This is a genomic window from Streptomyces sp. NPDC059009 (assembly GCF_042740175.1).
Classification (GTDB): domain Bacteria; phylum Actinomycetota; class Actinomycetes; order Streptomycetales; family Streptomycetaceae; genus Streptomyces.
In genome coordinates this window covers 1-57,671 of the sequence record NZ_JBHYJB010000021.1, presented here as the reverse complement: position 1 = coordinate 57,671, position 57,671 = coordinate 1, and the positions used below count along the sequence as shown (strand labels likewise).

Below are 57,671 nucleotides of genomic sequence, written 5' to 3'. Positions count from 1 at the left end.
CGCGGCCAGGAACGACGGCAGCAGATTCACCCCGGTCACACGGTGCTCGGCGATGTAGTCGAGGAGTTCGTCGCCGGGGACGCGTACTTCCTCGGGTGCGATCACGGACGTGCCGCCGGACAGCAGCGGGACCATGGTCTGCCAGAACGCGACGTCGAAGCTGGTCGAGGCGAAGTGCAGATACCGGTCGTGCTCGGTGACGCCGACAACCTCCTCCTGCAGCGCGACCAGGTCGGGCACGCCGCGGTGGGTGACGCCGACGCCCTTGGGCCGGCCGGTGGTGCCGGAGGTGTAGATGACGTACGCGAGCGCGTCGTCGGTGAGCTTCGCGCGCGCCTCGGCCGGGTCGGTGTCGGGTACGGAGGCGAGCGTCGCCGGGTCGTCGAGGCGAAGGACCGGGATGTCGCGCTCGCAGGGCACGTCGGCGCCGGTGGTCAGGGCGACGGCAGGGGCGATGTCGTCGAGCATGAACGCGAGCCGGTCGCGCGGGTAGCTCGGGTCGAGGGGTACGTACACCGCGCCCGCCTTGGCCACACCGAACAGGGCCACGGTCATCTCGACGTCGCGTCCGAGCAGGACCGCGACCGGGTCCTGCGGCCGTACTCCGCGCTCGATCAGGGCGTGCGCGAGCCGGTTGGCCTGCCGGTCGAGTTCGGCGTAACTGAGGCTGCGGTCGCGGCAGACCAGGGCCTCGCCGTCGGGCTTGGTCCGCACCCAGGCGTCGAACTCCTCGAGCCAGTGGCCGCGTTCCTTGGCGGGGACGACCTCGGTGCCGGTGCTCAGCATCCGCGCCCGCTCCTCGGCGTCGAGGCAAGGGATGCGGAGCGCGGGCCGTGCCGGGTCCTCGACGATCTCCTTCAGGAGGTGGTGCAGCCAGCGGCCGTAGCCGCGGACGGTCTCCTCGGCGAAGGCGTGCGGCTGGTAGCCGAGTCCGATGGTGATCTCGTCGTCGGGGATGACGATCACGGTGAGGGCGTAGTGCGTGGCGTCGGTGATGTCGACGCCCGCGAGGTCGAGCCCGGGGGCGAGCTGGGTGCGCTTGCGGCTGGAGAGCGGGAAGTTCTCCATCACCAGCATGGTGTCGAAGAGTTCGCCGACGCCCACCGCGCGCTGGATCTCGGGCAGGCCGACGTGGTGGTGGTCCGCGAGCGCCACGCTCTCGGCGTGTACGTCGGCCATCAGGTCGCGCGCGGTCCGGTCCTGGGTGTGCCGCACGCGCACCGGGATGGTGGTGCCGAGCTGGCCGATCATCGACTCCACGCCGTCGACCTCGGCGGGCCGTCCGGAGACGGGGCAGCCGAAAACGACGTCGCGGCGCCCGGTGAGCCGGCCGAGCAGCAGACCCCAGGCCGTCTGCAGGACGGTGGTCAGGGTGACGCCCTGCTCTCGGGCGAACGCGCGCAGCCGGTCGCTGAACTCCTGGCCGAGGCCGACGCTCACGCGGCCCGGCCGCTCGACGCCGGTCCCGGTGGTGGCGGGTGCCAGGCGCGTCGCATCGTCGACACCCGCGAGCGCCCGCTGCCACGCGCCGAGGGACGCCTTGTGGTCCCGGGCGGCCAGCCAGTGGAAGTACTGGGACAGGGGCGGGGCGACGGGTGCGGCCGGGCCGCCGCCCAGTTCGGCGTAGATCGCGAGCAGGGTGCGGCCGACCAGCGGCATCGACCAACCGTCCAGCAGGGCGTGGTGATTGGTGATCACCAGTCTGTGCTCGGCCGGGCCGACGCGGGACAGCAGGAAGCGGATCAGCGGGGGCCTGGTCGGGTCGAAGGGGCGCTCCAGCTCGCTGCGGACGGCTTCCTCGAAGCGGTCGTCCTGGCGCCAGTCCAGGGCGACGTCGGCGGGGATCACCTGCACCACCTCGTCCCCGGCCGTGCCGAGGTACACGCGCAACGCCGGGTGCCGGCGCAGCAGTTCGCGTGCGGCCGCGGCCATCCGGGCCGGGTCGAGGTCGCCGACGAGGGTGGTCACGGCCTGGACGACGTAGACGTCGGTGTCCTGGTCGTCGCGGACCAGGGTGTGGAAGGAGAGTCCGACCTGGAGCGGGGTGGCGGGCAGGACGTCGGCGATGCGGCCGGTGTGACCCGTGCTCTCAAGGGCGTCGATCACGCTCTGGTCGAGGGCGACCAGCGGCAGGTCGGAGGGGGTGAGCCCGCCCTCGGTGTGGCGGGCGTGCTCGGCCAGCGCCTCAAGGGCCGTCGCCCAGGCGCTCTGCAGGGCGGCCACGGCGTCGGCGGGGAGCACCCGGGTCGCGGCGGTCCACTCGACGGCGAGCTGCGGGGCGCCCTCCTCGTGCACGAAGCAGTTGAGGGCGAGGACCTGTTCGAGGGACTTGGCGTCGGGCTCGACGACCGAGAAGGCGTCGCGCTCCGGCAGGCGCCAGCCCTCGGCGGGCTGCGCGGCGAAGCGGCCCAGGTAGTTCAGGAGGACGTCCGGCGGCGGGGCCGACGCGAACTCCGCGTCGACCGCCGGGTCCAGGGAGCGCAGCACGCCGTAGCCGATGCCGCCGTCCGGGACGCCGCGGCGGGCCTCCTTGGCCGCGCGCAGTACCCGTCCGACGTCGCCGACGGAGGGCACGCGCACCGGGTACTCGCTGGTGAACCAGCCGACCGTACGGGCGAGATCGAGGTGCTCGCGGCCGTGGCCCTCCATCGTGACGGTCGTTGCGGTGCCGCCGAGACCCCACTCGCGCAGGGCGAGCACGAGGGCGGCGAGCAGAACCTCGTCGACGCCGGCGCGGTAGGCCGCGGGCAGAGTGGTCAGCAGCGCCTCGGTGACCTCGGCAGTGGCCACGGTGACCGAGCGGTGGGCGGTGGCGACCCTGTCCTGCTTCGGGTCGAGAGGGCGGGTACCGAGGCGGGACGTGCTGCTCAACGCCGCGCGCCAGTGGTCGAGTTCGCCCCTGCGCGCGCCGGATGCCCCCTGCTCGGCGAGGAGCAGCGCGTGCCGCCGCCAGGACGTGCCGACCGGGTCGAGCGTGCCGCCCGTGCAGGCGGTGTGCAGGTCGGGCAGCAGGACGCGCCAGGAGACGCCGTCCATGGCGAGGTGGTGGACGACGAGGACCAGGCGGTCCGGGGTGCCGCGGTCGGTCCTGACGAGGGTGGCGCGCAGCAAGTCCCCCGAGCGCGGATCGAGTTCACCGGCCAGGCGCTCGGCCAGTGCCGTCACATCCTCGCTGTTGTGCCCCTCCTCGCCGTGCACCTCGTTGACGACGGCCCGCACCGCCCCGCGAGGCAGCACCTCCAGGCGGCCCTCGCCCACGCGCAGCCGCAGCGCGTCGTGGTGGTCGAGCACGGCCTGGACGCCCTGGGCCAGGTCGCCGTGAGTGAGTTCGTCGACGCGCAGGGCGGTCCACTGTGCGTATCCGGCGACGGTGTCGACGTCCGGGTGCGGATCGAGCAGGGCGCGCACGATGGGCGGCGCGGGCACTGGCCCGGTCGGGTCGTCGAGGGGCTGGACGGTGTCCTCGGCCACCTCGGCGGAGGCGGCGAGTGAGGCGAAGCTGCGGCGGGCCAGGAGGTCGCGCGGGCGCAGTTCGAAGCCACTGGCGCGCAGCCTGCTGCTGACGGTGATCGCGGTGATGCTGTCGCCGCCGAGGGCGAAGAAGTCGTCGTCCACACCGACCTGTTCGACCTCGAAGACCTCGGCGAGCACGGCGCACAGCAGCCATTCCCGTTCGGTGCTCGGGGCCCGGCCGCCGCCGGAGGCCGAGGCGGGCGCGGGCAGGGCGGCGCGGTCGAGCTTGCCGTTGGGTGTGAGCGGAAGCGCGTCGAGGACCACGACGGCGGCGGGCACCATGTGTTCGGGCAGCCGGTCGGCCAGCTGGGCACGCACCGCTTCCCCGGTGACGGTGACCGAGGTGGACACCACGTAACCGATCAGCCGGGACGAGCGCACCACGGCGGCCGCGGCGCTGACGCCGGGCACGGTGCCGAGCGCGGCCTCGACCTCGCCGGTCTCCACCCGGTGGCCGCGGATCTTCAGCTGTCCGTCGCCGCGGCCGAGGTATTCCAGGCCGCGTCCGGGCACCCACCGGGCGAGGTCGCCGGTGCGGTACATCCGCTCCCCCGGCGCGCCGAACGGGTCGGCGACGAAGCGTTCGGCGCTCGCCCCGGGCCGGCCGAGGTAGCCGCGGGCCAGGTGCGGCCCGGCCAGGTACAGCTCGCCCGCCGTGCCGTGCGGCACCGGCTGCAGCGCGCTGTCGAGGAGGCGGATGCGGGTGCCGGAGAGGGGGTGGCCGATGGTCGGCTCGTCGCCGTCGACCCGCCCGGTGGTGCTGGTCACCGTGGCCTCGGTCGGGCCGTACATGTTGCGCGCGGTGATGCCCGCGTCGGCGACGCGCCGCCACAGCGCGGGCGGGGTGGCCTCGCCTCCCAGGACGAGGAGTGCGGGCCGCAGGTCGAGGAGGCCGCCGTCGATGAGTGGGGCGGCCATCGACGGCGTGGTGTCCACGATGTCGATACGGTCGCGGGCGAACGCGGCGAGCAGTGCGTCCGCGTCGCGGGTGGTCTCGGCGTCGTACACGTGCAGTTCGTGGCCGCACAGCAGCCACACCAGGTGTTCGAAGGCGGAGTCGAAGGCGAACGAGTAGGTGTGGGCGGCGCGCAGCCGCCTGCCGGTGGCTCCCTCGGTCTCCGCCACGACCGTGGAGCGCTGGTGGTGCAGGAGTGCGGCGAGTGCGCCGACCCGGCCGAGCACGCCCTTGGGGCGGCCGGTCGACCCGGAGGTGTGGATGACGTAGGCGAGGTGCTCGGGATGGCGGGGCGCGGCGAGTTCGTCGGCCGTCAGGGGTGCACCGGACCGTGCGGCGGCTTCGTCGAGGAGGGTGGCCCAGGGCAGCCCGGCGACAGGAGCGCCGGTGCCCTCCGGCCCGGCGACAGGAGTACCGGTGCCCTCCGGCCCGGCGACGGGAGAGCCAGTGCCCTCCGGGTCGTCCGTCAGCACCAGCGCCGGCCGCGTGTCCTCGATCAACTCCCGCAGCCGCTCCGGCGGGTGGGCCGCGTCCAGGGGGAGGAACGCGGCGCCCGCGTCCATGACCGCGAGGAGGGCGACCACCGCGTCGGCCGTGCGCGGCAGCGCCAGGGCCACGACGTCGTCGGGGCCGATGCCGCGGGCGCGCAGCGCACGGGCGAGGCGGTGCACGCGGGCCGCCAGGTCCGCGGCGCCGATCCGGTCGTCGCCGCACACCAGGGCGGTGTGCGCGGGGTCGGCGGCGGCCATCGCGTCGAGGGCCGTCGGCACGTCCAGCGGCGTGCCGGGAACGGCGGGCGGCGCCCAGTCCGCGAGGAGCCGTCGCGTGTCGTCGGCCAGGGGGACCTGCGCCACGGGCGCGCCGTCGGTCAGCCCCGCCAACAGGGCGCAGAATCCGGCCAGTTGGCCGTCGACCATGGCCTGGTCGTTGGTACGGGCGTCCACCTCGAAGCCGAGGAGGAGGCCGCCGTCCCGGGTCGGCAGGACGCTCAGGCCCATGTCCTCCGGCGGTCCGCCCGCGACGTTGCGCATGGTGCCGTGTGCTCCGGCGAAGTCGATCGCCAGGTCGAACGCCTTGAGGTTGATGCCGCGTCCGTGCAGCAGCGCGCCCGCGCCGGGCACGCCCAGGTCACGCGGCAGGTCCTCGCCCCGGTAGCGCTGGTGGTCGCGCATCTCCTTCATCGCGGCGGCGACCCGGCGGCTCAGCTCCCCCAGGCCGTCGCCCCCGCGCACGGCCACCCGCAGGGGCAGCACGTTGACCGCCATGGCCGGGGTGCGCAGCTCGGTCGAGCCGGTCCGGCACATGAGCGGCAGCGCGAACACCACGTCGGTGCGGCCGAGGACGCGGTGCAGGAACGCGGCGTAACCGGCGATGAGCGCTTCGCCCCACGTCACACCCTCCCGGTCGGCGAACTCCCGCAGCCGGGCCAGCTCTTCGGGCGGCAGGACGGCGCGCGCGGCCAGGGTGCGGTCGGGCGGCCCCGCGGCCGTGCCGTCGCCGCCCAGGTCGGGCAGCGGTGTGAAGCGCTCGACCCAGTACGCGCGGTCCTCGGCGCTCTGGTCACTGGCGCGGTAGTCGCGGTCGGCGGCGACGAGGTCGGCGAAGGACCCGAAGGGCGAGCGCGGGGGTTCGGTCCCGCGGACGAGGGCGGTGTAGCGGGCCGCGGTGCGGCGGGCGAGCATCGCGGCGGTGTAGCCGTCGAAGACGAGGTGGTGGCCGAGCTGGGTGTACCAGACCTCGCGGTCGGAGAGGCGGATGACGGTCCGCGCGTACAGCGGGCGCGCCACCATGCCCCGGCACGCCTCGCCGACCCGGGCCCGCTCGGCGTCGACGAGCGCGTGCGCCGCGGCCACCGGGTCGGCCGCGCCGCTGACGTCGGCCACGCGGGGCGGCTCGACCGGTTCGTCGCTGACCGACTGCCGTGGCCCGTCGGGGGTGTCGTGCACCCGCAGCCGCAGCGTCTCGGCCTCTTCGGTGGTCGCCCGGACCGCCTCGACGAGCGCGTCCACGTCGACCGGTGCGTCGCCGGATATCTCCACCACGTCGCCGACCACGTAGTACGGCGAGTCGGGTTCGAGGCGCTGCGCGTTCCAGATCCCGAGTTGGGCGCCGGTCAGGGCGAGGAGTGCGTGCGCGGGCACGCCGATGGCCGGTCCGCCCGGGGGCACTTCGGCGGGCGGTCCGTCCGAGGACACGTCGGCGGGCAGTCCGTCCGGGGACACGCTTGCGGTGCTCAACTCACTTCTCCTTGCAGGGTGGGGACGACCATCGGCGTGCCCGTAACGGGGTCGGGGATGATGACGTTCGGCAGGTCGAAGACGTCCTTGATCAGCGCGGCGTCGACGATGTCCGTCGGGTCGCCCTCGGCGGCCACGCGGCCGTCCTTCATGGCGACGAGGTGGTCGGCGAAGCGGCACGCCTGGTTGATGTCGTGCAGGACGGCGACGACCGTGCGGCCCTGATCGCGCAACCGGGCCAGCAGGCCGAGCAGTTGGTACTGGTGGGTGATGTCCAGGAAGGACGTCGGTTCGTCGAGCAGCAGGCAGGGGGTCTCCTGGGCGAGCACCATCGCCATCCACACGCGTTGCCGCTGTCCGCCGGAGAGTTCCTGCACGGGCCGGTCGGCCAGGTCGGTGACGCCTGCGGAATCCATCGCTTCGGCGACGGCGTCCTCGTCGTGCTTCGACCACAGGGCCAGGAGCGACTGGTGCGGGAAGCGGCCCCGGCCCACCAGTTGGCGGACCTTGATGTCGTCGGGGGCCTGCGGGTCCTGCGGCAGGAAGCCGAGCTGCTTGGCCAGCGCCTTGGGCGGATAGGCGCGCACGTCCCGGCCGTCGAGCCGCACCTGCCCGGTGTCGGGGCGAAGGAGTCGCACCAGGGCACGCAACAGGGTCGACTTTCCACACCCGTTGGGCCCGACGATGGCGGTGAACGCGCCGTCGGGGACGTCGAGGCTCAGCCGCGTGGACACCACCCGGTCTCCGTAGCGCAGGGTGATCTCCCGCGCGGTCAGGCGTGCGGTCACGCGCGCCCCACCTCCTTGGTCAAGAGCCAGATCAGGTAGCAGCCGCCGATCGCGGTGCTCACCACGCCGACGGGCAGGGCCACGGGGGCGAGGAGCATCTGCGCGATGAGGTCGGCGCCTTGGAGCAGCACCGCACCGGTCAGCGCGGCCGGGAGCAGCGGCACTCCGGCGGCGCCCGCGAGCCGGCGGCCGATCTGCGGTGCGGCAAGCGCGATGAAGGCGATCGGCCCGGCCACCGCGGTCACCGTGGCCGTGCAGCCGACGCCGACCAGGACCATGAGGAGCCGCAGCCGGTCGAGGCGGACCCCGCTGGTGACGGCGATCGCGTCGCCGAGGGACGCCTGGTGCATGGCGTGCGCCCGCGTGGCCATCAGGGCGAACAGCACGCCGATCACCGTGAACGGGATGCCGAGGTCTTCCCAGCCGACGCCGTTGAGTGAGCCCGCGCTCCAGCCGACGGCGGCGATCGCCACCTCCAGGTCGGCTCGGAGCACGATCCACGAATTGAGCGCCGTCACCATCGCGTTGACCGCGATGCCGATCACCACGAGGCGCAGCCCGGAGAAGCCCCGGTCGTACGCCAGCAGGTAGATGACGGCCGCGACGACGAGCCCGCCGAGCACCGAGCCGACGGCCAGCTGCGCGGACGTGCCCGACAGGACGGTGATCGCGACCAGGGCCCCGGTGTAGGCGCCCGCGTCGAGACCGATGACGTCCGGGCTGCCCATCGGGTTGCGGGTGAGGTTCTGGAAGAGGGCTCCGGCCACGCCGAGCGCGGCGCCGAAGACGAGGGCGGCGAGTACTCGCGGCATCCGCCAGTCCCAGATCACCACGGAGGGTTTCGCCCCGCTCAGCACGGCGAACACCTCGCGCGGAGTGGACCAGGACGTGCCGTAGCAGAGCCCGGTCAGGCCCAGGGCGAGCATCAGGGCGACCAGCACCGCCACGAGGGCCACGGTGCGGCGTTCGACCCGCCATCCGATCAGTCCGAGCGCGCTCACAGTGCCCCCGCCCCGTAGCGGCGGACGGCCCAGATCAGCATGGGGCCGCCGAGGAACGCGGTGACGACGGCCACGGGCACCTCGCCGGTGGGCAGCAGCACGCGCGATCCCATGTCGGCGATGAGGAGCAGGATCGGGCCGAGCACCATCGCGTAGAGGATCAGCCACGGCACGGAGCCCGCGGCGGGTCTGCGGACGAGGTGCGGCACGATCAGGCCGACGAACAGGATCGGCCCGGCGACGGCGGTGGCCGCCCCGCTGAGCACGGTGATCAGGACGAGTGTCAGGGCCCGTACCCGGCCCACGCCCGCGCCCAGGGTGTGGGCCACGGTCTCGCCGAGCGCCAGGGCGTTGAGGCCCCGGCTCAGCAGCAGCGCGCCGAGCAGGGCCACCCCGATGGCGGCCAACGGCAGGGCCAGCGGGGCCTGTTCGCGGGAGGCGAGGGACCCGACCGACCAGAACCGGTACGTGTCGAAGGTGTCCGGGAGCATCAGTCGCAGGCCGAGCGCGACGCCGTTGAGTATCGCGGTGAGGGCCACGCCGGTGAGCACGAGGCGCAGCGGCGAGCGGCGTCCGACGGCGGCGACCAGGAGCGCCGCGAGCACCGATCCGGTGACGGCCCAGCCCAGTTGGCCGGCCTGCCCGGCGGCGAGGCCGAGCCCCGAGCCGACGGTGATGGCGAATCCGGCGCCCGCGGTGACCCCGAGGATGCCGGGTTCTGCGAGGGGGTTGCGGGCCAGCGTCTGGATCAGCGCGCCCGCCACCGCGAGGGCGGCGCCCACCGCGACGGCGAGGAGCGCGCGGGGCGCCCGCACGTCGCGCACGACCACGTGGTCGTCGCTGCCCTGGTAGTCGAGCAGGGCGCGCACGACCTCGGTCGGCGACACCGAGCGGGCGCCGACGCCCATGCTGACCACGGCGACCGCCGCGAGCAGCACGAGCCCGCCGACCAGCAGGCCGATCCGCGGCACGGTCCGCCCCGGTGCGGCCCGCCCCGTTGTCGCCGCCTCGGTTGTCGCCGCCTCGGGCGTGCGGCCTGCGACGGTCACCGCTTCAGGAGCGGCGCGAACGCCTTGTCGATCGCGTCCAGGGTCTGCTGGGCCTGCCCGTAGGTCGCGGCCTCGGTGTAGCGGATCGGGAAGGTCTTCCCGGCCTTGACGGCCGGCAGGTTCTTCCACAGCTTCGAGTCCATGACGTACTTGACCGGCTCGGGGACGCTGCCGTCGGCGTTGACCGAGTACGTGATGGCGTCGGCCTTGCCGAGCGACTCGGGGAGCTCTTCGAGGGACGGGTACTCGCTGACGGCGCGCGAGCCGGGGCCCTTCTTCTTGACCTTGCCGTAGTACTTCGCGCCGACGTCCTCGGCGATGTTGGTGCCCCACGAGCGGCCGAACTCGCGCTGGAAGGTGCCCTTGGCGCTCTCGCCGTACGCGCCGACGTGCCCCATCTTCAGGTCGGGCAGCACATTCTTGTACTTCTCGGCCAGCTTGGCGGCCTTCGCTTCGTAGGTGCTCTTGACGGAGTCGAACTGCTTGAGCGCGCCCGCGGCGTCGGCCTGGTGGCGGGACTGCTCGCGCCAGGCGGCCGGGACGGTCGGGCCGATCGCCACGACCGGGGCGATGGACTCCAGGCGCTTGATGTCGATGTCGCCGAGCGCCGGGGCGGGCACACCGATGACGATCAGGTCGGGATCGGCCTCGGCGACGGCCTCGTAGTTGGTCTCGGTCGCCAGCTCGCCCGCCACCTTGGGGGTCTTCTTGTAGGTGGCGAGGTCCTTCTTGCTCATCATCGGCTCGCCGCGCTTCCACGACGAGATCCCGACCAGCGGCGCCTTCGCCTCGATCATGACGGGCACGGCGTAGCCGGTGGCCACCACGCGCTGCGGGTCGGCCGGGATCTTGATCTTGCCGTTGTCCGCGGCGAAGACCCGGGTCTTCCCCTTCCCGGACGAGTCCGACCCGCCGTCGGACGAGCCGCATCCGGTCAGGGCGAGGGCCAGCGCGACGGCGCCGACGAGGCCCGAGGATCTACGGAGGGACATGGGGTGCTCCTTGTTCGTGGTTCTCTTCGTGTACGGCATGGGTGGTTCTCTTCGTGTACGGCGCGGTGGATACGGATCCGCGGGTACGGGGGGGGTCAGTGGTCGTCGTGTACGGGGGGGTCAGTGATCGTCGTCGAAGTCGGCGACGCCGCGCTTCCAGTAGCCGGTGATGTCGTGGTCGGCCTTGTCCAGGCGCAGGTCGTCTCGGACCCAGCGGCGCAGCGGCTTGAGCTGTCCCGCCTCGCCCGCGGCCCACACGTAGACCCGCTCGTTCTCGGGCACGGTCACCGCGGTCACCGTCCGGGCGAACTCCTCGCCCGTGCCCGCCGGACGCTCGCCGCGGTGCAGCCAGCTGACCTCGACGCCGTCGGGAGCGGACAGGTCGATCTCCTCGTCCGCGTCGGCGACTTCGATGAACGCCCAGCCCTTCGCGGTCCTGGGCAGTTCCTCCAGCCAGCGGGCGATCGCGGGCAGTGCCGTGAGGTCGCCCGCGAGCACGTAGCGGTCGTAGGCGTGCGGGACGATCAGCCCGCCGGGCGGTCCCGCGACGTGCACGACGGCTCCCGGCTCGACGGCGCGCGCCCAGTCCGCGGCGAGGCCGCCGTCGTGCAGGGCGAAGTCGACGTCGATCTCGGCCGCGAGGGGGTCGTAGCGGCGCACGGTGTACTCGCGCGACGTGGGCGCGGGCCGCGGCCAGCGCAGCATCGTGCCGTTCGGCTCGGGCAGCCGCAGCGTGCCGTCCGGCTCCGGGAAGATCAGTTTCACGTGCTCGTCCGGGGCGTGTGCCTCGAACCCCTCGGCGCCGGGCCCGCCCAGCGTCACCCGCAGCAGCCCGGCCCCGACCATGACGGTGCGGACGACCTCGGTCTGCCGGACGTGGATCGGGTAGCCCACCTTCTCGGGCAGGCGGCCCGCGCGGACCTCCTTGATCCGTTCCAGGTGGCGGTGGCGGTGGTCGGCCGGGCTCACGCGGTCTCTCCGGCCAACAGCGCGGTCCAGTGGGCCAGTTCGGGCCGCTCGGCCAGGTCGGGGAACTCCACGGCCGCCCCCGCCGTGCGCCACCGCTCGACCAGCGTCATGATCCTCAGGGAGTCCAGGCCCAGGTCGAGGAGGTTGTCCTCAGGCTCGATCTCGGCGGGGTCGCAGCCGAGCAGCTCGGCGATGTCGGCGCGGACGCGGTCGGGCGACAGGGTCGGGTTGATCGGGGTCATCGGACAGCTCCTGCGGGGGCGGCCGCGGACGAGGCGGACAGGGCGGACGGAGCGGCGGACAGCGCGGTCAGCGCATCGGCGGTGGTGGTCACGGCGCCGCAGCGCTGGGCGACGTACGCGCACGCCTGGTCGTGGCGTTCGCGGGTGAAGTCGGCGGCGGCGTCGGCCACCAGGAAGGGCTGGACGTCGCGCATGAACGCCTCGACCGCGGTGGTCTGGAGGCCGATGTGCGCGTACACGCCGGTGATGAGGAGCTGGTCGCGGCCGAGCGCGGCCAACTGCTCGGCGAACGTGCTGCGTTGGAAGGCGCTGTAGCGCCACTTGACGAGCACGGTGTCGCCCTCGGCCGGGGCGAGCGCCTCGACGATGTCCGCGGCCGCCGGGTCGGCGTCCATCACCGCGCCGATGCCCTCACCCCAGAACTCGGTGAGCAGCCCACGGTCCGCGGGGTCCTGCCGGCCGGGCTGCGCGGTGTAGAAGACGGGGACGCCCTGCTCGCGGGCGACCGCGGCGAGGCGCGCGATGTTGGCGCTCACCTCGGGCACCGGCGCCCCGGTGTACGGGGCCAGGAAGTAGCGCTGCATGTCGTGGACCAGCAGGGCCGTGCGGGCAGGATCGGGCCGCCAGTCCACCCGCCCCGCGGGCAACTCGTCGGCCGCGGGCAGCGGATAGGGCCGGATCTCGGGCAGGGACACGCTCATCACTCCTTCCGAGCCAGTGCGGCCAGTGCCGCCCTCAGCTCGCGCTTGCTGGTCTTGCCGACGCCGGTCGCCGGGAACTGCTCCACGACCTCGACCAGGTCCGGCACCTTGAACGCGGCCACCCCGCGCTCCCGTACGAACCGACGTAGCTCGGCGGCGGTGGGTGAGGCACCCGCCGCAGGCACGACGTAGGCGCAGGTCCGCTCCCCCAGATAGGGATCGGGCACCGCGACGACGGCGGCGTCGAGCACACTCTGATGGGCCATCAGATGGTTCTCGACCTCCTCGGCCGCGATCTTCTCGCCGCCCCGGTTGATCTGTTCCTTGGCGCGTCCGACGACCTCCAACTGGCCGCCGGGCAGGCGCCGCACGAGGTCGCCGGTGCGGTAGAAGCCGTCCACGGTGAACGCGGTGGCGTTGTGCTCCTCGGCCCGGTAGTAGCCGCGGATCGTGTAGGGGCCGCGGGTCAGCAGGGCGCCGGTCTCCCCCGGTGCCACGTCGGCACCTGTGTCCGGGTCGACGACGCGGATCTCGTCGTCGGGCGAGATGGGCCGGCCCTGCGTGCCGAGGACGATCTCCTCGGGGTCATCGAGGCGCGTGTAGCAGACGAGCCCTTCGGCCATCCCGAACACCTGCTGCAACCGGCAGCCGAGGGCAGGCCCGATCCGTTCGGCGAGCTCCCGCCCGCACTTGGCGCCGCCGACCGACAGGACCTCCAGCGAGGAGAGATCGCGGTCGGTACGGGCCGCGGCCTGCACCCAGGCGGCGGCCAGCGGCGGCACCACCCCGGTGACGGTGACGCGTTCGGCCTCGATCAGCCGGAACGCGGTGTCCGCGTCCGGCCGCGGCGCCATGACCGTGGCCGCGCCCGCGTGCAGCGCGCCGAGCACGCCCGGCGAGCTGAGCGGGTAGTTGTGCGACACGGGCAGCGTGGCCAGGTAGACGCTGTCGGGGCGCAGCCCGCAGATCCGGGCGCTCTCCCGGACGCTGTAGAGGTAGTCGTCGTGGGTGCGCGGGATCAGCTTGGGCAGCCCGGTGCTCCCGCCGGAGAGCTGCAGGAACGCCACGCCCTCCGGGTCGGGGTCGGGCAGCGCGCGCGGCGGGGTCGCGGCCAGTTCGTCGAACTCCCGCGTGCCGACCACCAACACCCGTCGTACGGAGTCCACTTCGGACGCGACGGCGCGGGCGGTCGCGGCGTGGTCGTGCCGCTCGTGCTCCCCCACGGTGATGATCGCGGCGGCCTCGCTGTGCCGGGCGAAGTGCCGCAGCTCGCTGTCGCGGTGGGCGGGCAGCGCGAACACCGGCAGGACGCCCGCGCGCCACATCCCGAACACCACCGGCAGGAACTCGGGGATGTTGGGCAGCTGCAGCACGACCCGGTCGCCGGGCGCGAGCCCGGAGTCGGCGAGGCCCGCCGCGATCCGGTGGGCCCGCTCGTCGAGTTGGGCGAAGGTCCATCGGACGTCCACCCCGCGGATGTCCGTGCCGACGACGGCGGTCCGGTCGGCGTACGCGGCGGCCAGCGAGGTGAGCAGCGCCCCGAAGGTCTGCCCGCGCCAGTGGCCCGCGGCGCGGTAGCGCGCGGCGACCTCCGGCGGCCACGGCACATGGTGGTCCCGGCCCGCCTCATCGGCTCGGTCCGCTCGGCCCGCTCGGCCCACTTCGCCTGCTTGGTCTGCTTGGTACGCGCTCACGCCACGTCCTCCACGCCGAGGGCACGCAGCAGCGTGCGGAACTTCGCGCCGGTCTCGGCCAGTTCGGCGGCGGGGTCGGAGCCCGCGACGATCCCGGCCCCGGCGAACAGGCGCACCGTCCGGTCGCACACCTCGGCGCTGCGGATCGTCACCGCCCATTCACCGTCCCCGTCGTGGCCGGTCCAGCCGACCATCCCCGCGTAGTAGCCGCGGTCCTCCGTCTCCAGCTCCGCGATGGCATCGCGGGCCCCGGCTCCGGGCACGCCGCACACCGCCGGTGTCGGGTGCAGCGCCTCGGCGAGACCGAGCGCCGAGCAGAGCGGGTCGGCCGGGTCCGCGAGGCGTCCGGTGATCCGGGTGGACAGGTGCCACATCGTCGGCGTCCCGATGACCTCGGGGCGCGCGGGCACGTCCAGATCGACGCAGAACTTCCCCAGTACGTCGGCCACTTGGGCGGCGGTGTGGGCGTGCTCGCCGAGGTCCTTGGCCGAGTCGCGAAGGCGCGCGATCCGCTCGCGGTCGATGGCTTCGTCGCCCGACCGGGGCGCGGAGCCCGCCAGCGGGTTGGCCACGACGGTCGCGCCGCGCCGGGAGACGAGGAGTTCGGGGCTGGCCCCGACCACGGTGCGCGGGGCGGGGTCGCCGGGCGCGGTGACGTCGACGGCGAAGGCGTACGCGGCCGGGTCCGCCCTGACGAGGCGGGCGAGCAGCGCGGGCACCCACACCGGCGTGTCCGCGGTCGCCTCCAGGCCGCGGGCCAGCACGACCTTGCTGAGCTCGCCGCGGTCGATCAACTCCAGTGCGCGGCGGACGCTTTCGGCATAGCGCGCGGGCTCGGGGCGCGGCGTGACCGCCCACGCCGTCCCGGTCTCCGCGTCGGGGGCCCGCACGCCCGCGGGGGCGTCGGCGCGCCGCACCACGGAGGGCACCACCAGACCGTTCACCGCCTCCGGGTGGAAGCCGACCGCCCCGGCGACGACGGGATCCGGCACCCCCGCCGTGGCCGCCGCGTCGAGCGCCTGGGCCGCGACCAGGGCCTGCGCCCCGCCTCCGGCCCGGACCCGGGCGTGAATGCCGTCGGCGAGCAACGTCCCTCGGGGCGAGGAGAAGTAGAACGAGCCGGGCAGGTAGGCGGCCAGCAGGTCGGCGGCCCTGTGCACGGGTCTCGGGCGCACCAGCGCGGGTATGGACACGTCGGACTTTCCTTTCTCAGGCGCGCAGTTGCGTCGCGGATGCGCAGATACGCGGGTACGCGGGCGCGCGGGATCGCCGCTCGGGGCGGGGGGGGAATCAGGAATCAGGAATCAGCGATCACAGACCGGCGATCTGTGATCTGTGATCGGCGATCGAGACGGGCGGGGGCCGCGCCTCAGACGCGCAAGGTCGCGCCGCCGTCGACGAACAGGTTCTGCATGGTGATGTGCCGGGCCCGGTCCGAGACGAGGAACAGCACGGCGTCCGCGATGTCGGCCGGATCGGCGATGCGGCCGAGGGGGATGCCCACCCGGAACTGCTCGGGGGCGCCCGCGATCACCCGTGCGAGGTCAGCCCCTTCCGTCTCGTCCGTCCACAGTTGACGCTGCATCGGGGTGTCGGTCGAACCGGGCGAGACCACGTTGCACCGGATGCCGTGGCGGGCCACTTCGAGCCCGAGGCAGTGGGTGAGCATGGCGGTGGCGGCCTTGGACGCGGCGTACGCGCCCATGCCCGTGCGCGGCACGCCCGCGGCGTTGGAGGCGACGGTCACCAGGGAACCGCTCCCCCGCGGCACCATCCGGCGGGCCAGCTCGCGCAGGACGACGAACGCGCCCGTGGTGTTGACGGAGAAGGTGTCCGCCCAGTCCTGGTCGCTCGTCTCGCACAGGAGCCCCGGCCGCAGGATGCCCGCCACGGACACCCCGATGCCGATCGGCCCGATGTCGCGCTCGACGTGGTCGACGACATCGGCGATCGCGGCGGCGTCCGCGACATCGGCAGCGAAGGGAACGACCCGCCCCTCCGACCGCTCGGCGAGACCGGCCAGACCGTCCGCTTCGACGTCGACGGCAGCGACGGTGACGCCCTCGCGGACCAGCCCGTCGACCACGGCCGCGCCGATCCCTCTGGCCGCACCGGTGACGAGGGCGACCGAGTCCGCGCCCCCCAGATTCCAAGCCGACATGCCGTCCCTTCCCCCGATCCATAAGGTAAGGCTAACCTAACTAGAGATGCGAGGTGGGCGCAAGTGATCTCCGCGCGAGATGAGCTCGCGCCACATGACTGCACGTCACATAGCGCTGGACGGCGGGGCGTTGGGTGCCGAATTCGCGCGACCTCCGCAATCACCCTCGAACGGAGCGCAGCCGCACCGCTCCCCCAACTGCCACCGGAGGCGCTCTCCCTCATGCCGCCCACGAAGGCGCTCTCCGCCATGCCACCCGAGGCCCCCGCGACCACTCACCGTTTGACGCGCAACCAAATGGTTGCCAATCTGGAGATGAGAGGGGCGGATGGCATGGACGAGGTGTTCAAGGCCCTCGCGGATGCGAGTCGCAGGCAGTTGCTGGACCGTCTGAACGAACGGAGCGGCCAGAGCCTGCGGGAGCTGAGCGCGGGGCTGGACATGAGCAGACAAGCGGTGTCCAAGCACCTGGCGGTGCTGGAGGGCGCGGGCTTGGTGACGACGGTCCGGCATGGCCGGGAGAGGCTCCACTACCTCAATCCGGTGCCCATCCACGATCTCGCCGACCGCTGGATCGGCCAGTACGAGCGCGGCCGGATGGCCGCGCTCAGCAACCTGAAACACGCCTTGGAAGGAACAGCGATGAGCAAGCCCGAGTACGTCTACACGATCTACATCGACACCACGCCCGACAAGCTCTGGGAGGGGCTGACCAGCCCGGAGTTCCTGAAGCAGTACCACGGCGGCTGGGCACCCTCCTCCGACTGGAAGGTCGGCTCGAAGGTCCTGTGGCCGGTCGAGGACGGCGGTGAGCCGCAGGACCTCGGTCAGGTCGTCACAGAAGCAGAGCCCGGCAAGCGACTCGCCTACACCTGGCACACGCTGCAGCCGATGCACCAAGAGATGTTCGGCATGAGCGACGCGGAGTTCGCCGAGGCGGTCAAGGAGCGCTCGAAGGTCTCCTTCGACATCGAGCCGGCCGAGGATCCGGCGCTCGGCCTGAAGCTGACCATCACCCATGACGGCTTCACCTCGGCCGACTCCAAGATGCTCGAGGGCGTCAGCGGCGGCTGGACCATGATGATGTCGCAGCTCAAGACGATCCTCGAGAAGGCATGACGCCATCGGGGATGACCGACGGCGAGGGCCGGGCGACCCTGCGACCATTCGCTCGCGGAGCCTGCCCTCAGGCCGGTAGGTGCCTGTTCGCGGCCACACGACCGAGGACGAGCCTCTCGATACGTCATGTGACGCATTGACCCCTCAGCGCCCTCACGGTTGCGTGCATGTGGTCCTCCGGTGGGGAGCCGGAGAGGGCCACCGGAGAGGACGCGTTTCTCAACTGGGGGGAACGTGACGGGAATTGATGGACGGCGCGCCACCAGACGTGCGCGGACCGCGACCTTGAGCGCGGTGGTCACGGCGGTCGCGGTGTGCGCGGTCACGGTGGTGCTGCCCGGGGCCGCCTCGGCCCGTCCCACGACCGGGCACCGACACCGACACCTACGCGTACGACGTAGGCGCCGGCACCGCCCAACTCGTCCCGAACGTACGGGGCGTGGCCATCGACCCCACCGGCCGCCACCTGCTCCACGCCCCGGGCGGCACAAGCGAGCCCGCGCTCTCGCTGCGCGACCTGCAAGCGGCGTCAGCGCGCGAACTTCTCGATGGCCGCCTCGGTGACGGGGGTGAAGAAGTTGACGAGGTTGCCGTCGGGGTCGCGGAACAGCAGCGACCGGTTGCCCCAGGGCATCGTGGTGGGCTCGTTGACGAAGTCGGTGACGAAGCCCGTCAGGTTCCGGTGCACGCGGTCCACGTCGTCGACGAGGAACTCGGTGATCACGGTGTGGTTGTCGGCGGGACGGGCCGAGCCCGGGGCGAACAGCGGGACGGTGCGGGTGCTCGCGATCGCGAGGGTCGCGCCCGCGGTCTTGAGCTCGGCGAAGTCCTCGGTGGCCCAGGTCGCCTGCGCCCCGGTGGCTCGCTCGTAGAAGTCGACGAGGCGCGCCGCGTCGCTGGTGATGATGCGGATCGAGACGAAGTCCATGGGGGTCTCCTTGGCTGTGCTGGCAGCGTGCACGCCGAGGCTAGGAGAAATAGTGGACAGAATCGGTCCTGTATGCGCGTTAGTCTGCGCCCATGCCTCGACCCACCGGCCGCGTGCTGACACTCCTGGAACTCCTGCAGTCGGGCGGTACCCGGTCCGTGGCCGAACTCTCCGACCGGCTCGGCGTCGAGGGGCGCACCGTGCGGCGGTACGTGTCCCAGCTGATCGACCTGGACGTGCCCGTGGAATCGGTGCGCGGCCGCTACGGCGGGTACCGGCTCGCTCCCGGGTACCGGCTGCCGCCGCTCATGCTCAGCGACGACGAGGCCCTTGCCGTGCTGCTCGGCCTGGTCTCCGGCCGCCGGGCGGGGCTGACGACGACGCAGCGCACCGCGAGCGAGACGGCATCGGCGAAGATCCGGCGGGTGCTGCCCAGGCACCTCGCCCGCCGCCTCGACACGCTCCTGGACGCTCTCGCTTTCACGGATCAGCCCGGTGACGGTGATGCGCGGCAGCCCGGCGCTGTCGACACCCCGGACGCCGAAGTCCTCCTGACCATCGCCGATGCGGTACGCCACCGCCGACCGGTCTCGGTCCGCTACACCGACCGCGAAGCACGGCGCAGTGAACGCACGCTGCACGCCTACGGGATCGTCTCCCACGCGGGCCGGTGGTACGTCACCGGCAAGGACGCCCGGCTCGACGAGGACCGGACCTTCCGGCTCGATCGCATCGAAGACGCACGCACCCTGCCCGGCTCCTTCAAGGTGCCCGCGGGGATCGACCCGGCAGAGCGCCTGTTGTCAGCCTTCGCCACGGCCGAGTACCGGCACGAGGTGACCGTGCGGATCCACGGGACGGTCGAACAGATCCGGGCTCGTCTCCCCGCCGGCGTCGCGAGCGTGGACGTGGCGGAGCACGCGCCCGCGATGGGCGAGGACCGGGCGACCGAGCGCTGGCTGCGCGTCGAACTGCGGGCGGAGCGGCTCGACTGGTTGCCTGCGGTACTCGCCTCGCTGGACCGGCCGTTCGTCATCGAGCGCCCCGCCGAACTGCGCGACCTCGTGATCGCACTCGCCGACCGCCTCGTGTCCTGCGCCCGCCGAGCCTGACAGCGGGCAACAGTCGTCATGCGATGACAACCGGTTCCTCAGCCGCCGGTTTCTGAGCCACGGTTCCTCAGCCGGGGATGCCGATGTCCATGTCACCGCAGAGGGAGGCGCACCGCTCAGTGCCAGTGCCAGTGCCAGGGCAGCAAGCCGTGGAAGAGCAGAAGCCCTGAAGCCGCCAAGGTGGCCACGTACCCCACGGTGCGCATCCGACCTCGCCATGGGCCGCCTCGCCGCGGCCTCCCGTTGTCGCTTGGTCTTCTGAAGGGCGCCGCGAACTCCGCGCTGCGTACCTCCGGTTGCCCATGAGCGCAGGAGCTGGCGGAAGGTCCGCACGGTGGTGAGTGGGGCGCGGGGTGGGAGCCGGGAACATCATGCACGCGTACAGCCTTCAACTCCGCCACCCAAAATGCATGACCCTTCTGGCCAAGCCGGTCTGCGTCTTTTGGCCGAGGCGCCGGCATGACGCCGACATGGCCGAGAAGGAAGGCGGCTCCCGCCGTGGGCGGGAGCCGCTGGGCGTCAGCTGTGTGCCTGGCGCCTGTTGGTGGGTCCGGCTTCATGAGGGGTGAGACGCATGAGCGCGAGGACGGCGTCGAGGTCGTCGCCCTGGTACGGGTCCTCGGCCATGCGGTTGCGGCGGCGGGTGCCGCAGCCGGTGCACTGGTGGACGATCATGTGGCCCTTGGCGGAGTGGTACTCGACGGCCACCGGGCGCATGAGCGCGCGACAGTCGCCCGCACGGTCTCCGGGTGCGATGTCCACGTGCAGTGAGTGCAGACAGTGCGGGCAGTGGTTGCGGTAGCTGCCGTTGGCCAATGGCGCGACCGCCTTGCCGCAGTCCTCGCAGGTGAAGCCGGTGTTTTCGGTTGTTCTGCTGATGGTGCTGCTCCTCAGCGAGTCGAAGGGATCTTCAACTCGGAGGCGCAGGGTTCCGTTGGCTCTCCCCCTGCCGGAACAAGAGAGCAGGGGTCGCAGGCTTGACTGGGGAGTGACGCGGTTCACCGCCGCTCTCAGGCGGGCGATTACTTCCGGCTCCAGCTTCACCAGAGCGCGTTTGCCGCCCTGGATCCGGACCACGACTGGGTTTGTGTATTTGTCCCAGCCACTGTCACGCGGGTGTTCCACGTGCCGCCGGTAGGTGTCCGTCCAGCCTCACTGCCGTCGGCGTCGTCCCCCGTCAGGCAGCGTCATGCTTCATCGTAATCACGCCACCTCCTTGATCTGCCGGTGCTCCGTGGCCTGTCGATGCGGCCCCGGAGGCTCTTCCCGTTCCATTCGTGGGCCGGCAGTCGTCCGGAACAAATGAATTACGGCCCATCGGCTCTGTCAGCGGGCCCCTTCAACCCGTCGTCATGCACGTGGGCCGCCCCGGTGCGCCGGGGAGCGTCCTCAAACGCCCACGACCTGGGCCTCCTGCGGTCGGTCGAGGGGTTCCTCGGCGGTGTCCAACTTGTCGGCGAGCTTGAGCCAGACGACGCCGATGATGATGACGCCGAGCCACAGTGACTGGCCGAGAGTGAGGCTCTCGTCGAAGAAGACGGGGCCCAGCGCCGCCGCACCGGCCGCCCCGATCCCCGCCCAGACGGCATAGCCGATTCCGACGTCGATGGTGCGCAGCGCGACGCTCAGCGCCCACAGCGTCAGCAGGAAGAAGACGACGGCAACCAGCGACCAGGTGAGGCGGGTGAAGCCGTGGCTGCCACCGACCGCGAGCGCGTAGCCGATTTCGAAGACGCCGGCGAGAAGAAGCATGAGCCAGGAGTTGGCTGCGGAGCGGCTGGTCGAGGACATGTGAGACGGCCTTTCGTGAGGAGGGTGCGGGTGGTGGTGGGTGAGGTTCACGTGACGGCGGGGTGAGGGTCAGGCGGCGCCGCTGAGCTGGAGTCCGACGACCCCCGCGATGATCGCGGCGATGCCCAGCGCCTTGCGCCAGCTCAGGCGCTGGCCGAACAGCAGGGCGCCGAGGAGGGTGATGCCGACGCCGGAGACCGAGGTCCACAGGGCGTATCCGACACCGACGTTGAAGGTCAGCAGGGCCCTGCTGAGGAAGTAGGTGCCCAGTGCGCCGCTGACGAGGGTCACGGTCGTCCACTTGCGGTTGGTGAAGCCTTCGGCCTTGCCGGCTGCGATCGCGACGACGATCTCGAAGACGACGGCGACGGCGAGGTAGAGCCAGTGCATGAGGGAGGTCCTTTCATTCGACGGCCGCGCTTCCGGGCCGAATGTGCAGGGGCGGGTTGAACGTAGGAGCTAGTTGCTTGCACATACAAGAAGAAGTCGGCCAGACGCAGCCAGTAAGCGGCGCCGGGAACGCCAGAAGCTTGCATGCGCATGTACTCTGGTGTCAAACACCGCCCCAGGGAGGCCGCACCCATGGCAACTTCGCACTCCGCTCCCCCGCGCACGTCCGACCACGCGGCATGGAACCGTGTCCTCGCGCTGCACGCCCATGTGGAACGCGAACTGACCCTGGCGCTGCACAGGCGCCACGGGATCGGGCTCTCGGAGTACCGCTCCCTGGAACACCTCGACCACTCCGAGGACGACGAGCTGCGCATGCAGGACCTCGCCGAGAAGGTCGGCCTGGGCCAATCGTCGGTAACTCGCCTGGTAGGGCGACTCGAGACGGCCGGTTACGCCTACAAGGACCTGTGCCCTTCGGACAAGCGCGGGGTCTACGCGGTCATCACGGACGAGGGACGACAGCGCTACCAGGCGGCACGCGCCACCTACGCGGAAGTGCTCTCGTCCGCGCTGAACGACTTCACGGCCGACCCGGAACTGGGACCCACCGTCCAGGCGTTGCGCGCCCCCCGGAGCTGACCCTCCCTGCCTCACCCCGGACCGCGGCGAGCGCATCGCCGCCACCTCCCCGGACGCCACCGGCACCCTGGGGTCTGCTTGCCCAGACAATCACTTGCGCTCCAGATCCTCCCCTGCGACGCATACGTGCTTGATCAATCACTTACGGGTGGCGGCGACCAGGTAGGCGGTCCCCGGCCAGCGGACGAGACCTCGGCTGACGGTGTCCGCCGGTCGTTCGTGCCGCCGCGTCCACCGGCACACGAACCGGTCGATGGGCGGGACGGAGGGTGTCAGGTCGTAGTGGATGACGTCGACGGGACAGAGTCCGGCTTCCCGCATCCGCCGTCGTAGTCGCCGAGCCGGGAGTGCCCGGATGCCGGACTTCGACGCGCCGTGCCGTCGCTCCGGGGGCCTGCCGAGCAAGCCCTCGACCCGGCCGAGCAGCCGGAGCAGCGGCCAGTACACACCCCATTCGAAGAGACGGTAAGGACTCAGCGGGTTCAGCATGCTGACGAGCACGAGCCCGTCCCGGCGTACGACGCGGTCCAGTTCGCGCAGGACCACGGGGGCATCGCAGTACTCCAGCACACCCATCGCGACCACGACGTCGAAACTCGCATCCGGGAACGGCAGTGCCTCCGCCTCGCCGACGGCCACGTCGCACTCGGCACGGGCCGTGCGGCCCGCGGTCTCGGCGACCATGGCGGGCGACTGGTCGACGGCGGCGATCCGGAAGTCGCCGGGCCGGGTGTCGAGCACACGCCGCACGAACATCCCCGGCCCGCAGCCGACGTCGAGAAGATCGCCACCAGGACATCGGTCCAGGAGCTCGAAGACCGCGTGGAGCCTGGAGGAGAAGTACCGCTCGGCGGGGCCCGAGCCCTGGTACGAGGCGGCGTAGGAAGCCGCGAAGGACGGATCGTCGAACGGGACGCGGACGTCACGACCGGACGCCTTGGGGGGCGCGACCCTCACACGCATGGGGGTTCTCCTAACGGGGGCAGGCGCCATGCCGCTGGAGGGTCCGGCCAGGGACGGCATGGCGTCACGGACGGCCCGCTTCATCGCGGGCCCGGAGAGGTCCTGCCGGCTCGATCCACTCACCGCAACGCAGCCTCGCGAGGCTGCTGCGGCGCCCCAGGAAAATGGTCTGCCGCTAAAGGACGCAAGAGAACGCGAGTCAGCATTCCGCCCGCCGCAGGGCACGGTCAAGAGGGCCGAACGGGCCCCGGCGGAGGGCCGGTCGGGCCCCGGCCGGGAGAGGGAGAACGGCAGGGAGACGGGGCGGGAACGGATGGTTCGCTGCGGTGGAGCACGCGCGGAGCCCACCAGTCGCGCCCCGCCTCACTGCGACCGGAACGGTCCGTTCATCCCGGCCGTCACCGACCTGTCAGACAGGGCAGGGGGTCACCCTCCCACGGTCTGCAGTTGCGAGAAGAACATCACGGCCAGGCCGATCACGGCACCGTGGGTGGTGAGAGCCCGTGCGCAGCGGAAAGCTGCCAGCGGAAGCGCGAGGTAGACCCCGAGGAACGCCAGGACGCGGAGCACCTCGCCCGGGTAGGCGGCCGCGTTCGGGTCCTGCATCCCGCCGTTGTAGCCCTCGATCTGCCAGATGCCGTCCAGGCCGAGCACGAACAACCAGAAGCAGACGAAGAGATCGATGCAGCCCGCGGCCACGGCCCAGCCGATGTCGGTGCTGCGTTGTGCTTTTTGGATCACTGTCACGCCTACGACGACTCACGGGACCCGCCTGAGGTTGCAGAGCGGGTTTGCTAATCGCCGGACGGGCCCGGCCTCCGGGGCTCGCGCCGCATGCACCACGTACGGGGGCCGCCGTCGGGGAGGTCGACGTCCGCGGTCACGGCGAAGCCGAGGCGCGCGTAGAAGTGGACGTTCCGCTCGCTCGAGGTCTCCAGGAAGACCGGGTATCCGGCGCGGTCCGCCTCCTCGAGGCCGGGTACGAGGATCCTGCCGCCCAGGCCCTGGCCCTGAACCGCCGGGTCCACGCCCACGGTGGCGAGGAACCACACCGGCTCCGTCGGCCGATGCGGCCCCAGCGCGTGCTCGGCCGAGGCGAAGGCCGCCGCCCTGTCCCCCGCCAACTCGTCGATCAGCGGCCCCACTTCGGCGAAGCCGGGGGTGGGGTCCTGCTCCGGTGTCGTCCACACGGCCACGGCACGCGCGTCGTCGGTGACCCACACCCTCCCGTACACCAATCCGATCCGGGTCAGGAACAGTTCCTGGAAGCGCTCCACCCGCTCGGCGTGCCGGTCGGCGGCGACCACGTGCCGGGTGAAGGCGTAGTCGGCGAAGGCACGGGCGAGCGTGCGCACCGCTCCGGCGGCGTCGTGGGCGGTGGCGGGGCGTACGAGCGGGGCGGGGGACGGATCCATGGCGCTCCTTACCGGGAGGGGTACGAGGCGCGCACACCCACGCGTGCGCGCTACCCATGGAACGCCCCTCGGCGTACGCCCGTTCCCCGAGGGACACACGGCATGGCTGTGGCGTCCTGCCACACCGCAGACGATCACAACCTCAGCTCACCCGGCGCTCCGGATCACAGCACGCTTTCCGGATCACAGGACGCTTGCGGAGTCAGGGAGATTCCACGGCCTAGGAGGCCGTCGTGAAGGAGGAACTCGCGTACGCCTTGCGACCGTTGGCATCCTCGGCGGTCGCACTGATCTTGTAGGACGTCGCGCGTTCCAGCTGCCCGTCGGGCCGCCAGCTGCTGCCCTCAGCGCCCATCGTCCCCTTGATCCGCTCGCCCGCCGCGTCGGTCAGCAGGACCTCGGTCAGCTTGCCGCCGCGGACGCGGATCTTCGTGGCGTTGTCGATGCTCACCTTGGTGGCGCCGTTCTTCGGGAGGACGGATATGCGGGCCTCCGACACGTCCTCGGTCGACACCGCGGCGGTCGCCTCGCCTGTCGCCTCAAGCATGTCCTCTCCCCCGATGGTGCATGCCGAAAGCACCAGTGCGGCACCGACCAGCGCGGACGCACCCAACAGGTCTCTGCGGCGTATTCCTTCCGCCATCACATGCCCTTCTTCCGTACCGGATCGCTGCGGCCAGCAGAGTCTCAACGTCCCTGAATTCCGTGACGGGTCCAAGGTCCACATGGACAGAAGTGCGGACCGATTCCCTACTCCTGAGGGGCAGAAGGATCGGCCGGGGATCAACCTTCGACGCCAGGTGCCGCCTTTCTCTGGTGTCGGTGGTGTTCCGTGCTACGGCAGAAAGGTGCGTATCGGGGGTCTTAAGAAGTTCTCACGCCCGGCAGGTACTCCGGTTCTCATGCCATACCAAGAGCTCGAACACGGAATCTTCACGGCGCCGTTCGCCATGAGCGAGTCGGCATGACCAAGCACAAGAGGCGCAGGAAACACCGTGCGGCACGGCGCCGGCGTTCCGCTGCCGTACGCCTCTCCTGGGCCGTCATCGGCACCCTGTCGGTCGTGGGGACCGGGGCATGTCTGATGTACGCCGGCCTCAACGGCAACATCGATTCCGTCGACATCGACCGGCAATTGGGCGACGACCGCCCACGGGCCACCGGGAATGGTCTGAGCGTCCTCGTTCTCGGCTCCGATTCCCGCTCCGGGGACAACCAGGCGTACGGACGGGACGAAGGCAGCGCCCGCTCCGACACGGCCATGGTCCTTCATCTCTATCCGGGCCGTAGGAGTGCGACCGTCATCAGCATCCCCCGCGACACCCTCGTCGACCGTCCTGTCTGCCCGACCCGCGACGGCGCATCCGCTCCGGCCCGGCGACGAGCGATGTTCAACACCGCATACAGCGTCGGCGGCCCCGCCTGCACGGTGAAGACGGTGGAAAGCATGAGCGGTATCCGTATGGACCACTTCGTCGAACTCGACTTCACCGGCTTCAAGAAGCTGGTCGACGCCTTCGGTGGCGTGCCGATGGACATCGAACGGAGCGTCAAGGACAAGGCCAGCGGGCTCGATGTCTCAGCGGGCCGACACATCCTCGACGGAGAGCAGGCACTTGCTCTCGTGCGCACGCGCAAGGCCGTCGGGGACGGCAGCGATCTCGGCCGGATCCGCCTCCAGCAGGCGTTCATCACCGCACTCCTGCGGCAGGTCGGCAGCATCGACGTGCTGGACAACCCCAAGAAGGCGTACGCCCTGGCCGACACTGCCACGAAGTCCCTGACCACCGACGCCGGTCTCGCTTCGGTGAAGTCCCTGCTGGCTCTCGCCCAGAGCGTGAAGGCGATGGAAACGAAGAACATCCGCATGCTCACCCTGCCGGTGACACCGGACCGGAAGGACCCCAATCGCGTGGTGCCCTTGGAGGACGAAACGGCCGAGCTGTGGCAACGGCTGCGTGCGGAACGCGAAGTCGCCCCGCGCAAGGAGGGCCCGCGTTCCTCACCCTCGTAGATGGAGGACGCCGATCCCTGGCATTCGTGGAAACGGCTGTGCCGGTCGGCGATTTCGCCGTTGAACCCGAAGTGCCTCTGCTCTCTCAGAATTGAGGGCCACTCACTCGGGCAAGCCCAGCGAACCAGCGGCACCGCACAACAGCCACAGCCGGAGGTTGACCGAGACGATCACAAGGTGACCATGCCGATTGCGCAGCCATGGGCAATGCGGCTCTTGACGGTCCGTCAACACGACGTCGAGGCACAGAGGTTGGGAGATCCGGCAGGCCCTCGGCGACGCCGGGTCACCGGAGCCGCTCACCCGCCCGATCCGCCCCCCCATCCATCCGATTCACCCCCTTCAGCACTCCCTGGCCCATGTCGCCGGATCCACCCACATTCAACCTGTTGGTAAAGACCTATTGACATGACATTTGGACAACCCGCATCGTACTCGTACCAGAGCGCGCCGGCAGAGCGCGTGAACCGGATCGGGCGCCGGGGGCCACCGGGGCGAAGGGACTCAGATGTCGTTCGAAGTGCTGACCATGGGCCGCGTCGGAGTGGATGTGTATCCGCTCCAGACAGGGGTGGGCCTCGCGGACGTCGCCTCGTTCGGGAAGTACCTCGGGGGGAGCCCCACCAACGTCGCCGTCGCCGCGGCCCGGCACGGGCACGGGGCCGCCGTCCTCACCAGGACCGGTCGCGACCCCTTCGGTGACTTCGTGCGCCGGGCCCTGGACGGGTACGGCGTCGACACCCGCTTCGTCGGTACGTCGGACATCGCGCCGACCCCGGTGACGTTCTGCGAGATCTTTCCGCCGGACGACTTCCCGCTCTACTTCTACCGGCTGCCCAAGGCCCCCGACCTGGACATCCGCCCCGACGAACTGGATCTCGACGCGATCCGGGACGCCCGCGTCTTCTGGATGACCGGCACCGGGCTGAGCGAGGAGCCCAGCCGTGCCGCCACCCTCGCGGCCCTGGCGCACCGGGCCAGGGCGGGCATCACCGTCTTCGACCTCGACTGGCGGCCCATGTTCTGGCGGGACGGCCCGGAAGAGGCGCGGACGTATTACGCCGAGGCCCTGCGGCACGCCACCGTCGCCGTCGGCAACCTCGACGAGTGTGAGGTCGCCACCGGTGAGCGTGAGCCGTATGCCGCCGCCAAGGCGCTGCTCGCAGCGGGTGTCGAGCTCGCTGTCGTCAAGCAGGGGCCGCGCGGCGTCCTGGCCGTGGAACGGAACGGGGCCGCCGCCGAGATCGCGCCCGTGCCCGTCGACGTCGTCAACGGCCTCGGTGCGGGCGACGCGTTCGGGGGCGCCCTGTGCCACGGGCTGCTGTCCGGCTGGGACACCCGGCGCACCGTGACCTTCGCCAATGCCGCGGGCGCCCTGGTCGCGGGCCGCCTCGCGTGCGCGGACGCCATGCCCCACGAGGCCGAGGTGGAAGCGAAGCTCCGAGAGGTGCGCCATGCCCATGCCGTCTGACACCGATCTCCACCGCGCCCCCGGCGCCGGAGCCGATGACACCGCCGTGCACTCCGTCGCTCGCTCCGCCGTGAGCCGCGTCGTCTCCACCCGCGCCCACAATCCCGGCGCCGTGGCCGAGGCCGCCGCCCGGCGCGTGCTCGCCAAGTCGCCGCTCGGTGACACCGGTCGCGCCCTGATCATCGCCGCGGACCACCCGGCGCGCGGCGCCAACGGCGTGGGCGCCGACCCCTGGGCTCTCGCCGACCGGGGCGCGCTCCTGGACCGGCTGTGCGTCGCCCTCGAACGGCCCGGCGTCACCGGTGTCCTCGGCACCGCCGACATCCTGGAGGACCTGCTGCTGCTCGGTGTCCTCGACGGCAAGAGCGTGTTCGGGTCCATGAACCGCGCGGGTCTCGCGGGTTCGTCGTTCGAGATCGACGACCGCTTCACCTGCTACGACGCCCGGACCATCGCGGCCATGGGCTTCGACGGCGGGAAGATGCTCACCCGCATCGCGCTCGATGACCCGGCGACCCCGGCCGCGCTGGAGAACACCGCGCACGCCGTGGACGAGCTCAGTGACCGTCAACTCATCGCGATGGTCGAGCCGTTCCTGTCGGTGTGGGAGGGCGGGCGGCTGCGCAACGACCTCTCCCCCGACGCCGTCGTCACCTCGGTGACCATCGCCTCGGGCCTCGGGCGCCGCTCCGCGTACACCTGGCTGAAGCTGCCCGTCGTCGACGACATGGAGCGTGTGCTGGCCGCGTCCACCCTGCCCGCGCTGCTGCTCGGCGGTGACGTCACCGACCGCGACGCGACGTTCGCGTCCTGGGCCCGCGCGCTGCGGCAGCCCACCGCGCAGGGGCTCGTGGTCGGCCGCTCCCTGCTCTGCCCGCCCGACGGTGACGTCGCAGGTGCCGTGGACCGGGTGGTGAGCCTGCTGTGAACGACGCCTGCCACCTGCCGTACGGGACGACGGACGACGGGACCTACGACGTCGCCGTCACGCCCGAGTCCACGCTCCTGCGCCACTGTGCGCTGCGCGTCCTCGACCTCGACCACGGCGCCGCGCACACCCTCGACACCGGCGACAGCGAGTTCCTGGTGCTGCCGCTGTTCGGTTCCTGCACCGTCGCCGTCGCGGGGCACACCTTCGAACTCGCGGGCCGCGGCGGCGTGTTCGGGGAGGTCACCGACTTCGCCTACGTCCCCCGGGGTGCTCAGGCAGTCATCAGCAGCGCGTCCGGCGCCCGTCTCGCGCTGCCCTCCGCCCGCACCGATGCCGACCTGCCGCCCCGTCATGGCCGCAAGGAGGACGTGCCCGTGGAGCTGCGCGGCGCCGGGAACTGCTCGCGCCAGGTCCACAACTACTGTCTGCCCGGCACCTTCGACGCCGGGCGGCTCCTGGTGTGCGAGGTCCTCACGCCGGGCGGCAACTGGTCGTCGTATCCCCCGCACAAGCACGACGAGGCGCGCGTCGGCCGCGACGGGACGCCCGTCGAGAGCGAGCTGGAGGAGATCTACCACTTCGAGGTCGCGGGCGGCCCGCACGCCTTCGGTCACCAGCGCGTCTACGGCACCGCCGAGCGGCCCCTCGATGTCTTCGCCGAGGTCCGCTCCGGCGACACCGTGCTCGTCCCGCACGGCTGGCACGGCCCGTCGGCGGCCGCGCCCGGCTACGACCTGTACTACCTCAACGTCATGGCGGGCCCCGGCCCGGAGCGCGCCTGGCTGATCCGCGACGACCCCGCGCACGCCTGGGTGCGCTCCGCCTGGGAGTCCCAAGCCGTCGATGCGCGGCTCCCGTTCACCGCCGAGGAGGGCACCCGATGACGACCGTACGGCTGACGACCGCCCAGGCCCTCGTGCGCTTCCTGGCCGCCCAGTACAGCGAGCGCGACGAGCAGGAGCAGCGGCTGATCCCCGGGGTGTGGGGCATCTTCGGGCACGGCAATGTCGCCGGGCTCGGCCAGGCCCTGCTGCAGGCGTCGCGCACTCAAGAGGCCGATCTGCCCTACTACTTGGCCCGCAACGAGCAGGGCATGGTGCACGCGGCCGTGGCCTTCGCGAAGGCGCGGGACCGGCTCGCCGCCTTCGCCTGCACGGCGTCGACGGGGCCGGGCTCCACCAACATGGTCACCGGTGCGGCCCTGGCCACCACCAACCGGCTGCCCGTCCTGCTGCTGCCCAGCGACATGTTCGCCACGCGCGCCGCCGAACCGGTGCTCCAGCAGCTGGAGGACACCCGTGGCGGCGACGTCACCGTCAACGACGCCTTCCGCCCGGTCTCCAAGTACTTCGACCGGGTCTCCCGGCCCGAGCAGCTGATCCCGGCCGCGCTCGCCGCGATGCGGGTCCTGACCGACCCGGTGGAGACCGGCGCCGTCACGCTCGCGCTGCCGCAGGACGTGCAGGCGGAGGCGTACGACTGGCCGCTGGACTTCTTCCGGCGGCGGGTGTGGCACGTGGGCCAGCCGGAGCCGGAGCCCTCGGCCGTGGAGCGGGCCGCACGGCTGCTGCGCGGCGCCGAGAGGCCGCTGATCGTGGCGGGCGGCGGGGCCGTGTACGCGGGCGCCGAGACGCGGCTGCGGGCGTTCGCCGAGGCCACCGGAGTGCCGGTGGCGGACACGCACGCGGGCAAGGGCGCGGTGCCCTGGGACCACCCGTGCGCGGTCGGCGGCGTCGGCGCCACCGGCACGTACGCGGCGAACGAACTGGCCCGCGAGGCGGATGTCGTGCTCGGCGTCGGCACCCGCTACAGCGACTTCACCACCGCGAGCCGCACCGTCTTCGGCCATCCGGACGTGGCCTTCGTCAATCTGAACGTGGCCCGGCTCGACGCCGTGAAGCACGCGGCCGAGCCGGTCGTCGCCGATGCGCGCCGCGGCATCGAGGCCCTCGCGGGCGCGCTCGCGGACTGGGAGGTCGACGACGGCTACCGCCGACACGTGCGCCGACTCGTCGCCCGCACCCGGGAGATCGAGCAGGAGTGCTTCACTCGCCGCGGGCACGGGCCGCTGCCGGAGCAGACGGAGATCCTGGGCGCGCTCGGTGACGTCCTGGGCGACGGCGACGTCGTCATCAACGCCGCCGGTTCCCTGCCCGGCGACCTCCAGCAGCTGTGGCGGGCCCGCGATCCCAAGGCGTACCACGTCGAGTACGCGTACTCCTGCATGGGCTACGAGGTCGCGGCCGGGGTCGGCGTGAAGATGGCCGACCCGTCGCGCGAGGTGGTCGTGCTCGTCGGCGACGGCTCGTATCTGATGATGGCTCAGGAGCTGGCGACGATGGTGTCCGAGGGCCTGAAGGTCATCGTGGTGATCGTCCAGAACCATGGCTTCGCCTCCATCGGGTCCCTGTCGGAGGCACTCGGTTCGCAGCGCTTCGGCACCACGTACCGCTACCGGGACGGGGATTCGGGGCAGCTCGACGGCGGTGTCCTGCCCGTCGACCTGGCCGCGAACGCCGCCTCGCTCGGCGCCGACGTGCTGCGCGCCGACACCGTCGACGCGTTCCGTACGGCGATGGAGAAGGCCAGGGCCGCCGAGCGCACGACCGTCGTGCACGTCGAGACCGACCTGTACGGACCCAATCCGCCCTCGCACGCCTGGTGGGACGTGCCCGTGAGCGAGGTCTCCGCCCTTGAGTCCACCCGGAGCGCCTACGCGACGTATGCCGCTCGCAAGCAGGCCCAGCGCCCCTACCTCTGAGGAAGCCCCGTCGTGAACCACCCCATCGAGCACTGGATCAACGGCCGTGCTGTGCCCGGCACTTCGGGCCGCACCCTGCCCGTCCTCAACCCGGCCACCGGCCGCGAGCGGGCCCGGGTCGCGCTCGCCGCGCCCGCCGACGTGGACGCCGCCGTCGCGGCCGCGGCCGCCGCCTTCGAGAGCTGGTCCGAGTCGTCGCTCGCGCGCCGCGCCCAGGTCCTGTTCGCCTTCCGTGAGCTGCTGGCGCGGCACGAGGAGGAGCTCGCCCGGATCATCTCCGCCGAGCACGGCAAGACCGTGGCCGACGCGCGCGGCGAGATCGTGCGCGGCCGCGAGGTCGTCGAGTTCGCGTGCGGCCTCGGCGACGTGCTGCGCGGCGGCTTCTCGGATCAGGTGTCGCGTGGTGTGGACGTGCACGGCTTCCGGCAGCCGCTCGGGGTCGTCGCCGGGATCACGCCCTTCAACTTCCCCGTCATGGTGCCCCTGTGGATGCACCCGATCGCCATCGCCACCGGCAACACGTTCGTCCTCAAGCCCAGTGAGCGCGACCCGTCCGCCGCGAACGTCGTCGCCGACCTGTACCGGCAGGCGGGGCTGCCCGACGGCGTCTTCAATGTCGTGCACGGAGACAAGGAGGCGGTGGACGCGCTGCTCACGCACGACGACGTCGCGGCCGTCTCCTTCGTCGGCTCCACACCGGTCGCCGAGTATGTGCACGCCACGGCCGTCGCGCACGGCAAACGCGTGCAGGCGCTCGGCGGCGCCAAGAACCACGCCGTCGTGCTGCCGGACGCCGACCTGGAGTTCGCCGCGGACCACATCACGGCGGGCGCCTACGGCTCGGCGGGCGAGCGCTGCATGGCCGTGTCCGTGGCGGTCGCCGTGGGAGGCTCCGCCGGCGGACTCGTCGAGGTCCTGGCGCGCAAGGCCCGCGAGGTGAAGGTCGGGCCCGGTGACGCGCCCGGCACCGAGATGGGCCCGCTCATCACGCACGCCGCCCGGCAGCGCGTCGAGGGGGCCGTGGCCACCGCGGCAGCGCAGGGAGCCACCGTCGTCGTCGACGGGCGCGGTCCGAAGGTCGGCGACGCGCACCCCGAGTGCGCGGACGGCTTCTTCACCGGGCCCTGTCTGCTCGACCACGTCACCGCCGAGATGGACGCCTACAAGGACGAGCTGTTCGGTCCGGTGCTCGCCGTCGTCCGCGTCGACACCCTCGACGAGGCGATCGCGCTCATCAACGCCAACCCGTACGGCAACGGCACCGCCCTGTTCACCGACAGCGGCGCGGCCGCACGCGAGTTCCAGCGCCGCGTCCACGTCGGCATGATCGGCGTCAACGTGCCGGTGCCCGTGCCGATGTCGTACTACTCCTTCGGCGGCTGGAAGGACTCGCTCATCGGCGACTCCCCCGTCCACGGCCCCGAGGGCATCCGCTTCTACACCCGGCCCAAGGTCGTCACCACGCGCTGGCCCCGCCGGGCCGCGGCACCGGCCGCCGCCGGATTCACCTTCCCCACCTCCCATTGATCGCCTTCCCCATCTCCAACTGACCGTCAGGAGTCACCACATGGCAACGGCGCCATCCCCGCTCCGCACCGTCGCGGGCAACCTCTGCCTGGGTTCCGCGCCCGACTCGTGGGGCGTCTGGTTCCCCGAGGACGAGCACCAGGTCCCCTACACCCGCTTCCTCGACGAACTGGCCCAGGCCGGATACGAGTGGCTGGAGCTCGGCCCGTACGGCTATCTGCCCACCGAACCCGCCCGCCTCGCCGAGGAGTTGGCGGACCGCGGGCTCAAGGTCTCCGGCGGCACCGCCTTCGGCGCCCTGCACCGGCCCGAGAAGTGGGACGCCACGCTCGCCCGCGTTCGCAATGTCGCGGAGCTCACCGCCGCCACTGGCGCGCACCACCTCGTCCTCATCCCGGACATGTACCGCGACGAGAAGACCGGCGCGTTCACCGAGTCGCCCGAGCTGACCGCCGCGCAGTGGGCGGACTTCGGGCGCACCGCGGACCGGCTCGGCCGGCTGCTGCTCGACGAGTACGACGTGCGGCTCGTCCTGCACCCGCACGCCGACAGCCACATCCAGACCCAGGCCGAGATCGAGCGGCTCCTCAACGAGTCCGACGGCCGCTACACGAACCTCTGTCTGGACACCGGCCACGTCGTCTACGGGGGCGGCGACACCATCGACCTGATCCGCCGCTACGCCGAGCGCGTCGGCTATGTGCACATCAAACAGATGGACCCCGAGATCCTGCGCCAGGTCGCCGCCGAACAGCTGTCGTTCGGCGAGGCCGTCCGCCGCGGCGTGTGTGTGACGCCTCCGGCGGGGGTCCCCGACCCGGCGTCCGTCATCGACGAACTGGCCCGCCTGGACGCGGAGTTGTTCGTCGTCGTCGAGCAGGACCTGTACCCGTGCGCCCCGGACGTGCCGCTGCCGATCGCCGTCCGCACGCGTGAGCACCTCGCCGACCGGGGCCTGTCCGGCACCCGACGGCCACGCCTTCGGTAGGCGGCGGCCATGACGGACGTCAGGGACGACACGACCGCTCCCCCCGCACCCGCCCACGGCGCGACCGCGCCGCCCGATGACGGCACCCCGCGCCCCGTGGCCCGGCGCCTGCGCGTCATCACGGGCATCGCCACCTTCGGCGGCCTCCTGTTCGGCTACGACACCGGAGTCATCAACGGCGCCCTGCCGTACATGAAGGACGACCTGGGCCTCACTCCCTTCACCGAGGGCCTGGTCACCAGCTCCCTGCTGCTCGGCGCGGCCCTCGGCTCGCTGGTGGGCGGGCGGCTCTCGGACCGGCGCGGCAGGCGCCACACCATCCTGCTGCTCGCGGTGCTCTTCTTCGTCGGCGCGCTCGGCTGCACCCTGGCACCGTCGACGGCGACGATGGTCGTGGCCCGGTTCGTGCTCGGGATCGCGGTCGGCGGTGCCTCGGTGACCGTCCCCGTGTACCTGGCGGAGATCTCACCCGCCGAGCGCCGCGGCGGGCTCGTCACCCGCAACGAACTGATGATCGTGAGCGGGCAGTTGCTCGCCTTCACGTCGAACGCGCTCATCGCCCGCGTGGGCGGCGAGTCCGGCGGCGTCTGGCGCTGGATGCTCGTCATCGCGACCCTGCCCGCCGTGGTGCTGTGGCTCGGAATGCTGGTGATGCCGGAGAGCCCGCGCTGGCTCGCCGCGCAGGGCCGGTTCAGCGCCGCCTTCGACGTCCTGCGCCAGGTCAGGTCGGAGCGGCGCGCGCGGGCCGAACTCGGCGAGGTCACCGGGCTCGCCATGCGCGACGAGCGGGCCCGCGCGGGCGGGTTCGCCGACCTCAGGGCGACGCCCTGGCTGCGCCGGCTGATGTGGGTGGGTTTCGGCCTCGCCGTGTGCCAGCAGATCACCGGCGTGAACACGATCATGTACTACGGCACCCAGATCCTCACCGACGCCGGGTTCGCCTCCGACAGCGCCCTGACGGCCAACATCGCCAACGGTGTGATCTCCGTTCTCGCCACGTTCGTCGGCATCTGGCTGCTGGGTCGCGTCGACCGCCGCCCGATGCTGATGACCGGCCAACTGGGCACCACGGTCGCGCTGTTGCTCATCGGGATCTTCTCCCTCACGCTGCCGGAGGGCACCGGCCGCGCGTTCGCCGTGCTGGCGATGACGGTCACGTTCCTCGCCTTCCAGCAGGGCGCGATCTCGCCGGTGACCTGGCTGATGCTCTCGGAGATCTTCCCGACGCGGATGCGGGCCTTCGGCATGGGGCTCGCGGCGGTGGTGCTGTGGCTCACGAACTTCGCGATCGGCCTCGCCTTCCCGTCGCTCGTCTCCGGCATCGGCATCTCCGCGACGTTCTTCGTCTTCGTGGTGTTCGGGGTGGCAGCGGTCTGCTTCACGCGGCGGTATGTGCCCGAGACGCGGGGGCGCTCCCTGGAAGAGCTGGAGCAGGAGCTCCGTGCCCGCTTCGCCTGACCAGTACCTGCTGTCTGGCTTGCTGACTTGCCTGCTGACTGACTAGATGTGAAAGGCCCTCGAATGGCTTCTGTACGTGTGGGCGTCATCGGCGCCGGCTGGATCGGCCTGGACCACATGCGCCGCCTCACGCAGGTCGTCCCCGGAGCCGAGGTGACGGCCGTCACCGACGTCGACGCCGAGCGCGCCGCGCAGGCCGCGGCCCGCTTCCCAGCGCGCACCCTGCCCACCGGCGCGGACCTGGTCGCCGCGCCCGACGTCGACGCCGTCCTCGTCACCTCCTGGGGCCCGACGCACGCCGAGCACGTCCTGAACGCGGTCGCCGCCGGAAAGCCCGTCTTCTGCGAGAAGCCCCTCGCGACCACCGCCGAGGACTGTCTGCGCATCGTGAAGGCCGAGATGGCGTCCGGCCGCCGCCTGGTCCAGGTGGGGTTCATGCGCCGCTACGACGCGGGCTACCGCGAGCTCAAGGACGTCATCACCGGCAACGGCATCGGCGCCCCGCTGATGGTGCACTGCGCCCACCGCAACGCGGGCGCCCCCGCCTCGTACACCTCCCCCATGGCCGCACAGGACACGGCCGTGCACGAGATCGACGTGCTGCGCTGGCTCCTGGACGACGAGATCGTCTCGGCACAGGTCCTGACGCCTCGCGCGACCGGTCGGCGCCATCCGCACCTCAAGGACCCGCAGTTCATGCTGTTCGAGACGGCGCGGGGCGTCCGCATCGACCTCGAGGTCTTCGTCAACTGCCAGTACGGTTACGACATCCAGTGCGAGGCCGTGGGCGAGACCGGCGTCGCCCGCCTGCCCGACCCGGCCGCGGTCTCCTTGCGCAGCGCGGGCCGCCATGGCAGGGCCGTGCTCCAGGACTGGCAGCACCGGTTCGCGAGCGCCTTCGACACGGAGCTCAGGGAGTGGGTCGCGGGCGTTGCGGCGGGCGGCGAGCCGCAGGGCCCCTCGGCCTGGGACGGATATGCGGCGACGGTCATCACCGACGCCGCCGTGGAGTCCCTGGAGTCGGACGGTCAGGTGGTGAACGTGGACCTCCAGGACCGACCCGTCTTCTACTCCCCGTGAGGCGATGTCTTCACAGGCCCCCGCGGCGCGCCTGCCGGGCATGCAGGAAGTCCCTGAGCAGCGCCAGGCTTGTCGCCTCGTCGTCGGTCCCGGAGGCGAGCCGGTTGTGGTGCATGTGCATGAGGGATCTGAGGACACCGTGGGGCGTCGGCGTCGCGGGGGCGGTCGCGCCGCAGGAGCGCAGGGCCTGTCCGTAGGCACGGACCGCCGATGCGCGGTCGCGCCAGCTCTCCACGACGCGTTCGCCTCCCGGCACGTGGCGCAGTGCGTCCCAGTCGTCCGAGTCGTCGCCGAGCCGGGCGAGCAGGGCACGCGAACCGCGCGGAGCAGGGCGGTCCGGCTGCGGCCGGGGAGTCGCGGACGACGGCAGGAGCGCGTCGGTGCGCCCGGTCAAGGCGCGTGCCAGGTCGAGGTAGTTGAGGCAGCTCAGCACGGTGGTGTCGAAGGGGCAGTCGGGGTCCGAGAGGACCTGGAGTTGCTGGAGCACGGCCACGCTGTCGGCGTGGAAGGCGCGTTCGGCGGCCTCGATCGCTTCGGGCCCGCCGTAGCGCGCGGTTTCGGGACGGTATTCGTCCAGCACCAGGGAGCGTGCCAGCCCTTGCCCGCGCAGATCCGCGGCCCAGGCCCCGATTCCCGGGAGAGCCTCACGGGTGAGGACGTCGGGGCGGGCGTGGAAGCGCAGGCGCAGGTGTGGGTCGGGGTCCGCGTAGCGAAGGAAGTACCACAGGTCCATGGACTCGGGCAGATCGCGGAGCAGCAGGGGAAGGCATCGCGTGAGGATCTCGTCGTGGCGCGCCGGCGAGGCGTACAGCTTGGCGCTCAGCCAGGCGCTGCCGGGCGGGTAGGACCTCGTACCGGTGTCGCGGAGCGGATAGGAGCCGTGGTGGGTGCGTACCGGGGCGGGTCCGTCGCTGTGCAGGGAGAAGGTCAGTTCACAGGCGTGCGTGGGGTGTCCGGTCCAGCCGGACGAGTCGGGCGTGGCGCCGATGGCTTCGTGGAGGGTGGTGTGCGGATTGCGCCGCAGTTCCTCCCGGAGCAGACGCAGATGCATCGCCTTGCGGAGGTCCAGTGTCAGGCGGCGGTCCCCGTTGCCGACGGAGAGCCGGTCGGGCACGCTCCAGGCCGCACGCCAGGCGTCCACCTGAGTGCGCCAGTCCTGCCAGGTGCCGGCCGCGGGCAACAGGAAGGCGCTGTTCCAGCGTGCCGGAGACACGATGGTCCGTCCGTGGCGGACGCGGGGCAGGCGCGGCAGTTCGGCGACGGGGCCCCAGCTCCACGCGTGGAGTGCCGTGCGACCGGCCCCGCCGATGGCCTGCAGCAGTCGTACGGCGGGGAGTTCCCGCTCGTCGTTGAGCATGTCCAGTCGCGCGGGCAGTACTTCGCGGCCGAGCGAGGCGGAGTAGGCGTACAGGCGGTCCTGGTGGGCGCCTATGTGGAGGTCGTCCACGCCGAGTTGGTCCGGGGCGTCGTCGTGGAAGGTGCCTATGTGGACCGTGGGCATGGCGGCGGCGCCGGTCCGGGTGAGGTTGCCGCCGCGCGGCATGCGGGGGTGGAAGTCCAGGGCGACACGTACGGCGTGCGGGGCTCGGGGATCGCGGCGGTGTGCCTCGTGGCGGCAGTGCGCGGCCACGGGTTCGCCCAGGAGGTGGGAGAACCGTCCGTTGACGGCGCCGGCTTGGTGGCTGCCGGTGCCGAGCACCACACGGAAGTCACCGGCGTCCACGGCTTGGGGCGATGACGCCTGGAGGGTCACCGTCACATCCATGGTCAGGGGTGGTGATTCCTTTCCTGGAACGGCCAGTTGGCGGAGTCGCTCCCGGTCGAGGAGGACTTCGGGGAGCCCGTCCCGCACGGCGGTCGCGGCCAGTTCGGCCAGCGCCTTGTCCCGGAGCGGGGTGGACCTGGCCGGCCGGGCCGTCGCGTCGCTCGTGCCGATCGGGCTGCTCGTGCCGACCGGTCCCAGGCCGCGCTCCGGGTCCAGGAGTTCGGCCAGGGGTACGAGCTGTGTGGTGCCGTACCGCTCCAGGAAGCGTTGAAGGTAGTCCTCGAGTCCGGGGAACCACTCGGCGTGCGGGGTGATGCCCCACAGCACCCCGGCCGCGGTTTCCACCTCGGTCGAGACGGAGCGGGGCAGCGCGATGGAGGCGTCGGCGGCGACGTCCACGTGCAGGGGGTGTGCGCTGTCGTGGAGTTGCCGCATGCGGCGGGCGATCTCGCGCGGTTTCTCCGGTTCCCGGCCCGGTTCGGCAGCGGCGTATTCGGCGATGGACTCTCGCACAGATCTCAGGGCACCCACGGCGGCGGACTGCGGAGCGGCACGCTCCAGGCGTTCCAGGACGTCGTCGAGCGGGGAAACCGCCCGCATCGGTGGGTGCAGGTCGGTGACCAGGAATCCGTGGGTCACCAGTGAGTGCACGAGGCGTTCCGCGACGTCGTGCGGCTGGCGGGGGAAGGCGTCGTGGATGCGTGCGGCCAGGTCGGGCAGGGCGAGCGGGGACTGCGCTTCCGCCAGCGCCGTGGCGACAGCCTTCGTGTGGCGGATCGACGTCGCCTCCCGGTCGCCCTGCCGCGGAAGCGTCAGTCTCTCGCCCCGCACTACGGCCAGAGGGTTGGTTCGGGCCCGCAGTCCTGCCGAGACGGCGGGGTCCTTTTCCATCGACGTAAGGAAGTTCCGCAGCCATGACGCGTCCGGGCGCACGCTTTTGCGGTGGCTGCTGCCGACAGAGACCGCGGTGGGGCCTTCGGCCACCGGCGCCACACCGGCGAAGAGGCCGAAGGGGACGGCACGACCTGCCATCCGCAGGTGGTAGCGGAGAAGGGACAGCAGGGTGCGGCGCGCTTCCCTCGTGGTGCTGATCTCCCTCCGAGCCAGTCGTTCCGCCGCTTCGAAAAGCGACGGAGACGCCAGCAGGAGTGCTTCTCGGAAGACCGGATCCGCCAGTGCGGTCTCCCCCGCCGTGGCCAGCTGTTCAGCCGTCGCTTCATCGGCCGCGCAGCGATCGTCGCCGCCGTCCCACAGGCGAGAACGGGACAGCACCGACACCCGTGCGACGACCGGGCCGCTGACACTAAAACGCATGCGCCGGCTTCTCCTGCCGATTCGTGTTCCTGCTTCTGCGGCGGGGTGCCCGACGAGAAGGGCTTCGGGAAAGAGCCCGGCACGCCGCTCGGTCCCGAAGACCCGTCACCGTCAGAAGGGGCAGCAGATGCAACCGATGCCGCTCGTCATCTGCTGCTCGTTACCGAGCTCTGCCTGCTGGTCCGACGCCTTCACGTCGAGCTCGAACTCGTCCAGGTCAATGGCTGCGTCGAGCACGGGGGTGTGATTCATCTTCTTGGCCTTTCTGATATCGGGAGGGCGCGCACGCTGCGCTCAACTACCCCTGGATTAAGGGATGTTGACCGTGCGCCCACTGCCCAATTTATGCGTCCCGCCTCGGAGGATCGAGGGACTTTGGTCACCAGACCACCGGGAGAGATTCCACGCCACCGACAAATCCTTGAGCCCGGTATCGCAGGTCGCCCTCGGAAACCCCCAGGCGCAGTGACGGGAATCGGCGGAGCAGAGCCGGGAAGGCGATGGTGAGGACCATGCGGGCCAGTTGCTGTCCCAGGCACTGATGAACGCCGAACCCGAAAGCCAGGTGTCGGCTCACGGGGCGCTTCACGTTGAACGTGTCTGCGTCCTCAAGAAATCCCGGGTCGCGGTTGGCCGAGGCGATCGAGGGGACGATCATGTCGCCGGCTTTGATCAGCCGGCCGCCGAGTGTCAGGTCCCGAGTCGCCCATCGCGGCGTTGCGGTGTGGATCAAGGCCGGGTGGCGGAGGACCTCCTCAACCGCCGTACGCAGGACACCCTCTGTGCCCTCTCGGACGACTGCCAGCTGTTCCGGATGCTGCAACAGCGTCAGCGTGCCGAGTCCCACGGCGTGTGCGGTGGCCTCGTGTCCGCCGACCAGCAGGAAGCAACCGACGCCGACCAGTTCTTCATCGGAGATGTTGTCCCCGTGCTCACTGATCAGCCGTCCAAGGATCCCGCCTCCCGGTTCCTGTCGATGTCCGGCGACGAGAGTGGAAATGTAGGAGAGCGTTTCGCGGTAGTTCTCCATCTGGCGTTCCGTCGGGAGTGACGCATCGAGCAGCAATTCGCTGCGTCGCCGGAACTCGACCCGTTCCTCGTACGGGACGCCAAGGAGTTCCCAGATGGCGAACGACGCGATCGGAAACGCGAACTCCTTCATCAGGTCAGCCGGTTGGCCCGCCTGTTCCATCTCGTCGAGTTGCGAGGCGTTGTTCTCCTCGAGCCGTGGCCGCAGGGCCTGGACCCTCCTGACCGTGAACTCTCGGGTGAGCATGCGCCGGATGCGGGTGTGGTCCGGCGGGTCCATCGACACGAGGACACCGGCCTGGCCGCCGCCCACTCCCCCTCCGTCATGGCAGACATTGCTGATGTGTGGGCCGCTCAGCACCGCCCGGACGTCGTCGTAGCCGGTGACCAGCCATGCGTCACACGGCTTACCGTTCTGGGACCTGCCCTGTTGCTTCATCACCGGGGCTTCCCTGCGCATGGCGTCTCCGTTCCGCGAGAGGTGCGAACTTCCCCACGAGAGGGGCGATCAGATGTCCAGGACGACGTCGTAGCGGCGCAGCCAGTCGTCGAGACCGAGGACGAACTCACTGCCGATGCGCAGCTCGACGCCGCTCGCCGACGCGATGACCCGCTGGGCGGCATCGCTGTCGAGCAGGGCGCGCACCGGCGCCCCGGGGTCGGCCAGAACCGCTCGCAGTTCGCCTCGCAGGGCTTCGTCGTACCGGGAGTCCTGGATGCTGGGGTACGGGCTCTTCGCACGGTCGGCGACCGACACCGGCAGCAGGTCGCGCGTGGCGGCACGCAGCAGGGACTTCTCGCGGCCGTCGAACGTCTTCGCCTTCCAGGGGGTGTTGAAGACGTACTGGACGAGACGGTGGTCGCAGAAGGGCACGCGCACCTCCAGGCCGGTGGCCATGCTGATCCGGTCGGTGCGCTCCAGGGGGAACTGCACGAAGCGGGTGAGATGCAGGTGGCAGATCTCCCGCATGCGCCGCTCCAGTCCCGTCTCGCCGTCCAGGCGCGGCACCTCGGCGAGGGCTTCGCGGTAGCGGGCCGCGCGGTATCCAGGCACGTCCAGCCTGGCCAGCAGGCCGCCGTCCAGCATGGCCTCGCGGGGGCTGGGGCGCCCACCCGCGCCGCCGCGGGGGCCTACGGGGGAAAGCCATGGGAAGGAGCGGGAGCGCACCTGGTCCGGGGAGTGGAACCAGCGGTAGCCGCCGAAGAGTTCGTCCGCGGCCTCACCCGACAGGGCGACCGTCGAGCTCTCCCGGATCGCCTGGAACAACAGGTAGAGGGAGACGTCGCCCTCGCCGAAGCCGGTCGGCAGGTCACGGGCGTTCAGCACGGCGTCCCGGCCGGCCCGGTCCATCAGGGCAGCGGTGTCGAGCACGATGTCCCGGTGGTCGGATCCCACGTGCTCGGCGAGGGCGCGGGCGTAGGGGGCGTCGGGGGTGCCCCGCAGCCAGTCGGGCGTGAAGTTCTCGCTCTGTCCGGCGAAGTCCACGGCGAAGGAGCGCACCGGCCCGGCGCCCTGGCGCGCCAGTTCCCGGTGCGCGAGCGCGGTGATGGCCGAGGAGTCCAGGCCGCCGGAGAGCAGCGTGCACAGCGGCACGTCGGCGTCGAGCTGGCGGGTGACGATGTCGTCGAGCAGGCCACGGATCCGGTCGACGGTGGTGACGAGGTCGTCGGTGTGCTCGCGGGCCTCAAGGCTCCAGTAGCGGCGGGTCGTCAGTCCCCGCCTGCGTACGCGTACGACGTGACCGGCGACGACCTCCTTCATGCCCTGATAGATGGCGTGCCCGGGGGTTTTGGTGAGCGCGAGCAGTTCCGCGAGGCCGTCGGTGTCCACGGCGGCCCGCACGGACGGGTGGGCGAGGATGGCCTTCGGCTCGGAGCCGAAGAGGACGCCGTCCGCGGTCGGGTAGTAGTAGAGCGGCTTGACGCCCATCCGGTCGCGGACCAGCAGCAGTTCCTGCTCGCGCGGGTCCCACAGGGCGAAGGCGTACATGCCGTTCAGCCGCTCGACGAAGTCGGCGCCCCACTCCAGATAGGCGTGCAGCACGACCTCGGTGTCGCTGGCGGTGCGGAAGGAGTGCCCCAGCGCCGCCAACTCGGCGCGCAGCTCACGGTGGTTGTAGACCTCGCCGCTGTACGTGGTGACCAGCAGGGTGCGGCCGCCGCGTTCGACGCCCATCGGCTGCTTGCCGCCGTCGACATCGATGACGGCCAGGCGGCGGTGCCCGAGTCCGGCGTGGGTGTCCAGCCAGACTCCGTCGTCGTCCGGGCCGCGGCAGACCATGGTCTTGGCCATGGCCGCGAGCGTTCCGTGCTCGGTGGTCAGATCCCGGTCGTAGGAGACCCATCCGGTGATGCCGCACATGGGGGCATGTCCTCCTGAGAAATTCACTGGCTGTGGCGCGTCGGCGGGCGGAGAGGGCACGCCTCGATGCGCGGGCTCGTGGTCAGGCCGGGGCCGAGAACGACTCCCGATGGGCGGCGACCGCCGCCCGTGTCTCCTCTTCGACCAAGTCGGCGTTGATCTGGGCCGCGGCCGAGACACCCGCCGCCGCGGCCGCGGCGGCCCGGTCGACCAGACTGGTGACGTTGCCCGCGACCCACACTCCGGGCACGCTGGTGCGCCCGCCCTCCGCGCAGGGGATGTAGACGCCGATGCCCGCCGGATGCTCCACCGCACGCAGTCCGAGGTCCGCGAGGAATCCTGCGCGCGCCACCATCCGTGAGGAGGCCATCAGGACGTCGCAGTCGACCACCGTGCCGACGGCCAGGCGCACTCCCGTCAGCCGATCTCCTTCGGTCTCGACGGCCACGACCTCGCCGTCCACCACAGGGATGCCACGGGCGGCCAGCCGCTCCGCGTCCTCGGCGGACGGCTCCGGATTCGTATGGGCGAGGTATGTGATGGTGTCGCTCCACTGCCGGAACAGCAGCGCCTGCTGCACCGACAACGGGCCGTTCGCCAGCACACCGATGGCCTGGTCCCGGACGTCCCACCCGTGGCAGTAGGGGCAGTGCAACACGTCCTTGCCCCACCGCTCGCGCAGTCCCGGCACATCGGGCAGCTCGTCCACAAGACCGGTGGTGACCAGCATGCGGCGCGTACGGACCGAGCGGCCGTCGGCCAGCGACACCGTGAAGGAGCCCTCACGGTCCCGAGCCGCCCCGGTGACCTCGCCGGTCAACACCTGCCCGCCGTAGCGGCGGACTTCGGCCCGGCCGCGCTCCAAGAGCTCACCCGGCGCGATCCCGTCCAGGGCCAGCAGCCCGTGCACGCCGTCGGCTGGGGCGTTGCGCGGCGCACCCGCGTCGATCACCACGACCGAGCGCCGCGCTCCTGCCAGCACCTGAGCACCGCTCAGGCCCGCGACGCCGCCGCCGATCACCACCACGTCACAGCTGTTTTGCAGCTCAAGAGTCACCATGACCACCTTCTTGAGAGCCATGCGAGCCGGTGGCCGATATGGCTGTATCCCTTGGCGTGAAACTAACTTCTCGCCCCAGGGGCGGCGGAAGCCGAAGGTTGACACTTCCCATGGATGGATGACGGCATCGCCACAAAGGTGAGCCGAATCACGGTGAGTCGAATCATGGTGACGCGCATCACTGATTGACCATCAGGCTTCCCGAATACATATGTGACGTACACGGATTGCTTTTCAGCCGAATTAGCCATAAGCGGCGAACTTGCAGTCAGGCTCAAGTCGCGGGCAGGGCCACCCACCTCCCAGGTGAGCCCGCACCCACACATTGGCCGGATTTCTTCCACGGCGCGACGGGCGCACACCGGCGGGAAAATCGGGGCATTCGCCATGCGGTAATGTCCTGGTCGCACTCCGTAGTTCCGGCGGGCCGCCCAGGACCGAAGCCCCAGGCAGGCCCCGGCAGCCGAGTGCCACCAGTGCCACCTCAACCACCGAGGCGATCTCCCCTGCCGGGGATTTCGTCTCCTTCGTATGCCGCAGAGCAGGAATCGATGCCCGTTCAACCATTGACGGAACTCATACGTTTCGTAAGACGCCAATCCCCTTTCTACGCCGAGCTTTATGCCGGAGTCCCGGACCGTGCAACAGAGCTCACGCAGCTTCCGGTCGCGCCGCAGGCAGAGTTCTGGCAGGCCAACACACCCCGCGGCAATCGGCTTCTCACCGGGCCGCTCGACGAGGCCGTGGTGTTCAAGAGCGGCGGCACGACCGGTGCGCCGAAGTTCTCCTTCTACACCCGTGAGGAATGGCGGGAGTTCACGAGTGCCTTCGGCGCCGGGCTCCTGGAATCGGGGCTCCGCCCCGGGCATCGGGTCGCCGATCTCTTCTACGCCGGGGACCTGTACGCCAGCTTCACCTTCATCCTCGACTCCCTGCACCGCTCCCCCGTCGCCAACGTCCGGCTGCCGATCGGCGGCGCCGCGCCCCTGGAGACGACGGTGCACACCCTGGAGCAGTTCGACGTGGAGGTGGTCGCGGGCACCCCGACCACACTGTGCGCCCTCGCTGATCACCTCGTCGCCGCCGGACGGCAACTCCCCCACGTGGAGCTGCTCCTCTTCGGCGGGGAGAGCCTCTACCCGGATCAGGAGCCGCTGCTCGCCCGCGCGTTCCCCAACGCCCGACCCCGCTCGGTGGGTTACGCCAGCGTCGACGCGGGCCTTCTGGGGTGCGCCGTGCCGGGGCGCGATCCGCGTGTGCACCGCGCCTTCACCCCGTACACCGTCGTGGAGATCCTCGACGAGGAGAGCGGTGAACCGATCACCGAGGCCGGGGTGCCCGGCAAGGTCGTGGTCAGTGACCTGCGACGGCGGCTGATGCCCGTCCTGCGCTATCCGGCGGGCGACCGCGCCGAGTGGACCGGCACCGGCCCCGGGCACTTCCGCATCCTGGGCCGCTCGCAGGAGGGCGTCCGCGTCGGGCCCGTCTCGCTCTACACCCAGGACGTGCAGGACCTCGTCCGCGCGGCCGACGCCGCGGGCCGGGTGACCGGGGTGCAGCTGGTGGTGCGCCACTGGGACGGGCGGGACGGCCTGCTGCTGCGCCTCGCGAGCGACGGGGACCCGGCCGGGATCCGCGACCGCGGTGGCCGCGGTGACCTCGGCGATCTCGGCGACATGATCCGCAAGCAACTCCTGGCCGACCGCCCGTCCTTCGGCGAGGCCGTCGACGCGCAGCACATCCACCCGCTGTCGCTTGAGTGGGTGCGCCACGGCGAGCTGGCCGTCAACGCGCGCTCGGGCAAGCTGATCCGCGTCGTGGACGAACGGATGGCGTCATGACGACGCTCGGCAGGAGCGGTGCGCCGGCATCCTCCCGGCAGCTGCCCGTAGTGCTGCGCAACCCCGCCTTCGGGGCGGTCTGGGCCGCTCAGGTCCTCACCCAGGCGGCGGCCCGGATGTTCCAGGTCGGTGTGGTGTGGTGGCTGGTCAGCCAGGCGGCGGGCGGCGACCGGGGCCTCGCTTCCGGGGCCCTTCTCGCGGTCTCCACGCTGCCCCCGGTGGTCCTTGTCCCGCTGGTCGCGCGGGTCATCGCCCGCTGTCCGCATCGCAGTGTGCTCGCGGGCGCCGCGGCGGTGGCGGGTCTTGTCGCCGCCGCGACCGCCACCTGGACGTACGCGGCGCAGCCGCCCACTGCCGTGATCTACGGGGCGGCCCTGCTCCTCGCGGGCTGCCAGGCTCTCTTCGACCCGTGCCTGACCACCTCGGTCCCCGAACTCGTCGAGGACGCCGACATCGAGGCCGCCACCGGCTTCGAACTCGCCACGCAGTCCCTGGCCGGGCTGGCCGGCGGGCTCCTCGGACCGCTCCTCGTCGACGCCTGGGACCTGGCGGGCATCGTCGCCGGGTGCGCGGGCGCGTACCTCGCCGCGGCCGTGCTCGTCGCCGTGACCCGCTTCCCCCGGACCCTCGCCGGTGCTGCCGCGGATGTCCCGGGTGATGCGCCGGGTGATGTGCCGCCGCGCCGTACACTGCGGCAGATCCTGGGCGAACTACCCTTCATCCGGCAGGTGTTGCTCTGCTTCGCCGCGGCGAACGTCTTCACCACGGCGGTGTTCGTCGTGATGCCGCTGTACACCCGCTCCGTGCTCCAGGGGCAGGGATCGACGGTCGCCGCGCTGGAGGCGGCCCTTGGCGTGGGGACCCTGCTCGGCTCCTTCACCGGAGGGCGACTGCCGGGCTCCCCGACCACGGTCGGCGGGACCTGCCTGGCGCTGATGGCGCTCGCGCTGGGGATGCCGGGGCTGGCGCCGGGCCTCGCCATGGCGCTGGTGTCGCTGGTCGTCGCGGGCTGGTGCGTCGGCGTGATCGGCGTACGCTTCGTCGCTCTGTTCCAGCGGTCGGTCGCGGCCGCCGACAAGCCCGGGTTCTTCGCGGTCATGCAGGCCCTGTTGGGCGCGACCTTCCCACTGTCCTCGCTGGTCTTCGGCATGCTCGGCGACCACGTGGAGGCGCGCTGGCTGTGCCTGGTCCAGGGCGTGGGTCTGGCACCGGTCGCGGTGGCGCTGTTCCTGCTCGGGCGGCGAGGGCGCGCGGCTACGGAGGAGGGGGACGCGGTATCCGGCGCGACAGCCCCGCCGAGCCCTCAGGACACCGCCACCGAGGACATCTGCGCCGCCCCCGCCTCCCTCGAAGGTGCCCGATGACCGTCACCCTCGCCCCCGCGGCGCTCCAGGACATCGCGGAACTACGGCAGTTGTACTTCGACGTCTACGGCCACGGGTATCCGGTGCCGCTCGGCAGCGACCCCGCGGTGATGCGCCGCCTGATCACCGACCCGCACACCCACTGGCTCACCGCCCGGCTCCCCGGGACCGGCGAGCTCGCGGGTTCGGCGGTCGTGCAGACCGACCCGGGAAGCCGCATCGGCAAGCTCGTGGGCCTCGCGGTCCACCCGGAGCGCCGTCGCGGCGGCCTCGCCGGTCGTCTCACCGGCGCGGTGTGCGGCGCGGCCTTCGCCACCGGTCGCCTCGACTCCGTGTACGCCACCGTGCGGATGGTCACCGAGGGGCCCCAACACGTCGTCGTCCGCCACGGGTTCAGGCCGCTCGGACTGCTGCCCAACGCCGCCGAGGTGGCGGGCTGCGAGAGCCTCGGACTGTTCGCCCGCTTCGCCGAGGGGGTGCTGCCCCGGCGCGAGACGGTGTCCCGGGCGCCCGCCGCGCTCGGGCCGCTCCTTGCCGCCGCCGAGCACAGCACCGGCGTCCCGTACACCCACGTACTGCCCTCGGACACGCTGGGCTCGGCCCGCCCCGAGGGTCCGGCCGCCGGGCCCACCGCCGAGCTGGAAGTGGTCGGCGCGCCCGGGTTCGTACGCCGACGCTTCCTGGAGCTCTTCCCGGACCCGGCCGGCCGCTACTACCCGCTGCACGCACCCAACGCCGTACTGGTGCCGCCGGACGGCGCGTTCGAGGCGTATGTGGACCTCGACCCGGTCGCCGGGAGCTGCGCGCTGGTCGCCGTGCACCCCTACCCGGCCGCGGTCACGCACGCCCTGGAGCCTTTGATGGCGACGGTCTCGCGGGCCGGCGCCGACTACGTCGAGACGCTGCTCCCGCTGTCCGACACCGCGAGCCTGACCGCCTTCCTGGCCGCGGGCTTCGTCCCCAGCGCCGTCTACCCGGCCATGCGCCGCATCGGCGAGCGCTTCCACGACTACGTCGTGCTCTCCCGCACGAGCCGTCAGATCGACTTCCGGACCCTCGCCGTCAGCGGGCCGCTCCAGCCTTATGTGAGCGCCTACTTGACCGCCTGGGCCGCCACCTATCTGCCCCGTCACGAGGTCGCCCTGTGAACACCGACACCACCCCCTATCTCGCCCCTGTTCAAGTACCGGACCCGCAGGCCCTGGCGCACGTCCAGCGGCTCTGCGACCTGACCCAGCCGTATGCCCAAGGCCCCGGCACCGACGCGCTGTTCGCGGCCGCCATGGACGAGTCGAACGACTGGCACGCGGCCCGCTCACCGTTCTTCCGCTCGCTGCTCGCCGACGCGCCGGAGGCCCCGGCGCCGACGGTGGGCGCGGACATCCGCACCCCGCTGATCCACGCCAACTTCTTCAAGCGGCACGAAGTGCTCTCCGTCCCCCGCGACGACGTCTTCCTGCATCTGACCTCCTCCGGCACCACCGGCCAGAAGTCGCAGATGTTCTTCGACGAGTGGACCATCCGCTCGGCGCAGCGCATGGTGGCCCGGATCTTCGACCACTACGGCTGGATCACCCCTGAGCAGCCCGTCAACTACCTGCTCTACAGCTACGAACCGGCCCCGAGCATGAAGCTCGGTACGTCCTTCACCGACAACTACCTGTGCGACTTCGCCCCCGCCAAGGGCGTCACGCACGCGCTGCGGCACACCGGCGAGGGCCACGAGTTCGATGTGCACGGCTGCATCAGGGCGCTGCGCCAGTACGCGGAGGAGGGCCTGCCGGTCCGCATCCTCGGCTTCCCCGCGTTCCTCCACTTCACCCTGGAGCGGATGCGCGGCCAGGGCATGCCGCCGATCGAGCTGCCCGCCGGCTCCCTGGTCGTCCTCGGCGGCGGCTGGAAGTCGCACGCCGACCGGCAGATCGGCAAGGCGGAGTTCTACGCGCGGGTCACCGAGCTCCTCGGCGTCGCACCGGAGCGGATCCGGGACACGTTCGGCTCGGTGGAGCACTGCGTGCCCTACATCGAGTGCGCCGAGCACCGGTTGCACGTGCCCGTGTGGTCGCGGGCCGCGGTGCGCGACACCCGCACCCTGCGGCCCCTGGGCTACGGGGAGCGCGGGTTCCTGCAGCTGGTCTCGCCGTATATCACCTCCGTACCGGCGCAGAGCGTCGTGATGGGCGACCTGGCCTCGCTGCACCCCGCCGAGGAGTGCGGCTGCCCGCTGCCCACCCCGTGGTTCGCCGTCCACGGACGCGCCGGGGTGAGCCGCAACCGCAGCTGCGCGGTGGCCGCGGCCGAGCTGTTGAAGGGACACGCATGAACACGGTGACGACGACCACGGAGACGACCACCGGCACGACGGCAAGCAAGGAAGCGACCCCCTCAGTGACCAGCGAACTCCACTACTGGCAGGGCGAGTTCATCGGCGACGACGAAGCCGCCGCCCGGCTGGCGGACCTCCCGGCCCTGGTCGAGCGGGCCCTCGCCGACCCCCTGCCCACCGAGACCGTCCTGAGCGCCTGCGCCGCGCTCAGCGACGCGCTGCGCGACACCGAGAATCCCGTACGGAACCGGCTCAGCGCTGAACTTGCCGCAGCCACCGGCGACTTGTGCGTGGCCGAGGCGACTCTCACGGAGCTGTCCGTCGCGCTCGCCCGGCCCGCCCTGGAGCGAAAGCTGCGGCGCGAGCTGGGCGGCACCGGTCCGGGCAGGCTGACCCGCCCCGACGCCCGCGAGACCGTCTTCGAGGCGTGGGCCCCGGTCGGCCTGCTGGCGCACATCGCGCCCGGCAACGCGGCGGCGGTCGCCCCGCTGAGCGTCGTCGAGGGCCTCCTGGCAGGCAACGTCAACGTCTTGAAGACCAGCGGCGGCGACAGCCCGCTCGCCCTGCACCTGCTCGCCGAACTGGCGGCCGCCGACCCCACGGGCGCGCTCGCCCGCCGTATCGTCGCGCTGCGCTTCCCCTCCGCCCGCCGGGAGTGGCTGCGCCTGATGTGCGCACCGGCGGACGCGATCGCGGTGTGGGGCGGCGAGGACGCGGTGGCCTCCGTGGCCGAACTCGCCTCGCCCGGCTGCCGGTTGGTCGAGTGGGGCCACAAGATCTCCCTGGCCTATCTGACCCGCGACGCCTGGCACGACCCGGCGACCCTGGCCGCCCTGGCCGCGGACGTGTGCCGCCTGGACCAGCAGGCGTGCTCCAGTCCGCAGGTGGTCTATCTGGACACCGAGGACGCCGGGGAAGTCTTCGCGTTCGCCGAGGACTTCGCTCCTGTCCTGGCCAAGGCGTCCGCCGCGGCACTGGCTGCCGCAGGGCACGCGGACCAAGTCTCGGTCCAGGTTCCGGCGCTGGACGCCGCCGAGCAGGCGGAGATCACCACCACCGAACTCCTCGCCCGCCTCGAGGAGCACCTGGGCCTGACGAAGGTCATCGCCGCCGAGGACGGCACCTGGCGGGTCCTGGCCGACACCCGGCCCGCGCTCACGGCCTCCCCGCTGCACCGCAGCATCTGGGTCAAGCCGCTGCCCGCCCGGGACATCACCGCCACGCTGCGGCCGATGCGCCGCTACCTCCAGACCGCCGCCGTCGGCGCCGGGCGCGCCGACACGGCCCGCCTCTCCCGCACCCTCCTCACGGCGGGCGCACTGCGCGTCACCCCGGTCGGCGCGATGCTGGACAGCTACGACGGCGAGCCGCACGACGGCGTCTACGCCCTGCAGCGCTACAGCCGCCGGGTGAGCGTCCGGACCGGCGAGGAGTTCACGACCACCGCCTGCCTGGACGACCTCGTCGCCGCCCCGCCCTCCCCCGCAGCGCCGACCGGCGCCCTGCTCGACAAGGCGGGCGTACAGGGGCAGTTGGCGTCGCTGGCGCCCGAGCACGCCCACCTGTACTTCCGCAGCGGCGGCACCACCGGGGCCCCGGCGCTGTCCGTGTTCACCAACGCCGACTACGACACCCAGATGCGGGCCGCAGCGCACGGTCTGCTCGCCGCCGGGTTCGACCCGGCCCGCGACCGCGCCGCCAACCTCTTCTACTGCGGCGGCATGTACGGCGGGTTCATCAGCTTCTTCTCCATCCTGGAGCGGCTGAACGCCACCCAGATCCCGATGGCCGCGGGCACCGACCACGCCGCGGTCGCCGAGGCCCTGGTCGCCCACCGCGCCGACACGGTCTTCGGCATGCCCTCCTACCTGTGGCAGCTCTTCCACGCGCAGGGCGAGGTGCTGCGCTCGTACGGCGGTATCCGCAAGGTCTTCTACGGTGGCGAGCACTTCACCGCCGAGCAGCGCCGGATCCTCACCGACCGCTTCGGCGTCGAGGTCATCCGCTCCGCCTCCTACGGCAGCACGGACCTGGGGCCGCTCGGCCACCAGTGCACCCACGCCGAGGGCTCGGTGCACCACGTCCTGACCGAGCTGCACACCCTGGAGATCCTGGATCCGCAGGAGGACCGGCCGGTCCCCGCGGGCGAGCCGGGCCGACTGGTCTTCACCAGCCGCACCCGCTCCGGCCAGCGCCTGGAACGCTACGAGATCGGCGACCTGGGCCGTGCCGTCGAGGGCGTCTGCCCCTGCGGCAGCCACACCCCGCGCATCGAACTCCTGGGCCGCTACGGCGATGTGGTGCGCATCGGCACGTACTTCTACAACTACCGCCGCTTCGTGGAGACCGCGCAGGAGCGGCTCGGCTACCGCGGCGAGCTGCAGCTGGTGCTGAGCTCCACGGCCGCCGCCGAGCAGCTGACCGTCCGCCTGGACCGGGAGTACGCCGGGGACCCCGAGGAGGCTCGAGCCGTGTTCCTGGCGGCCATCGCGGAACTCGGCGCGGCGGTCACCGAGGAAGAGCTGCTGACCTGCACGGTCGAGCTCGTCGACGGGCGGGATCTCGAACGCACCGCGGGAAGCGGGAAGTTGCGCACCGTCGTCGACCGCAGGGCGGTCGAGGGGTGAGCGGCGCGGGCCGGGGCCCGTCGTTGCCCCGGCCCGCAGCGGACCGGTCGCGCCTCATCCGACCGCGTTCGTGTACCAGCTCGGCGCGGTGAGGACCGTCGCCCCCGACCTGTAGGCGAAGGGTTCGAGGGGCTTCGTCGAGCGGAAGGCGTCGTTGGCCTCGCTGATGGTCGCGAAGTCCTGGTACTTGATCAGCTTGCGCGAGGTGCTGTCCTGGAATGCCTTGGCCCAGTTCGCCTCGGTGGTGATGAGGGGACCGTCGAGCCCGCGCATGCCCTTGTTCGCGAACTGCCCTGCCGACAGGTCGAACACGAAGGTCCGTCCGCCGCGGTCGGCCAGGACGGCGAAGTGGGTGGCGGGCTTGTCGGTGAGGCCGTTGTCCCACAGGCCCATGCCCCGGTATCTGATGTCGGTGAATCCATGGGAGCCGACGTACTTCTGCACCGGGTCGAGGAGTGCGTAGCACTTCTCCTTCGGATCGAGGACATAGCCGTTGATCTCCGTGTTGCGGCGCATGTCCGTGAGGAGATCCCGCGTCATCGTCGCGTCCGCCGCCTCCAGGGGCGCCGCGTCGACGGCGGGCCGACGGGCCTCGACCCGGAATTCCGGGGTGCCGGTCTCGGCGTAGATCTTCACCCGTCGCCCGTCGGCGAGTTGAGCCCCGTCGTCCGAGAAGCGGACCACGTCGTCCGCGCCGACATCGACCCTGGCGAAGCCGGGCGACAGATCGGCCTTGATGCCCGTGTTGCCGACTCCCGCCATCTCTCCGCTGCCGAGACTCAACATGGAGTGGATCATCTTCGGGCGGCCGTTCTCCTCGACGACGAAGGCGACCCGATAGCCCTCGTCCAGCCGCGCGAGGCTCCGTGCGTTCTCGATCGGCTTCCCCGCGCCGCCGAGAAGCGGTTCGAAGCTGTACGGCGTCACGCCGCGCAGCGCCGTTGCTTCCCCTGCGGGGATCACTCCCGCCGCCTCCTGCACGTGAGCGATCCACCCCGTGGCGCCGCCTCGCGCCGTACTGCCGGTGAACCCCGCGCTGCCCGTGCCTGCCGCGGCCAGGTGAACCGACCGGGCCCGTGGTGCCATGCGCATCAGATGCACGTTCTCCTGAGCGGCTCGCACGCCGTTGCGCACCGCTTGGGACAGCTTGTTCGTGGCGCCCCTGACGCCCCGGCGCATCGCGGAGAGCGCTTGGCGGAAGTCGGCGCCGGACGTGATGCCGGTCAGGATGCGGCCGAGCTCCGCGTCCTCCATGGCCTGGCGGTAGACATCGCCCTGATCGGCGTTCTCGGCCACCTTCTCGTCGAAGTGCGCGGCTCCGAAGCCGAATCCGAGGCCGGACCCGAACGCCGCCACGGCTCCGGCACCGCCGGTCATCGCCGCGGCCGCGACCACCATCAGGACCTCGCCGCCCTGCATCATGGCGCGGCCGAACTGCGCGTTGAGCTCGCGTCGCTGTTCATCGCCGCTGTAGACGAAGGAGTTCAGATTCGACTTGAGTTTGCCGACCTCCGCCTTCATGAGGTCGCCGAACACATCGGCCGCGCCGCGGAAGGAGATCCGCGGCACCGTGAGGTCCCACGTCGAGCGCTGCATCTGCCGCTGAGCCCAGCCCAGCATGGTGAACCGGGACGACGGAACCTGCGGCTTGTAGTCGTCGGGGCGTGCCGCGGCCGCGTCGAAGTCGGACAGCTGCCTGCTGATGAAGGTGGCGAACCGGTCCGTGCCGTCGTCCTTGCGCCAGAAGTACGACTCCCCTGTCGAGGCCGAGACGAGCAGGCTGTATTCGTTCGTGCCGATCGCGACGAGGCCGGGCACCACCTTGTTCTGGAACACGACGAGGCGCTCCTTGGTCTCGCCCTGGAGCCAGCGCGCGGCGAACGTCCTGGCGAACATGCTCGGGCTGTTGACCAGCACCTTGGCCACGACACCGCGGATCCTCGCCTTCGGCAGGTCCTTGAAGGAGTCCTTGAACTCCTTGGACGCCGCCAACCGGTCGGCGTCCGCCGCGAACTCCGCGGCGATTCCCGAGCGCACGCGCTCCGACTTCAGCGCCTCGAAGACGGCGGTGGGGAACGCGTTCCCTGGCGGTGTGATCCTCAGGATGCCGACGGACAGGCCGAGCCGCAGCATGCACGTGCGATAGGGCGCTCCGAGGGCGAACTGGCGGAGCGTGAACTTCTCCGAGCGGCGCAGACCGGTGCCGCCCGTCGACGGCTTCTCCAGATAGGTGACCGTGAACCGGTCGTCGAGGGAGACGGTGTCCGCGGCGTCCGACGTGCTGACGGACTTCAGGACCTTCCTGATCGTCGCGTCGATGTAGTCCTGCCCCGCCTGAGCTCTGTCCGCGGTGGAGTTCGCGTTCAGGCTGGTGGTCAGCTTCGACAGATACGCGCCCCCGTCCCGCACCGCCCGCCGTCGGCGTGACGCGAGGGACGACCGTGCGGCGCCCTCTGCCTCCAGAGCCACGGAGTCCGCCGCTTCGAGGGCCATCAGGTCGTCGAGCGTCTCGTCGGCGTGCACGGAGAAGCCCACCGGCATCCCCCACTCCAGCTGTTCTCCCTGCTCTCTCATTCCGCTCGGCCAGTCGACGAACCCGAAGATCGGGTCGGGGCCATGGGCACCCGGCGGCCGACTGCCCGCGAAGTTCTCCTTGAAGCCGGGTTCGATGATGTCCCGGACCGTGTAGTCCGCACTCCGCGGGATCTCACGGCCGTGCCCCGGATCCCGGTCGTAGTAGACGACCCGTACCACGGTGCTCGCCGTGATGTCGGGGTTGCCGAACTCCGAGATCCAGAGGTCGGCCACGGTCAGGTTCGGGGCGTGCATATGGGTCAGGACCGCGTCGACGGACTCCTGCTCCGGGGTCATCGCCACCGGTTCCTCGGCAGCCGCCTCTTGCGCCCATGTGCTCCGCAGGGGCGGCGGTGCCGAACGTGGCAGGGGGTGGGCGCCCGCGGAGGGGAGCAGCCACGCCGGAACGGCCGGCTGCTGGTGCAGGGCGGCACGGGCCCGTACATGGGGTTCGAGCCAGCCAAGGCGCGTCCGCCGGGAATCCTGTGCTGCAGCGGTGACTTCCGCCGCCGGTCCCGGCCCTGCCGCCTCGGCCTCCGGCACGTCCGTACCGCCCCCGGGCGAGGCCGGGGTCCGGGCAGAGGCCGGGGCCCGGGCAGGGGCGGTGGGTCCCGCGAGGGCCGATGCCAAGGCCGTCGCCCACGTCAGGAACTGAGGTGCCGTCATACGACGGAGGTCGCGTCCACGAGGCTCTGCCCCGGGATGGCTGTTCCGCGCCCGCTCCTCGATCTCGCGCTGTACGTCCCGCATGCCTCGCTGCGCCCGGGCGCGCCCCTCGCCCACCGAATTCACACCCTTGGAGCGCCTCTTGCGTGCCGTTCCCGGGCGTTCATGGGCGTACACAGGTTCCTCCACGCGTCTCGATTCGCCGCCGAGGCTATGCGGCGCCCTCGGCCCGGCGGCTCGGCAAGAGATGCCGATGCGGCGTCGAAAGGTGACTCCTGCACCGCGCCGGGGGCTCCGGTCTCGGCAACGGGTGGGGCCGAGGTCAGCGGTCAACTGCCGTAGCGGTCGTCGAGGTCCTTGTGGACGTCGAGTCCCACGATCGCGGAGAACTCGTCGTAGGTGTGCTGCGGTGGCCCACCGGCAGGGCTTCCCGAGCTCTTGAGGTGGGCCAAAGCGTCCGCGGTCGCCCGGGTCGCGGTGAACAGGGCCGTCACCGCGTAGACGACCAGGGAGAAGCCCAGCTCCTGGAGGTCCGCGGCCGTCAGCGTGGCCGTCTCGTTCCCGTCCACGACGGACACGACCTTGGGGCCGGGAACGGCCTCGGCCACCGCTTCCAGTTCCTCGATCGTCTTGATGCCGTCGACGAAGACCAGGTCGACGCCGGACTCTTGGTAGAGGCGCGCCCGCCGGATCGCCTCCGCTCGGCCCTCGGCGGGCAGGGCGTCGGTACGGCCGATGATCAGCGGGCCGTCGGAACCACGCGCCGCCATCGCGCACTTGAGGCGTCTGACGCCGCTCTCGGCATCCATCAGGCGGATGCCGCTCAGCTGCCCGCACCGTTTCGGCGCGACCTGGTCCTCGAGATGGATCGCCGCCACACCGGCCTGGACGTATTCGCGCACGGTGCGGTCGATGTTGCTCGGTCCGCCGTAGCCGGTGTCGGCATCCGCGATCACCGGGATCGAGACCGCGCGCGTCATGTTGCGCGCGTGTTCGGTCATCTCGGTCTGGCTGAGCAGGCCGATGTCCGGCATGCCCAGCCTGCCGGCCGTGGCACCGAAGCCCGTCATATACACGGCGGGAAAGCCCGCGGCCTCGACGAGCCGGGCGGTGAGGGAGTCGGCTGCTCCCGGGGCCAGGACGATGTCCGGGCCGTCGAGCAGCCTTCTCAGCGAGTCATGGGGCGGCCGCAATGTCGGATGCCTTTCCTGTGACGGGCACCGAGGCGTGGAGTCGGTGACCACTTGACGGTACGGCTCAGACGGATGACCAGGAGCGGAATACGGCGGCCTGGCCGTGACACGAGCCGTCGGCGTCCAGCAGGTTCCACATGGTGACGTCTTCGATCCAGAACGGTCGGCCGCTCTTGGTGACCCGCCTGCCCCGGTATCCGGTGGCGTATCCGCAGGCGCTGACCGACTCCACGAAGGCGTTCCTGTCCTCCTGTGCATCCGGTACGGCGGACAGTCGGGAGGGCAGGCCGATGAACTCCTCCCAGGCGTAGCCGAAGCACCGCTGCGCCGTCCGGTTCGCGTACACGAACCGAGGGTCGGCCGCTGTGTCGTGGGCCAGCAGGCCGAACGGCGCCTGGTCGTGGAGCCAGTCGGCGGCCGTGGTGTCGGAAGGCCATGAGTGGTGGGTGAGAGGCTCGCCGACGAGCCGCTGGTGGCTGGTCAGCAGGAGGGCGGCGAACGACGGTCCCTGGGGCGACGTGCGGTGCGGCCCGGCGAGTTCAGCCGACTCACGCTTCCGCATCGACCCAGCTCATGAGCTTGCGCAGCTCCTTGCCGGTGGTCTCCAGGAGGTGGTTCTCGTCCTGGGTCTTGTACTCGTTGTACTTCTTCAGACCAC

44 protein-coding genes and 1 pseudogene (1 of these 45 running past the window's edge) are annotated in these 57,671 nt (G+C 71.5%); 17 read left to right on the top strand and 28 right to left on the bottom strand.

Translation table 11 applies throughout. The annotated features are described in order from the left end of the window. From ACFWYM_RS21525 to ACFWYM_RS21475, 11 genes are all read right to left on the bottom strand, one after another. Nucleotides 1-6,705, bottom strand: the 5' portion of a protein-coding gene (locus ACFWYM_RS21525; protein ID WP_384839336.1) for an amino acid adenylation domain-containing protein. The gene continues 3,582 nt to the left of window position 1, outside the view; 6,705 of the gene's 10,287 nt are visible here — the first part of the coding sequence; it begins with the start codon at nucleotides 6,703-6,705; its stop codon lies off the left edge, out of view. Further along, nucleotides 6,702-7,493: an ABC transporter ATP-binding protein gene (locus ACFWYM_RS21520; protein WP_384839333.1), complete on the bottom strand. Its 792-nt coding sequence runs from the start codon at nucleotides 7,491-7,493 to the stop codon at nucleotides 6,702-6,704. Before ACFWYM_RS21520 ends, ACFWYM_RS21525 begins: the two co-directional genes overlap by 4 nt. Further along, on the bottom strand, nucleotides 7,490-8,419 hold the full coding sequence (locus ACFWYM_RS21515) for a FecCD family ABC transporter permease (RefSeq protein ID WP_384839602.1): 930 nt from the start codon (nucleotides 8,417-8,419) through the stop codon (nucleotides 7,490-7,492). Before ACFWYM_RS21515 ends, ACFWYM_RS21520 begins: the two co-directional genes overlap by 4 nt. Before the next feature lie 71 nt (nucleotides 8,420-8,490). Next, nucleotides 8,491-9,543 carry a FecCD family ABC transporter permease gene (locus tag ACFWYM_RS21510; RefSeq protein WP_384839330.1) on the bottom strand — a complete coding sequence of 351 codons (1,053 nt, stop codon included), beginning with the start codon at nucleotides 9,541-9,543 and terminating at the stop codon, nucleotides 8,491-8,493. Then, a complete protein-coding gene (locus ACFWYM_RS21505; protein WP_384839327.1) occupies nucleotides 9,540-10,535 on the bottom strand; it encodes an ABC transporter substrate-binding protein in 996 nt (331 codons plus the stop codon). Before ACFWYM_RS21505 ends, ACFWYM_RS21510 begins: the two co-directional genes overlap by 4 nt. A 120-nt stretch (nucleotides 10,536-10,655) precedes the next feature. Continuing rightward, nucleotides 10,656-11,504: a siderophore-interacting protein gene (locus ACFWYM_RS21500; RefSeq protein WP_384839325.1), complete on the bottom strand. Its 849-nt coding sequence runs from the start codon at nucleotides 11,502-11,504 to the stop codon at nucleotides 10,656-10,658. Next, on the bottom strand, nucleotides 11,501-11,737 hold the full coding sequence (locus tag ACFWYM_RS21495) for a phosphopantetheine-binding protein (protein WP_384839599.1): 237 nt from the start codon (nucleotides 11,735-11,737) through the stop codon (nucleotides 11,501-11,503). Before ACFWYM_RS21495 ends, ACFWYM_RS21500 begins: the two co-directional genes overlap by 4 nt. 5 nt (nucleotides 11,738-11,742) lie before the next feature. Then, on the bottom strand, nucleotides 11,743-12,441 hold the full coding sequence (locus tag ACFWYM_RS21490; RefSeq protein WP_384839596.1) for an isochorismatase family protein: 699 nt from the start codon (nucleotides 12,439-12,441) through the stop codon (nucleotides 11,743-11,745). Nucleotides 12,442-12,446: 5 nt separating this feature from the next. Beyond that, nucleotides 12,447-14,108, bottom strand: a complete 1,662-nt coding sequence (locus ACFWYM_RS21485; RefSeq protein WP_384839593.1) for a (2,3-dihydroxybenzoyl)adenylate synthase — start codon at nucleotides 14,106-14,108, stop codon at nucleotides 12,447-12,449. A 29-nt stretch (nucleotides 14,109-14,137) separates the two neighbouring features. Next, on the bottom strand, nucleotides 14,138-15,334 hold the full coding sequence (locus ACFWYM_RS21480) for an isochorismate synthase (RefSeq protein WP_384839323.1): 1,197 nt from the start codon (nucleotides 15,332-15,334) through the stop codon (nucleotides 14,138-14,140). A 176-nt stretch (nucleotides 15,335-15,510) separates the two neighbouring features. Further along, the gene (locus ACFWYM_RS21475) at nucleotides 15,511-16,302 is read right to left on the bottom strand and encodes a 2,3-dihydro-2,3-dihydroxybenzoate dehydrogenase (RefSeq protein WP_384839320.1); all 792 of its coding nucleotides are present in this window, start codon (nucleotides 16,300-16,302) and stop codon (nucleotides 15,511-15,513) included. Nucleotides 16,303-16,635: 333 nt separating this feature from the next. Here ACFWYM_RS21475 and ACFWYM_RS21470 point away from each other — a divergent pair, with 333 nt between their 5' ends. Continuing rightward, a complete protein-coding gene (locus ACFWYM_RS21470; RefSeq protein ID WP_384839317.1) occupies nucleotides 16,636-17,421 on the top strand; it encodes an ArsR/SmtB family transcription factor in 786 nt (261 codons plus the stop codon). Nucleotides 17,422-17,950: 529 nt separating this feature from the next. Here ACFWYM_RS21470 and ACFWYM_RS21465 read toward each other — a convergent pair. After that, nucleotides 17,951-18,349: a VOC family protein gene (locus ACFWYM_RS21465; RefSeq protein WP_384839314.1), complete on the bottom strand. Its 399-nt coding sequence runs from the start codon at nucleotides 18,347-18,349 to the stop codon at nucleotides 17,951-17,953. 92 nt (nucleotides 18,350-18,441) lie between these two features. On the opposite strand from ACFWYM_RS21465, the gene ACFWYM_RS21460 reads away from it, so the two are divergent. Beyond that, nucleotides 18,442-19,461 (top strand): helix-turn-helix transcriptional regulator, encoded by a 1,020-nt coding sequence (locus ACFWYM_RS21460; RefSeq protein ID WP_384839311.1) that lies wholly within the window; start codon nucleotides 18,442-18,444, stop codon nucleotides 19,459-19,461. A 519-nt stretch (nucleotides 19,462-19,980) separates the two neighbouring features. Here the strand turns inward: ACFWYM_RS21460 and ACFWYM_RS21455 are convergent. The 3 genes from ACFWYM_RS21455 to ACFWYM_RS21445 form a co-directional block, all read right to left on the bottom strand. Next, nucleotides 19,981-20,463 carry an RNHCP domain-containing protein gene (locus tag ACFWYM_RS21455; RefSeq protein WP_384839590.1) on the bottom strand — a complete coding sequence of 161 codons (483 nt, stop codon included), beginning with the start codon at nucleotides 20,461-20,463 and terminating at the stop codon, nucleotides 19,981-19,983. Nucleotides 20,464-20,850: 387 nt separating this feature from the next. Continuing rightward, the gene (locus ACFWYM_RS21450; RefSeq protein WP_384839309.1) at nucleotides 20,851-21,252 is read right to left on the bottom strand and encodes a DMT family transporter; all 402 of its coding nucleotides are present in this window, start codon (nucleotides 21,250-21,252) and stop codon (nucleotides 20,851-20,853) included. A gap of 69 nt (nucleotides 21,253-21,321) precedes the next feature. Beyond that, nucleotides 21,322-21,642: a DMT family transporter gene (locus tag ACFWYM_RS21445; protein ID WP_384839306.1), complete on the bottom strand. Its 321-nt coding sequence runs from the start codon at nucleotides 21,640-21,642 to the stop codon at nucleotides 21,322-21,324. A gap of 192 nt (nucleotides 21,643-21,834) precedes the next feature. Between ACFWYM_RS21445 and ACFWYM_RS21440 the strand changes: the two genes are divergently transcribed. Beyond that, nucleotides 21,835-22,284 (top strand): MarR family winged helix-turn-helix transcriptional regulator, encoded by a 450-nt coding sequence (locus tag ACFWYM_RS21440; protein WP_384839303.1) that lies wholly within the window; start codon nucleotides 21,835-21,837, stop codon nucleotides 22,282-22,284. A 138-nt stretch (nucleotides 22,285-22,422) separates the two neighbouring features. Here the strand turns inward: ACFWYM_RS21440 and ACFWYM_RS21435 are convergent, their stop codons facing one another. The 4 genes from ACFWYM_RS21435 to ACFWYM_RS21420 all read right to left on the bottom strand — a co-directional run bounded on the left by ACFWYM_RS21435 (nucleotide 22,423) and on the right by ACFWYM_RS21420 (nucleotide 25,209). After that, on the bottom strand, nucleotides 22,423-23,247 hold the full coding sequence (locus ACFWYM_RS21435) for a class I SAM-dependent methyltransferase (RefSeq protein WP_384839300.1): 825 nt from the start codon (nucleotides 23,245-23,247) through the stop codon (nucleotides 22,423-22,425). 426 nt (nucleotides 23,248-23,673) lie between these two features. Continuing rightward, nucleotides 23,674-23,994, bottom strand: coding sequence for a hypothetical protein (locus ACFWYM_RS21430; protein WP_384839297.1), 321 nt, complete (start codon nucleotides 23,992-23,994; stop codon nucleotides 23,674-23,676). Nucleotides 23,995-24,041: 47 nt separating this feature from the next. After that, nucleotides 24,042-24,662 (bottom strand): GNAT family N-acetyltransferase, encoded by a 621-nt coding sequence (locus tag ACFWYM_RS21425; protein ID WP_384839294.1) that lies wholly within the window; start codon nucleotides 24,660-24,662, stop codon nucleotides 24,042-24,044. A 220-nt stretch (nucleotides 24,663-24,882) separates the two neighbouring features. Further along, entirely contained in the window at nucleotides 24,883-25,209 is a 327-nt protein-coding gene (locus ACFWYM_RS21420; protein WP_384839291.1) for an Ig-like domain-containing protein, read from the bottom strand. Nucleotides 25,210-25,626: 417 nt separating this feature from the next. On the opposite strand from ACFWYM_RS21420, the gene ACFWYM_RS21415 reads away from it, so the two are divergent. The 9 genes from ACFWYM_RS21415 (at nucleotide 25,627) to ACFWYM_RS21375 (ending at nucleotide 36,892) form a co-directional block, all read left to right on the top strand. After that, nucleotides 25,627-26,676 carry an LCP family protein gene (locus ACFWYM_RS21415; protein WP_384839289.1) on the top strand — a complete coding sequence of 350 codons (1,050 nt, stop codon included), beginning with the start codon at nucleotides 25,627-25,629 and terminating at the stop codon, nucleotides 26,674-26,676. Nucleotides 26,677-27,184: 508 nt separating this feature from the next. Continuing rightward, nucleotides 27,185-28,147, top strand: coding sequence for a 5-dehydro-2-deoxygluconokinase (gene iolC, locus ACFWYM_RS21410; RefSeq protein ID WP_384839286.1), 963 nt, complete (start codon nucleotides 27,185-27,187; stop codon nucleotides 28,145-28,147). Then, nucleotides 28,137-29,075, top strand: a complete 939-nt coding sequence (locus ACFWYM_RS21405; RefSeq protein WP_384839283.1) for an aldolase — start codon at nucleotides 28,137-28,139, stop codon at nucleotides 29,073-29,075. Before iolC ends, ACFWYM_RS21405 begins: the two co-directional genes overlap by 11 nt. Continuing rightward, nucleotides 29,072-29,962, top strand: a complete 891-nt coding sequence (iolB, locus tag ACFWYM_RS21400) for a 5-deoxy-glucuronate isomerase (RefSeq protein WP_384839281.1) — start codon at nucleotides 29,072-29,074, stop codon at nucleotides 29,960-29,962. The genes ACFWYM_RS21405 and iolB overlap by 4 nt, the downstream gene beginning before the upstream one ends. After that, nucleotides 29,959-31,839, top strand: coding sequence for a 3D-(3,5/4)-trihydroxycyclohexane-1,2-dione acylhydrolase (decyclizing) (iolD, locus tag ACFWYM_RS21395; RefSeq protein WP_384839278.1), 1,881 nt, complete (start codon nucleotides 29,959-29,961; stop codon nucleotides 31,837-31,839). The genes iolB and iolD overlap by 4 nt, the downstream gene beginning before the upstream one ends. A gap of 12 nt (nucleotides 31,840-31,851) precedes the next feature. Continuing rightward, nucleotides 31,852-33,366 (top strand): CoA-acylating methylmalonate-semialdehyde dehydrogenase, encoded by a 1,515-nt coding sequence (locus tag ACFWYM_RS21390; RefSeq protein WP_384839275.1) that lies wholly within the window; start codon nucleotides 31,852-31,854, stop codon nucleotides 33,364-33,366. Nucleotides 33,367-33,406: 40 nt separating this feature from the next. Beyond that, nucleotides 33,407-34,354: a TIM barrel protein gene (locus tag ACFWYM_RS21385; protein ID WP_384839272.1), complete on the top strand. Its 948-nt coding sequence runs from the start codon at nucleotides 33,407-33,409 to the stop codon at nucleotides 34,352-34,354. Between the two features lie 9 nt (nucleotides 34,355-34,363). Further along, nucleotides 34,364-35,812, top strand: a complete 1,449-nt coding sequence (locus tag ACFWYM_RS21380; protein WP_384839270.1) for a sugar porter family MFS transporter — start codon at nucleotides 34,364-34,366, stop codon at nucleotides 35,810-35,812. 63 nt (nucleotides 35,813-35,875) lie between these two features. Then, nucleotides 35,876-36,892, top strand: coding sequence for a Gfo/Idh/MocA family protein (locus ACFWYM_RS21375; RefSeq protein WP_384839268.1), 1,017 nt, complete (start codon nucleotides 35,876-35,878; stop codon nucleotides 36,890-36,892). 10 nt (nucleotides 36,893-36,902) lie between these two features. Here ACFWYM_RS21375 and ACFWYM_RS21370 read toward each other — a convergent pair whose 3' ends face one another. From ACFWYM_RS21370 to ACFWYM_RS21350, 5 genes are all read right to left on the bottom strand, one after another. Then, complete coding sequence (locus tag ACFWYM_RS21370; RefSeq protein WP_384839265.1) at nucleotides 36,903-39,971, bottom strand: lantibiotic dehydratase; 3,069 nt, start codon at nucleotides 39,969-39,971, stop codon at nucleotides 36,903-36,905. 111 nt (nucleotides 39,972-40,082) lie between these two features. Further along, entirely contained in the window at nucleotides 40,083-40,223 is a 141-nt protein-coding gene (locus ACFWYM_RS21365) for a hypothetical protein (protein ID WP_384839262.1), read from the bottom strand. 127 nt (nucleotides 40,224-40,350) lie between these two features. Beyond that, nucleotides 40,351-41,460 carry a cytochrome P450 gene (locus ACFWYM_RS21360; protein ID WP_384839259.1) on the bottom strand — a complete coding sequence of 370 codons (1,110 nt, stop codon included), beginning with the start codon at nucleotides 41,458-41,460 and terminating at the stop codon, nucleotides 40,351-40,353. A gap of 48 nt (nucleotides 41,461-41,508) precedes the next feature. Beyond that, on the bottom strand, nucleotides 41,509-43,362 hold the full coding sequence (asnB, locus tag ACFWYM_RS21355; protein ID WP_384839256.1) for an asparagine synthase (glutamine-hydrolyzing): 1,854 nt from the start codon (nucleotides 43,360-43,362) through the stop codon (nucleotides 41,509-41,511). A gap of 82 nt (nucleotides 43,363-43,444) precedes the next feature. Then, the gene (locus tag ACFWYM_RS21350) at nucleotides 43,445-44,422 is read right to left on the bottom strand and encodes an NAD(P)/FAD-dependent oxidoreductase (RefSeq protein ID WP_384839253.1); all 978 of its coding nucleotides are present in this window, start codon (nucleotides 44,420-44,422) and stop codon (nucleotides 43,445-43,447) included. A gap of 551 nt (nucleotides 44,423-44,973) precedes the next feature. Between ACFWYM_RS21350 and ACFWYM_RS21345 the strand changes: the two genes are divergently transcribed. From ACFWYM_RS21345 to ACFWYM_RS21325, 5 genes are read left to right on the top strand one after another with little or no spacing between them, the layout of a single operon-like run. Further along, the gene (locus tag ACFWYM_RS21345) at nucleotides 44,974-46,263 is read left to right on the top strand and encodes a phenylacetate--CoA ligase family protein (RefSeq protein WP_384839250.1); all 1,290 of its coding nucleotides are present in this window, start codon (nucleotides 44,974-44,976) and stop codon (nucleotides 46,261-46,263) included. Then, nucleotides 46,260-47,627, top strand: coding sequence for an MFS transporter (locus ACFWYM_RS21340; protein ID WP_384839247.1), 1,368 nt, complete (start codon nucleotides 46,260-46,262; stop codon nucleotides 47,625-47,627). Before ACFWYM_RS21345 ends, ACFWYM_RS21340 begins: the two co-directional genes overlap by 4 nt. Further along, entirely contained in the window at nucleotides 47,624-48,775 is a 1,152-nt protein-coding gene (locus ACFWYM_RS21335; protein ID WP_384839244.1) for a GNAT family N-acetyltransferase, read from the top strand. The genes ACFWYM_RS21340 and ACFWYM_RS21335 overlap by 4 nt, the downstream gene beginning before the upstream one ends. Beyond that, nucleotides 48,772-49,950: an acyl-protein synthase gene (locus ACFWYM_RS21330; RefSeq protein WP_384839241.1), complete on the top strand. Its 1,179-nt coding sequence runs from the start codon at nucleotides 48,772-48,774 to the stop codon at nucleotides 49,948-49,950. Before ACFWYM_RS21335 ends, ACFWYM_RS21330 begins: the two co-directional genes overlap by 4 nt. Continuing rightward, the gene (locus ACFWYM_RS21325) at nucleotides 49,947-52,580 is read left to right on the top strand and encodes an acyl-CoA reductase (RefSeq protein WP_384839238.1); all 2,634 of its coding nucleotides are present in this window, start codon (nucleotides 49,947-49,949) and stop codon (nucleotides 52,578-52,580) included. Before ACFWYM_RS21330 ends, ACFWYM_RS21325 begins: the two co-directional genes overlap by 4 nt. A gap of 54 nt (nucleotides 52,581-52,634) precedes the next feature. On the opposite strand, the gene ACFWYM_RS21320 is transcribed toward ACFWYM_RS21325, so the two are convergent. The 4 genes and pseudogenes from ACFWYM_RS21320 to ACFWYM_RS21305 form a co-directional block, all read right to left on the bottom strand. Beyond that, the gene (locus ACFWYM_RS21320; RefSeq protein ID WP_384839235.1) at nucleotides 52,635-55,451 is read right to left on the bottom strand and encodes a hypothetical protein; all 2,817 of its coding nucleotides are present in this window, start codon (nucleotides 55,449-55,451) and stop codon (nucleotides 52,635-52,637) included. Nucleotides 55,452-56,149: 698 nt separating this feature from the next. After that, nucleotides 56,150-57,013 carry an oxaloacetate decarboxylase gene (locus tag ACFWYM_RS21315; protein WP_384839232.1) on the bottom strand — a complete coding sequence of 288 codons (864 nt, stop codon included), beginning with the start codon at nucleotides 57,011-57,013 and terminating at the stop codon, nucleotides 56,150-56,152. 64 nt (nucleotides 57,014-57,077) lie between these two features. After that, nucleotides 57,078-57,575 (bottom strand): MEKHLA domain-containing protein, encoded by a 498-nt coding sequence (locus ACFWYM_RS21310; protein WP_384839230.1) that lies wholly within the window; start codon nucleotides 57,573-57,575, stop codon nucleotides 57,078-57,080. Further along, nucleotides 57,562-57,671, bottom strand: a pseudogene (locus ACFWYM_RS21305) (ketol-acid reductoisomerase); the annotation flags it as partial. The pseudogene ACFWYM_RS21305 and the gene ACFWYM_RS21310, both read right to left, overlap by 14 nt.

What these genes read in the sequence shown, in the direction of transcription:
- ACFWYM_RS21460 (WP_384839311.1), top strand. Translation starts at nt 18,442, where the DNA reads ATGCCTCGACCCACCGGCCGCGTGCTGACACTCCTGGAACTCCTGCAG.
- ACFWYM_RS21420 (WP_384839291.1), bottom strand. Translation starts at nt 25,209, where the DNA reads ATGCTTGAGGCGACAGGCGAGGCGACCGCCGCGGTGTCGACCGAGGAC.
- iolC (WP_384839286.1), top strand. Translation starts at nt 27,185, where the DNA reads ATGTCGTTCGAAGTGCTGACCATGGGCCGCGTCGGAGTGGATGTGTAT.
- ACFWYM_RS21325 (WP_384839238.1), top strand. Translation starts at nt 49,947, where the DNA reads ATGAACACGGTGACGACGACCACGGAGACGACCACCGGCACGACGGCA.
- ACFWYM_RS21380 (WP_384839270.1), top strand. Translation starts at nt 34,364, where the DNA reads ATGACGGACGTCAGGGACGACACGACCGCTCCCCCCGCACCCGCCCAC.
- ACFWYM_RS21365 (WP_384839262.1), bottom strand. Translation starts at nt 40,223, where the DNA reads ATGAATCACACCCCCGTGCTCGACGCAGCCATTGACCTGGACGAGTTC.
- ACFWYM_RS21415 (WP_384839289.1), top strand. Translation starts at nt 25,627, where the DNA reads ATGACCAAGCACAAGAGGCGCAGGAAACACCGTGCGGCACGGCGCCGG.
- ACFWYM_RS21465 (WP_384839314.1), bottom strand. Translation starts at nt 18,349, where the DNA reads ATGGACTTCGTCTCGATCCGCATCATCACCAGCGACGCGGCGCGCCTC.
- ACFWYM_RS21370 (WP_384839265.1), bottom strand. Translation starts at nt 39,971, where the DNA reads ATGCGTTTTAGTGTCAGCGGCCCGGTCGTCGCACGGGTGTCGGTGCTG.
- ACFWYM_RS21350 (WP_384839253.1), bottom strand. Translation starts at nt 44,422, where the DNA reads ATGGTGACTCTTGAGCTGCAAAACAGCTGTGACGTGGTGGTGATCGGC.
- ACFWYM_RS21435 (WP_384839300.1), bottom strand. Translation starts at nt 23,247, where the DNA reads ATGCGTGTGAGGGTCGCGCCCCCCAAGGCGTCCGGTCGTGACGTCCGC.
- ACFWYM_RS21335 (WP_384839244.1), top strand. Translation starts at nt 47,624, where the DNA reads ATGACCGTCACCCTCGCCCCCGCGGCGCTCCAGGACATCGCGGAACTA.
- ACFWYM_RS21470 (WP_384839317.1), top strand. Translation starts at nt 16,636, where the DNA reads ATGGACGAGGTGTTCAAGGCCCTCGCGGATGCGAGTCGCAGGCAGTTG.
- ACFWYM_RS21375 (WP_384839268.1), top strand. Translation starts at nt 35,876, where the DNA reads ATGGCTTCTGTACGTGTGGGCGTCATCGGCGCCGGCTGGATCGGCCTG.
- ACFWYM_RS21475 (WP_384839320.1), bottom strand. Translation starts at nt 16,302, where the DNA reads ATGTCGGCTTGGAATCTGGGGGGCGCGGACTCGGTCGCCCTCGTCACC.
- ACFWYM_RS21310 (WP_384839230.1), bottom strand. Translation starts at nt 57,575, where the DNA reads ATGCGGAAGCGTGAGTCGGCTGAACTCGCCGGGCCGCACCGCACGTCG.
- ACFWYM_RS21360 (WP_384839259.1), bottom strand. Translation starts at nt 41,460, where the DNA reads ATGCGCAGGGAAGCCCCGGTGATGAAGCAACAGGGCAGGTCCCAGAAC.
- ACFWYM_RS21505 (WP_384839327.1), bottom strand. Translation starts at nt 10,535, where the DNA reads ATGTCCCTCCGTAGATCCTCGGGCCTCGTCGGCGCCGTCGCGCTGGCC.
- ACFWYM_RS21405 (WP_384839283.1), top strand. Translation starts at nt 28,137, where the DNA reads ATGCCGTCTGACACCGATCTCCACCGCGCCCCCGGCGCCGGAGCCGAT.
- asnB (WP_384839256.1), bottom strand. Translation starts at nt 43,362, where the DNA reads ATGTGCGGCATCACCGGATGGGTCTCCTACGACCGGGATCTGACCACC.
- iolD (WP_384839278.1), top strand. Translation starts at nt 29,959, where the DNA reads ATGACGACCGTACGGCTGACGACCGCCCAGGCCCTCGTGCGCTTCCTG.
- ACFWYM_RS21515 (WP_384839602.1), bottom strand. Translation starts at nt 8,419, where the DNA reads ATGCTCGCCCTGGGCCTGACCGGGCTCTGCTACGGCACGTCCTGGTCC.
- ACFWYM_RS21440 (WP_384839303.1), top strand. Translation starts at nt 21,835, where the DNA reads ATGGCAACTTCGCACTCCGCTCCCCCGCGCACGTCCGACCACGCGGCA.
- ACFWYM_RS21340 (WP_384839247.1), top strand. Translation starts at nt 46,260, where the DNA reads ATGACGACGCTCGGCAGGAGCGGTGCGCCGGCATCCTCCCGGCAGCTG.
- ACFWYM_RS21445 (WP_384839306.1), bottom strand. Translation starts at nt 21,642, where the DNA reads ATGCACTGGCTCTACCTCGCCGTCGCCGTCGTCTTCGAGATCGTCGTC.
- ACFWYM_RS21345 (WP_384839250.1), top strand. Translation starts at nt 44,974, where the DNA reads ATGCCCGTTCAACCATTGACGGAACTCATACGTTTCGTAAGACGCCAA.
- ACFWYM_RS21450 (WP_384839309.1), bottom strand. Translation starts at nt 21,252, where the DNA reads ATGTCCTCGACCAGCCGCTCCGCAGCCAACTCCTGGCTCATGCTTCTT.
- ACFWYM_RS21320 (WP_384839235.1), bottom strand. Translation starts at nt 55,451, where the DNA reads ATGACCCCGGAGCAGGAGTCCGTCGACGCGGTCCTGACCCATATGCAC.
- ACFWYM_RS21425 (WP_384839294.1), bottom strand. Translation starts at nt 24,662, where the DNA reads ATGGATCCGTCCCCCGCCCCGCTCGTACGCCCCGCCACCGCCCACGAC.
- ACFWYM_RS21385 (WP_384839272.1), top strand. Translation starts at nt 33,407, where the DNA reads ATGGCAACGGCGCCATCCCCGCTCCGCACCGTCGCGGGCAACCTCTGC.